The 57671-nt window shown below is 41.1% G+C and carries 54 protein-coding genes and 1 pseudogene (1 of these 55 only partly in view); 27 read left to right on the top strand and 28 right to left on the bottom strand.

Annotated features, from left to right (window positions below; translation table 11 throughout):
- From ureE to HWQ39_RS08655, 5 genes are all read right to left on the bottom strand, one after another.
- Positions 1 to 182: the 5' end (the start) of an urease accessory protein UreE gene (gene ureE / locus HWQ39_RS08675; protein ID WP_292843500.1), read on the bottom strand. 265 nt of this gene lie to the left of the window's left edge; only the first 182 of its 447 coding nucleotides appear in the window; its start codon is at positions 180 to 182; its stop codon lies beyond the left edge, outside the window.
- A 250-nt stretch (positions 183 to 432) separates the two neighbouring features.
- Entirely contained in the window at positions 433 to 819 is a 387-nt protein-coding gene (locus tag HWQ39_RS08670; RefSeq protein WP_292843499.1) for a hypothetical protein, read from the bottom strand.
- A gap of 305 nt (positions 820 to 1124) precedes the next feature.
- Entirely contained in the window at positions 1125 to 1505 is a 381-nt protein-coding gene (locus tag HWQ39_RS08665; RefSeq protein ID WP_292843498.1) for a DUF1304 domain-containing protein, read from the bottom strand.
- A gap of 21 nt (positions 1506 to 1526) precedes the next feature.
- Complete coding sequence (locus HWQ39_RS08660) at positions 1527 to 2345, bottom strand: hypothetical protein (protein ID WP_292843497.1); 819 nt, start codon at positions 2343 to 2345, stop codon at positions 1527 to 1529.
- Between the two features lie 154 nt (positions 2346 to 2499).
- Entirely contained in the window at positions 2500 to 3240 is a 741-nt protein-coding gene (locus tag HWQ39_RS08655) for a D-Ala-D-Ala carboxypeptidase family metallohydrolase (protein ID WP_292843496.1), read from the bottom strand.
- 270 nt (positions 3241 to 3510) lie between these two features.
- Between HWQ39_RS08655 and HWQ39_RS08650 the strand changes: the two genes are divergently transcribed.
- From HWQ39_RS08650 to arsS, 4 genes are all read left to right on the top strand, one after another.
- A complete protein-coding gene (locus HWQ39_RS08650) occupies positions 3511 to 7041 on the top strand; it encodes an NB-ARC domain-containing protein (protein WP_292843495.1) in 3531 nt (1176 codons plus the stop codon).
- A gap of 293 nt (positions 7042 to 7334) precedes the next feature.
- Entirely contained in the window at positions 7335 to 8303 is a 969-nt protein-coding gene (arsM, locus tag HWQ39_RS08645) for an arsenosugar biosynthesis arsenite methyltransferase ArsM (protein WP_292843494.1), read from the top strand.
- 42 nt (positions 8304 to 8345) lie between these two features.
- Positions 8346 to 9374, top strand: coding sequence for an inorganic phosphate transporter (locus tag HWQ39_RS08640; RefSeq protein WP_292843493.1), 1029 nt, complete (start codon positions 8346 to 8348; stop codon positions 9372 to 9374).
- Between the two features lie 51 nt (positions 9375 to 9425).
- On the top strand, positions 9426 to 10433 hold the full coding sequence (gene arsS / locus HWQ39_RS08635; RefSeq protein WP_292843492.1) for an arsenosugar biosynthesis radical SAM (seleno)protein ArsS: 1008 nt from the start codon (positions 9426 to 9428) through the stop codon (positions 10431 to 10433).
- Positions 10434 to 10537: 104 nt separating this feature from the next.
- Here arsS and HWQ39_RS08630 read toward each other — a convergent pair whose 3' ends face one another.
- From HWQ39_RS08630 to HWQ39_RS08620, 3 genes are all read right to left on the bottom strand, one after another.
- Positions 10538 to 11458 (bottom strand): alpha/beta hydrolase, encoded by a 921-nt coding sequence (locus tag HWQ39_RS08630; RefSeq protein ID WP_292843491.1) that lies wholly within the window; start codon positions 11456 to 11458, stop codon positions 10538 to 10540.
- Positions 11459 to 11607: 149 nt separating this feature from the next.
- Positions 11608 to 11904: a hypothetical protein gene (locus HWQ39_RS08625; RefSeq protein WP_292843490.1), complete on the bottom strand. Its 297-nt coding sequence runs from the start codon at positions 11902 to 11904 to the stop codon at positions 11608 to 11610.
- Positions 11905 to 12156: 252 nt separating this feature from the next.
- A complete protein-coding gene (locus HWQ39_RS08620) occupies positions 12157 to 13800 on the bottom strand; it encodes a hypothetical protein (RefSeq protein ID WP_292843489.1) in 1644 nt (547 codons plus the stop codon).
- 88 nt (positions 13801 to 13888) lie between these two features.
- Between HWQ39_RS08620 and HWQ39_RS08615 the strand changes: the two genes are divergently transcribed.
- Positions 13889 to 17293: an alpha-mannosidase gene (locus tag HWQ39_RS08615; protein WP_292843488.1), complete on the top strand. Its 3405-nt coding sequence runs from the start codon at positions 13889 to 13891 to the stop codon at positions 17291 to 17293.
- Between the two features lie 55 nt (positions 17294 to 17348).
- On the opposite strand, the gene psbN is transcribed toward HWQ39_RS08615, so the two are convergent.
- Positions 17349 to 17480 carry a photosystem II reaction center protein PsbN gene (psbN, locus tag HWQ39_RS08610; RefSeq protein WP_179068265.1) on the bottom strand — a complete coding sequence of 44 codons (132 nt, stop codon included), beginning with the start codon at positions 17478 to 17480 and terminating at the stop codon, positions 17349 to 17351.
- A gap of 85 nt (positions 17481 to 17565) precedes the next feature.
- Here psbN and psbH point away from each other — a divergent pair, with 85 nt between their 5' ends.
- Entirely contained in the window at positions 17566 to 17769 is a 204-nt protein-coding gene (psbH, locus tag HWQ39_RS08605) for a photosystem II reaction center protein PsbH (protein ID WP_292843487.1), read from the top strand.
- 491 nt (positions 17770 to 18260) lie between these two features.
- Here the strand turns inward: psbH and HWQ39_RS08600 are convergent.
- Positions 18261 to 18551, bottom strand: a pseudogene (locus tag HWQ39_RS08600) (Uma2 family endonuclease); the annotation flags it as partial.
- 162 nt (positions 18552 to 18713) lie between these two features.
- Here HWQ39_RS08600 and HWQ39_RS08595 point away from each other — a divergent pair.
- Together HWQ39_RS08595 and pth are read left to right on the top strand one after the other, a co-directional pair.
- Positions 18714 to 18986: a TatA/E family twin arginine-targeting protein translocase gene (locus HWQ39_RS08595; protein WP_179068263.1), complete on the top strand. Its 273-nt coding sequence runs from the start codon at positions 18714 to 18716 to the stop codon at positions 18984 to 18986.
- Between the two features lie 231 nt (positions 18987 to 19217).
- Positions 19218 to 19859, top strand: coding sequence for an aminoacyl-tRNA hydrolase (pth, locus tag HWQ39_RS08590; protein WP_292843486.1), 642 nt, complete (start codon positions 19218 to 19220; stop codon positions 19857 to 19859).
- Between the two features lie 221 nt (positions 19860 to 20080).
- Here pth and HWQ39_RS08585 read toward each other — a convergent pair whose 3' ends face one another.
- Positions 20081 to 20425 carry a hypothetical protein gene (locus HWQ39_RS08585; protein WP_292843485.1) on the bottom strand — a complete coding sequence of 115 codons (345 nt, stop codon included), beginning with the start codon at positions 20423 to 20425 and terminating at the stop codon, positions 20081 to 20083.
- Positions 20426 to 20807: 382 nt separating this feature from the next.
- Here HWQ39_RS08585 and HWQ39_RS08580 point away from each other — a divergent pair, with 382 nt between their 5' ends.
- Positions 20808 to 21650: an SPFH domain-containing protein gene (locus tag HWQ39_RS08580; protein ID WP_292843484.1), complete on the top strand. Its 843-nt coding sequence runs from the start codon at positions 20808 to 20810 to the stop codon at positions 21648 to 21650.
- An 82-nt stretch (positions 21651 to 21732) separates the two neighbouring features.
- Here the strand turns inward: HWQ39_RS08580 and folP are convergent, their stop codons facing one another.
- Together folP and tpiA are read right to left on the bottom strand one after the other, a co-directional pair.
- Positions 21733 to 22593 carry a dihydropteroate synthase gene (gene folP / locus HWQ39_RS08575; protein ID WP_292843483.1) on the bottom strand — a complete coding sequence of 287 codons (861 nt, stop codon included), beginning with the start codon at positions 22591 to 22593 and terminating at the stop codon, positions 21733 to 21735.
- A gap of 52 nt (positions 22594 to 22645) precedes the next feature.
- Positions 22646 to 23377: a triose-phosphate isomerase gene (tpiA, locus tag HWQ39_RS08570; protein WP_292843511.1), complete on the bottom strand. Its 732-nt coding sequence runs from the start codon at positions 23375 to 23377 to the stop codon at positions 22646 to 22648.
- 241 nt (positions 23378 to 23618) lie between these two features.
- Here tpiA and HWQ39_RS08565 point away from each other — a divergent pair, with 241 nt between their 5' ends.
- The 4 genes from HWQ39_RS08565 to cruF all read left to right on the top strand — a co-directional run bounded on the left by HWQ39_RS08565 (position 23619) and on the right by cruF (position 27667).
- Positions 23619 to 25100, top strand: a complete 1482-nt coding sequence (locus tag HWQ39_RS08565; protein WP_292843482.1) for a GTP-binding protein — start codon at positions 23619 to 23621, stop codon at positions 25098 to 25100.
- Between the two features lie 574 nt (positions 25101 to 25674).
- A complete protein-coding gene (locus tag HWQ39_RS08560) occupies positions 25675 to 25983 on the top strand; it encodes a hypothetical protein (RefSeq protein ID WP_292843481.1) in 309 nt (102 codons plus the stop codon).
- A 54-nt stretch (positions 25984 to 26037) separates the two neighbouring features.
- Positions 26038 to 26223, top strand: a complete 186-nt coding sequence (locus HWQ39_RS08555; protein WP_292843480.1) for a hypothetical protein — start codon at positions 26038 to 26040, stop codon at positions 26221 to 26223.
- Positions 26224 to 26767: 544 nt separating this feature from the next.
- Positions 26768 to 27667, top strand: coding sequence for a gamma-carotene 1'-hydroxylase CruF (cruF, locus tag HWQ39_RS08550; RefSeq protein ID WP_292843479.1), 900 nt, complete (start codon positions 26768 to 26770; stop codon positions 27665 to 27667).
- Positions 27668 to 28051: 384 nt separating this feature from the next.
- Here cruF and HWQ39_RS08545 read toward each other — a convergent pair whose 3' ends face one another.
- The 3 genes from HWQ39_RS08545 to HWQ39_RS08535 form a co-directional block, all read right to left on the bottom strand.
- Positions 28052 to 29095 carry a chemotaxis protein CheB gene (locus tag HWQ39_RS08545; RefSeq protein WP_292843478.1) on the bottom strand — a complete coding sequence of 348 codons (1044 nt, stop codon included), beginning with the start codon at positions 29093 to 29095 and terminating at the stop codon, positions 28052 to 28054.
- Positions 29096 to 29201: 106 nt separating this feature from the next.
- Positions 29202 to 31493 (bottom strand): NACHT domain-containing NTPase, encoded by a 2292-nt coding sequence (locus HWQ39_RS08540; protein WP_292843477.1) that lies wholly within the window; start codon positions 31491 to 31493, stop codon positions 29202 to 29204.
- An 862-nt stretch (positions 31494 to 32355) separates the two neighbouring features.
- Positions 32356 to 32514 (bottom strand): hypothetical protein, encoded by a 159-nt coding sequence (locus HWQ39_RS08535; RefSeq protein WP_292843476.1) that lies wholly within the window; start codon positions 32512 to 32514, stop codon positions 32356 to 32358.
- Positions 32515 to 32560: 46 nt separating this feature from the next.
- Here HWQ39_RS08535 and HWQ39_RS08530 point away from each other — a divergent pair, with 46 nt between their 5' ends.
- Together HWQ39_RS08530 and HWQ39_RS08525 are read left to right on the top strand one after the other, a co-directional pair.
- Positions 32561 to 33673, top strand: a complete 1113-nt coding sequence (locus tag HWQ39_RS08530) for an L-dopachrome tautomerase-related protein (RefSeq protein ID WP_292843475.1) — start codon at positions 32561 to 32563, stop codon at positions 33671 to 33673.
- A gap of 40 nt (positions 33674 to 33713) precedes the next feature.
- Positions 33714 to 34181 carry a YbhB/YbcL family Raf kinase inhibitor-like protein gene (locus tag HWQ39_RS08525; protein ID WP_292843474.1) on the top strand — a complete coding sequence of 156 codons (468 nt, stop codon included), beginning with the start codon at positions 33714 to 33716 and terminating at the stop codon, positions 34179 to 34181.
- A gap of 4 nt (positions 34182 to 34185) precedes the next feature.
- Here the strand turns inward: HWQ39_RS08525 and HWQ39_RS08520 are convergent, their stop codons facing one another.
- The gene (locus tag HWQ39_RS08520) at positions 34186 to 36075 is read right to left on the bottom strand and encodes a glycoside hydrolase family 15 protein (RefSeq protein ID WP_292843473.1); all 1890 of its coding nucleotides are present in this window, start codon (positions 36073 to 36075) and stop codon (positions 34186 to 34188) included.
- Between the two features lie 572 nt (positions 36076 to 36647).
- On the opposite strand from HWQ39_RS08520, the gene HWQ39_RS08515 reads away from it, so the two are divergent.
- Positions 36648 to 36776 (top strand): hypothetical protein, encoded by a 129-nt coding sequence (locus HWQ39_RS08515; protein ID WP_292843472.1) that lies wholly within the window; start codon positions 36648 to 36650, stop codon positions 36774 to 36776.
- Positions 36777 to 36930: 154 nt separating this feature from the next.
- On the opposite strand, the gene HWQ39_RS08510 is transcribed toward HWQ39_RS08515, so the two are convergent.
- From HWQ39_RS08510 to HWQ39_RS08495, 4 genes are all read right to left on the bottom strand, one after another.
- Complete coding sequence (locus HWQ39_RS08510; protein ID WP_292843471.1) at positions 36931 to 37074, bottom strand: hypothetical protein; 144 nt, start codon at positions 37072 to 37074, stop codon at positions 36931 to 36933.
- Between the two features lie 64 nt (positions 37075 to 37138).
- Complete coding sequence (locus HWQ39_RS08505) at positions 37139 to 37429, bottom strand: hypothetical protein (protein WP_292843470.1); 291 nt, start codon at positions 37427 to 37429, stop codon at positions 37139 to 37141.
- Between the two features lie 45 nt (positions 37430 to 37474).
- Entirely contained in the window at positions 37475 to 37660 is a 186-nt protein-coding gene (locus HWQ39_RS08500; protein WP_292843469.1) for a hypothetical protein, read from the bottom strand.
- Between the two features lie 71 nt (positions 37661 to 37731).
- Positions 37732 to 38244 carry a hypothetical protein gene (locus HWQ39_RS08495; protein WP_292843468.1) on the bottom strand — a complete coding sequence of 171 codons (513 nt, stop codon included), beginning with the start codon at positions 38242 to 38244 and terminating at the stop codon, positions 37732 to 37734.
- 412 nt (positions 38245 to 38656) lie between these two features.
- Between HWQ39_RS08495 and HWQ39_RS08490 the strand changes: the two genes are divergently transcribed.
- On the top strand, positions 38657 to 40312 hold the full coding sequence (locus HWQ39_RS08490) for an alpha-keto acid decarboxylase family protein (RefSeq protein ID WP_292843467.1): 1656 nt from the start codon (positions 38657 to 38659) through the stop codon (positions 40310 to 40312).
- Between the two features lie 305 nt (positions 40313 to 40617).
- Here the strand turns inward: HWQ39_RS08490 and HWQ39_RS08485 are convergent, their stop codons facing one another.
- The 3 genes from HWQ39_RS08485 to HWQ39_RS08475 form a co-directional block, all read right to left on the bottom strand.
- A complete protein-coding gene (locus HWQ39_RS08485; protein WP_292843466.1) occupies positions 40618 to 41457 on the bottom strand; it encodes a zinc-binding dehydrogenase in 840 nt (279 codons plus the stop codon).
- Positions 41412 to 41852, bottom strand: a complete 441-nt coding sequence (locus tag HWQ39_RS08480) for an aldehyde dehydrogenase family protein (protein ID WP_292843465.1) — start codon at positions 41850 to 41852, stop codon at positions 41412 to 41414. Before HWQ39_RS08480 ends, HWQ39_RS08485 begins: the two co-directional genes overlap by 46 nt.
- A gap of 150 nt (positions 41853 to 42002) precedes the next feature.
- Positions 42003 to 42953 (bottom strand): aldo/keto reductase family protein, encoded by a 951-nt coding sequence (locus HWQ39_RS08475; protein ID WP_292843464.1) that lies wholly within the window; start codon positions 42951 to 42953, stop codon positions 42003 to 42005.
- Between the two features lie 564 nt (positions 42954 to 43517).
- Here HWQ39_RS08475 and HWQ39_RS08470 point away from each other — a divergent pair.
- Positions 43518 to 43805 (top strand): hypothetical protein, encoded by a 288-nt coding sequence (locus tag HWQ39_RS08470; protein WP_292843463.1) that lies wholly within the window; start codon positions 43518 to 43520, stop codon positions 43803 to 43805.
- A gap of 21 nt (positions 43806 to 43826) precedes the next feature.
- Here HWQ39_RS08470 and HWQ39_RS08465 read toward each other — a convergent pair whose 3' ends face one another.
- From HWQ39_RS08465 to HWQ39_RS08455, 3 genes are all read right to left on the bottom strand, one after another.
- Complete coding sequence (locus HWQ39_RS08465) at positions 43827 to 45473, bottom strand: mechanosensitive ion channel domain-containing protein (RefSeq protein ID WP_292843462.1); 1647 nt, start codon at positions 45471 to 45473, stop codon at positions 43827 to 43829.
- Positions 45474 to 45830: 357 nt separating this feature from the next.
- Positions 45831 to 46565, bottom strand: a complete 735-nt coding sequence (locus HWQ39_RS08460) for a DUF1345 domain-containing protein (protein ID WP_292843461.1) — start codon at positions 46563 to 46565, stop codon at positions 45831 to 45833.
- A 192-nt stretch (positions 46566 to 46757) separates the two neighbouring features.
- Complete coding sequence (locus tag HWQ39_RS08455; RefSeq protein ID WP_292843460.1) at positions 46758 to 46880, bottom strand: DUF4114 domain-containing protein; 123 nt, start codon at positions 46878 to 46880, stop codon at positions 46758 to 46760.
- A gap of 114 nt (positions 46881 to 46994) precedes the next feature.
- Here HWQ39_RS08455 and HWQ39_RS08450 point away from each other — a divergent pair, with 114 nt between their 5' ends.
- Positions 46995 to 48143, top strand: coding sequence for an alanine--glyoxylate aminotransferase family protein (locus HWQ39_RS08450; RefSeq protein ID WP_292843459.1), 1149 nt, complete (start codon positions 46995 to 46997; stop codon positions 48141 to 48143).
- Between the two features lie 162 nt (positions 48144 to 48305).
- Complete coding sequence (gene sfsA / locus HWQ39_RS08445; RefSeq protein ID WP_292843458.1) at positions 48306 to 49031, top strand: DNA/RNA nuclease SfsA; 726 nt, start codon at positions 48306 to 48308, stop codon at positions 49029 to 49031.
- Between the two features lie 282 nt (positions 49032 to 49313).
- Here the strand turns inward: sfsA and HWQ39_RS08440 are convergent, their stop codons facing one another.
- Positions 49314 to 49715, bottom strand: a complete 402-nt coding sequence (locus HWQ39_RS08440) for a fasciclin domain-containing protein (protein WP_292843457.1) — start codon at positions 49713 to 49715, stop codon at positions 49314 to 49316.
- Between the two features lie 773 nt (positions 49716 to 50488).
- Here HWQ39_RS08440 and modA (HWQ39_RS08435) point away from each other — a divergent pair.
- From modA (HWQ39_RS08435) to HWQ39_RS08405, 7 genes are all read left to right on the top strand, one after another.
- Positions 50489 to 51301, top strand: a complete 813-nt coding sequence (modA, locus tag HWQ39_RS08435) for a molybdate ABC transporter substrate-binding protein (RefSeq protein ID WP_292843456.1) — start codon at positions 50489 to 50491, stop codon at positions 51299 to 51301.
- Between the two features lie 62 nt (positions 51302 to 51363).
- A complete protein-coding gene (locus HWQ39_RS08430) occupies positions 51364 to 51978 on the top strand; it encodes a DUF642 domain-containing protein (protein WP_292843455.1) in 615 nt (204 codons plus the stop codon).
- A 273-nt stretch (positions 51979 to 52251) separates the two neighbouring features.
- Positions 52252 to 52926: a DUF642 domain-containing protein gene (locus HWQ39_RS08425; protein WP_292843454.1), complete on the top strand. Its 675-nt coding sequence runs from the start codon at positions 52252 to 52254 to the stop codon at positions 52924 to 52926.
- A 589-nt stretch (positions 52927 to 53515) separates the two neighbouring features.
- On the top strand, positions 53516 to 54370 hold the full coding sequence (gene modA, locus HWQ39_RS08420) for a molybdate ABC transporter substrate-binding protein (protein WP_292843453.1): 855 nt from the start codon (positions 53516 to 53518) through the stop codon (positions 54368 to 54370).
- A 66-nt stretch (positions 54371 to 54436) separates the two neighbouring features.
- On the top strand, positions 54437 to 55039 hold the full coding sequence (locus HWQ39_RS08415) for a DUF642 domain-containing protein (protein WP_292843452.1): 603 nt from the start codon (positions 54437 to 54439) through the stop codon (positions 55037 to 55039).
- Between the two features lie 277 nt (positions 55040 to 55316).
- A complete protein-coding gene (locus HWQ39_RS08410) occupies positions 55317 to 55991 on the top strand; it encodes a PEP-CTERM sorting domain-containing protein (RefSeq protein ID WP_292843451.1) in 675 nt (224 codons plus the stop codon).
- A 406-nt stretch (positions 55992 to 56397) separates the two neighbouring features.
- The gene (locus HWQ39_RS08405) at positions 56398 to 57393 is read left to right on the top strand and encodes a type I restriction endonuclease (RefSeq protein ID WP_292843450.1); all 996 of its coding nucleotides are present in this window, start codon (positions 56398 to 56400) and stop codon (positions 57391 to 57393) included.
- Positions 57394 to 57671: the final 278 nt, after the last annotated feature.

Below are 57671 nucleotides of genomic sequence, written 5' to 3'. Positions count from 1 at the left end.
TGTTCTTGCAGAATATCACCATCGTGTAAGACAGTTCCTCTGGGTAAATGTAAAAACACAACCTTACCATCTTCAGTTTCAAAGCGATGACGACTGCGGGTGCGTTCTTCTGCTGTCAGCGCCAGAGTAAAAGTAACTGCGGTATCGCCATTAGGTGGTTTAAGTTCGGTAAATGTCAGCATACAGAGTTTCGCTTGAACTTTTGCTTTTCATTATGGTTCTAATTTAAATACCATAACTGCCTTGCCCAAAGGAAAGATAAAATTAAGCAAAGAAGGCAACAAGCCAAACGGGGACAATCATGAACCAAGCCATTGAGGGAGTACGCTGGACAATTCACGATTTAGAGGTTCTACCCGAAAATGAGTGGACAGTTTATTTTTTCCTGAATGACTAGGTTGTATAGGTTTAGATTCAATATCAATATCATTATCATTGTCGTGAATCTGATGAATCTCGTATCTTAATTTCTACGTCTCCTATCATCGATTCTGCTTCTGCAAAAGCTTTTGCTAAATCATCAATAGAACTATTTCCGGCACTGAATCTTATCGTTTCAGCTTTTAAATGTCTTTGAGCTTGACGAAATCCGTTACCCTTTCGTCCAACACCTGTAGTATTGATAATTCCAATAGAAGCTGCGCTAATTGCAGCAAAAACTTTTGTCCTAAATGTTCCAAGTTCTTGAACAAAGGTAGCGACTATCAAGGATGAAAGTATAGAAATTACTCCTAAACTTATGTAAATGGAGTGTAATATCACTGCATCTTGATGCCATCTTTTGATTTGCTTTTGAATTTCTTCTGGTATTTCTTGCATTATGAAAATTAACCTATTATTTTTGGTAATACTTGCGTTTTAAATTCAAGCAAATCAAGTATGAATTATAAACTAACTCACACTTTTTCTATTGATTACAGCACTTATGGCAGCTATAAGGTACATTCTCAAATCTAAAAGCTTTGATAGGAGAGGGCGAGGAGAAAAACTGTATTGCATAATAGCCGGAAGCGCTGTAACATACACTAATGTAGGATTGGCTTTGCACACTAAAACGTGGATATGGTAGGTAAAGCAAACTTTACGTGTATTTCAAAATTAAAATATGAGTTCCATAATATTTTTTAAAGATTAGGATACCACAGCAAGAATAAAGCCAATATTGCAGGTAGTGATTGGATTAAAAATGCTGTTGGACGTTTCAAGGTAATGCTACTAAAAATACCTGCGATCGCTACACAAATTAAAAAGAAAATCACAATTGATGAAGGCTCAATTTGTGGAAATTTTTGTAATATAAACAATCCCCAAATTAAGCCAGCAGCAAGAAATCCATTATATAAACCTTGATTTTTAGCAAGAATTTCCGAAATTTCCTCTGAACTGAAATCTCCGACTATTTTTTCTTGAACAAATTTTTTCTTCCAGAGAAACATCTGCACAACTAGAAAAGCAATATGTATGAATGCAATAATGCCTATGAGTATCTTGACAAATATTTCCACAATTACTGTCCTCCTATAGTATTATTGAAAAAATGTATTTTTTGCGTCTAACTTATAGATGTAAGCCGTCTTTGTATCAGAATCTAAATCTACCCAATACGTTAGTATTTCTTGCAATATATGGAATACATCATAAGCCCTTTGAGCCACTTTTCTACTATAAACTTCGTTTTGATCGCCATACTTAAAGCTGAACTCAACTGCTACTGGCTTCTCTGGATCGTGATTGTTGTTATACCAAATAATCAAAGCACATTTAGAGTCTAGCCTGGGTTCATTTCTAATCTGGAATTTCGCTCCTTTAATTACTATTTCACGAATAGTAACTCCTATCGTTCTGATCTCCTGCTCTGCTTTTAAAAGACTTACTTTATCTAGCAAATCTGGATATAATTGTGTAGCATCTTGTATTTTATTCAGTTTATTGTCCGTAGAAATTATTTGCGTATCTGAGAAGCTATATAATACTTCAAAAGGATTTTTAATATCTTCCTCAAATTTCGCTTCTCCTCTATTCATATTGCGATCTTGAGAAATATACCGATCTCGATTGCGAAATTTTAGAGTAACTTCCCTCTCATTATTATTAGCATCAAGTCTTTCACGAAGAATATAACTATTCTTGTATATAAGATACTCATCAGTATCATAAAATCTGATAATTCGCTGGTCTGCAATCTGCTGTAAATCGCCATTAACCTCACCAATAATATTATTAATAGCTTGTGAAAAGGCTTGCCAAAAATTTTGGGCAGATTTTAACAGTTCTTGCTCACTACCAATAAACAATTCCTTTTTGAGCAGAACCTTATATTCTCTAGAAACAACTTTTTCGCTCATGATTCCTCCAATATTTAAATCTGTTAGAACAATTTCGATTTCTGATCTATCCGTGTTCTCTGAATCTGGAGTGGTTTGATTTAAATTAGCTTGTAGTAAGTAGCTAAAGCAATATTTTCAGGGCTGAAGCCGCTTACTACAAACATATTGAAGTTTAAATTTGAATGTCATTATAGACAGTTCCTCCACCACTAGAAGTAGCTCTCAGAACTTCCTTGCGATTTCTGGGATCGGCACTAAGATGAATCCATCTCGGATTGTCTAAACTACCAAATTCCAAAATAATTTGGTCGAACTCGCGATTGTCATTTACCCATTTTGCAAGTTTTTTTGTTCCTACATTTACTGGAACGACATCAGCCGCAAAGCCTTGACGATGGGCACTATTTCTAGCTCCTCCTACTGCTCTGTTAAGTTCTCCTGAACGAAAACCAGAGTTAATTTTTAATGCGCCCAAGGCGTCCCGTGCAGGTTGTAAGATTTGCTGGCACAGTCTTTCTAAATTTTTGATTTCTCCTGGCGTTGGTGTGTTATCAGCTCTTAGTAAATCGGCTGTCGGAGATATAACAAATTCCCAAAGTTTAAAATTGGCGCTCAAGTTCATATCCAAATCAACTTTTGCCAGTGCATCTAAAAAAAGCCAATTGTCGTCACTAGCAACTAGCTGATTATTCGCATCAAATCCCTTGACAATAATTCGCCGAGTACCACCACTATTAAAATCATAAGAGAGTGACCATTTGCCGTTATTTGCTGAAGTTTTACCTAATAGCCAACGGTCATCAGCCCATAATTCTACTTGAACAATATTCGTACTTGCAGTACCTTCAAAAAGGATTGCATCGTCTAGTTCTAAATCTGCATCTTTTTGAGGTTTATCGATTGTAATCCCCATTAATACCTCTTCTTAATTCTAATAAAGTTGTTAATCGTAATATCACTGTGGTTTAATTCCCAACAGACCTTAGCAACTTTTGCTTTGGCTTTAACTTAATCAAAACCCAAGTGCGATCGCTCCGTCAGTGAGAAAAAGTAAGTAAAAGTAAGTAGCTAATGTAAATTTACGTAAACTTGCTTGTGTAAAGAGTTGTAAATTTCGCCATAATTTTTTCAGGAAGAACAGACAAGTTTAAATACTTAAACGATATCTGGATCTTGTTGAGCCATGACCGGAGAAGAGGCACTCAAAATAGTCGATGCTGTTTTACGCTCTACTATGTTGGATCAAAGACTAAATGATGTTCACTCTGTAGTCTTTCTCGAAAGTTGGCTCGGACGCACTTATGGGGAAATTGCGGATAAGATAGGTTATGATTACGACTATGTGAAACAGGTCGGTTCGCAATTGTGGCGATCGCTTTCCCAAGTCATTGGCGAAGAAGTCTCTAAAAAAAATATCCAAGCTATTCTGCATCGCTATCAGCAATCCCAAAGCAGTATCCAAGATTGGGGAGAAGCTATCGATGTTTCTCGATTTTACGGCCGACAACCAGAACTGCAAACTTTATCAACATGGATTGGCAATGAGAATTGTCGTTTTGTTGGGATTTTTGGACTCGGTGGAATTGGCAAAACTACTCTCTCGGTGAAGCTTGCAGAGCAAATCCAGTCTCAGTTTCAATATGTGATTTGGCGTAGTTTACAGCAAGCACTACCGTTAAATACTTTACTGGGCGAGATTTTGCCGATTTTAATGGGTTCAGAGGCAACAATCGATAGTTCAATTAATATTTTGATGAAACAATTGCAGCAAAAGCGTTGTTTATTAGTTCTTGATAACGTCGAGTCAATTTTACAAAGTGGAAATCGAGGGGGACAATACCAACAAGGGTTTGAAGCATATCAACAGCTATTTGAGCGAATCTGCGATGAACTCCACCAAAGTTGTTTGATAGTCACCGGACGAGAAAAACCGGCTAAAGTTGCGGTGCGATCGGGAGAAAATTTACCAGTGCGATCGCTCTGTTTGTCAGGACTTTCAGCAATAGAAGGTCAGCAAATACTGACCGCTAAGGGGTTAGATACGACACCTCAACATAAAAGTCTGGTCAATTATTTTGGTGGTAATCCACTCGCCCTCAAAATTGCCGCAACCGCTATTCAAGATATCTTTTGTGGTGACACACAAGCATTCTTGGCACAAGGTAATACCCTTTTTAGCGATTTGTGGGACTTACTCAAGCAACAGTTCGAGCGTTTATCGCCTCTGCAACAGCAGATTATGTACTGGCTAGCAATTAACCGAGAAGGGGTAACACCAACGAAATTACAAACCGAAATATTACCGCAAGTATTTTGGCGAGAACTCTTAGAAGCCTTAGAATCACTTAAGGGGCGTTCTCTCGTGGAAACAAGAACCACAGGGTTAACGCAACAACCCGTAATTATGGAATATGTTACAGAACAATTTATCCAAACTATTGAGCGGGAGATTATTACAGGCGAACTTAACTTATTCAGAACTCATGCCTTAATTGAAGCCCAAACTCAAGATTACGTGCGCGAAGCCCAAATTCAATTTATTCTGCACCCCTTAGTAGAACGACTTTTAACCCACTTCGACACCCAAGCCCGACTTGAGCAGCACCTTTGCCAAATTTTAGCTAAATTGCGACACCAAACAGCAATACAAATAGGCTATGCAGGGGGCAATCTGCTAAATTTATTCTCAATATTGCAAACTGATCTGAGTGGCTTTGATTTTTCTCATCTGGCTATTCGCCAAGCTTACTTAGCCAACGCTACATTGCACAACACTAATTTTACTGGCGTTAATATTAGTGAAACCGTCTTTGCAGAAACTTTTGGCGGTGTACTCAGTGCTGCTTTTAGTCCAGATGGAGAGTATTTAGCTACCGGCGATACCAAAGGTGAAATTCAAATTTGGGATAGTAGCACAGGCAAACAACTAATTCGTTGTCGGGGACACCAACATTGGACATGGGCTGTAACTTTTAGTCCAGACGGACGGTATCTGGCCAGCGCTGCTGATGATTATCTCGTGAAGTTATGGGATGTGGAAACTGGGCAATGTCTGCACACATATAAAGGACATATATACTCAGTTAATGCCGTTGCTTTTAGTCCTGATGGTAATATCCTGGCGAGTTGCGGTCAAGATTTAACTATTCGTTTGTGGCAGGTTGGATCAGAAAAGTTTAACCCAGAAGTGCAGACTTTAGTAGGTCATGAAGGTCGAGTTTGGGCGATCGCTTTTCATCCTGATGGTAATATCCTGGCCAGCTGTGGAGAAGATTGTACAATTCGTCTGTGGGATGTTGCTACCGGAAATTGCCTTTGTGTTTGGCAAGCACACGATCGCTGGGTGCGATCGGTAGCATTTAGTCCAAATGGTGAATTACTTGCAAGCAGTAGCTATGACAACACCATCAAACTTTGGGATGTTAAAACCCAAAAATGTCTTCAAACCTTACGCGGACATCGACAAACAGTCACAGCGATCGCATTTAGTCGCAAGGGTCAACAGTTAGCCAGCAGCAGTTTTGACCGCACTATAAAATTATGGGATGTCGTCACCGGAAATTGTCTGAAAACTTTTCTCGGTCATAGCAGCCGCGTTTGGACAGTTGCTTATCATCCCAATGAGCAACAATTGGTCAGTGGTGGCGATGACCACGCCACCAAACTATGGAATATTCAAATAGGACGCTGCACAAAAACATTCAAAGGACATACCAATAGTGTATTGTCCCTGGCTTTGAATCCAGATGGCGACTATCTGGCAAGTGGACACGAAGACCAGACAATTAAGCTATGGGACATCAAAAATGGTACTTTAGTACAAACATTACGGGAGCATACTAACCGCGTATGGTCAGTAGCATTTCAACCTAATAGCCAGTATCCTTTACTCGCCAGTGGTAGTGCAGACCATAGCATCAAATTATGGAACTGGAAGTTAGGAACCTGTTTACAAACCTTGCACGGTCATACTAGTTGGGTTTGGACAGTAGTTTTTAGTCCAGATGGCAAACAATTAGCCAGTAGCAGCTATGACCAAACCGTGAAACTTTGGGATATTAGCACAGGTGAATGTCTGAAAACCCTCAAAGGACATACCAGTTCAGTTGTTTCAGTCGCCTTTAGTCCAGATGGTCAACAGCTTGCTAGTAGCGAGTTTGACGGGATAATTAAGCTGTGGGATGTTAATACTGGCCAATGCAGCCAAACTTTAATAGGACATACCAACAGCGTATGGTCAGTTACCTTTAACCCTAACGGAGAGTGGTTACTAAGTACAAGTTTTGACCAAACCCTAAAACTGTGGTTAGTTTCCACAGGAGAATGTTTGCAAACTTTTACAGGACACGAAGGCCCGGTGATGGTGGCACAGTTTAGTCCAGAAGCTCAGTTTATTGTTAGTGGTAGTTTAGATCGCAATCTAAAACTTTGGCATATCTCTACAGGAGAATGCTATGAAACTTTAGTGGGTCACTCAGAGCTTATTTATAGTTTAGTGGTAGCCTCTGTCCCAATTGGAGATGCCGCTTCTGCCAGACTGACTGCTTTTAGTGGTAGCTTAGACGAAACTCTCAAAGTCTGGGATTTGCAAACTGGTAAATGTCAGCAAACTTGGAGAGCGCCTCGTCCCTACGAAGGTATGAAAATTGAAGAAATTCAAGGGTTAACAGAAGCTCAATTAGCAACTTTGCAGGCATTAGGTGCTGCTTCCTAGTAGTTCTGCGGGTTTGGAGGCAGGGGGTAGAGGTAGGAGCATGAAAACTAGTGGTCTGTCCCATTAATTTTGAGGGTTAAGAGAACAAACCGCATACCCTACGGAGAAGCAAGCTACGCGCAGCGTCTCGTAAGAGTTGGACGCAAAGAATGTCTCTTACCAATCTCCAGTCCCCAAAACCTTCCATTGTATGAAAATTTAGGATTTTTGGCAATCTCAGCAAAAACTTATCCAACTCGGAGTTAACTATATTAGGATGCACAAAGCTGTCATAATCTAAAATATAAAATGGTATGACCTATCTAGAAACAGCAGCGCAGTTTTACCGCGAAGTTGCCCAAACCCCACAAGTTGGACTTTGTTGTGTGCAAAGTACGCCCCTGCAACTACCAGGATTGAAAATTCCTTTGCCAATGCAGGAAATGAATTATGGTTGTGGCACTACTGTTCACCCCACAGAATTAGGAAACCAGCCTACTGTACTCTATGTCGGCGTTGGTGGCGGCTTAGAAGCGTTGCAATTCGCTTATTTTTCCCGCTATACAAGTGCTGTAATTGCCATTGAACCGGTTGCGGCTATGCGGGAAGCAGCCACACGTAATCTAGCAATTGCGGCTCAAGAAAACCCTTGGTTTGACCTCAGCTTTGTAGAAATCCGCGAAGGTGATGCTTTTAACTTACCTGTTGCTGATGCTAGCGTCGATATCGTGGCACAGAATTGCCTTTTCAACATCTTTGAACCAGAAGATTTAACTCTTGCTTTGAAAGAAGCATATCGAGTATTAAAACCAGGTGGACGGTTGCAGATGAGCGATCCAATTGCGACTCGTCCAATTCCCGAACATCTCCAACAAGATGAACGACTCAGAGCTATGTGTTTATCAGGCGCACTCACATATCAACAGTATACTGAACAGATTATACATGCTGGTTTTGGTCAAGTTGAAATTCGCGCCCGTCGTCCTTACCGTCTCCTAGATTCTCAAACTTATAATTTAGAAGAAAACCTACTTTTAGAAAGTCTAGATTCTGTCTCTTTTAAAGTTGTAATTCCAGAAGATGGTGCTTGCATTTTTACTGGGAAAACAGCAATTTATGCTGGTACTGAACCTTTCTTTGATGATTCAGCAGGTCATCTACTTCAGCGAGGTATTCCCGCAGCAGTGTGTGATAAAACCGCTGCTAAACTTGCTGCTATCAAGCCACAAGAAATTATTGTTACCAATTCAACTTGGCACTATAGCGGTGGTGGTTGCTGTTAAATTTTTTATAAAGAATTCAGAATAATTCTGTACGACTGGGAAATGAATGCACAATTTAAATATTTCACTAATTTCATTCTGGATTCTGATTTCTTCTTGATAAACCCCGAAATGTTATTAATTAGTCTATTTTTAGCTACGCTTTTTTTAGCATATTCAAATGGTGCAAATGACAATTTTAAGGGTGTAGCAACGTTGTTTGGTAGTAGAACAAGTAGCTATCAAACAGCAATTTTGTGGGCAACTTTTACAACTTTTGCTGGCGCAATAACTGCAACTTTTTTAGCAGGGACACTAATTAAAAACTTCTCTGGAAAAGGACTATTACCTGATGCGATCGCTAATGCCCCAGAGTTTCATATTGCAGTAGCGATCGCTGCTGGTTTAACTGTACTCATTGCTACCCTCATGGGGTTTCCCATTTCTACAACTCACAGTTTAACAGGTGCGATTGTTGGCGCTGGATTAGTGGCGATCGGACTTCAACTGAATTTTGCAATTTTAGGAAGTTCCTTTATTTTGCCTTTATTACTTAGTCCAATCCTGGCTATTCCTTTGGGAGCAGGAATTTACAGCTTATCTGGCTATTTTAATTCAAAATGGCATCTACCAATCAATCAAAAAACGATTGATACTTGCCATTTTCTCAGTGCTGGAATTGTCAGTTTTGCTAGAGGATTAAATGACACTCCTAAAATTGTTTCACTCATTCTGATTATTGAGTATTTTTCGATTCAAGGAGGAATGATCACAATAGCGATCGCAATGGCACTTGGCGGTTTACTCAACTCCCAAAGAGTTGCTGTTACCATGAGTGAAAAGATTACCTCAATGAATCAGACTCAAGGCTTATCAGCCAACATAGTAACCGGAGTTCTAGTCATTGCAGCTAGCGGGTTTGGGCTTCCAGTTTCTATCACGCACGTTTCAGTTGGTTCTATTTTTGGAGTAGGATTGATTAGCAAAAAAGCTAATAGGCGTGTTTTTTCTCAAATATTACTATCATGGGTTTTAACTTTACCAACTGCTGCAATTATTAGTGGAATAGTCTACAGATTATTGCAAGGCTAGAAAAATTGTCTAAATATATTTGTTTGTGCAATTTTTAAGGATAAGTAAACAATGCAAACTCAATCAATAATTACACTAGATACAACAGTAACATCATTTAATCACAAACTCAGTTCCCCCTTAACAAAAAAAGGAATCACTGTTTTACAAATTAATCTAGGCAAGCGTTGTAATCTTGCCTGTACACACTGTCATGTCGAAGCGGGGCCAAAACGTACAGAAGAACTTTCTCCTGAAATTTGCGAACAATTGATTTCGCTAATTCATAAATTTCCCGAAATTAAAATTGTGGATTTGACTGGTGGCGCACCAGAAATGAATTATGGATTTAAGCCCTTGGTGGAAGCAGCAAAAGCAACTGGAAAACAAGTGATTGTCCGGTCTAATTTGACCATTTATTTTGAAGATGGCTTTGGTGATTTACCAGAATACTTTGCTAAACACCAGATAAGAGTTGTGGCTTCTCTACCCTGCTATCTAGCAGATAATGTTGATAAAATGCGCGGTGCAGGTGTTTTTGATAGTTCAGTCAAAGCTTTGCAGTGGCTTAACAAAATTGGCTATGGTAAAGACCAAAATCTAATTTTGGATTTGGTATTTAATCCCCAATTACCCAACGGTGAAAAGTTTTCCTTAGCTCCTGAACAGGTTAACCTAGAACGAGATTACAAAATGTTCTTACAAGAACATTTTGATATTGTATTTAACAACCTCTTCACCATTACCAATCTACCAGTTGGTAGAACTAAAACGCATTTAGAACGGAAAAAGCTATACACCAGCTATTTGCAGTTTTTAGAGTTGCATTTTAATCCCAGTACAGTTGAACATTTAATGTGTCGTGACGAACTTTCAATTGACTATCTGGGCAATGTATATGATTGTGACTTTAACCAAATGATGAATTTGCCTGCAAAAACTCGCAATGGTGAAACTTTAACAGTTGGCAAACTGTTAGAAGCTGGCAGTTTAGACCTGATTAGTGAGGTACAAACTGCTGCTTATTGCTATGGTTGTACTGCTGGGTGTGGTTCTAGTTGTGGTGGCGCTTTGCTGTGAAGGGGGCAGGTTTTGCTAATCAAGCCTCACAGAAATGGTGCTGAGTGCTGATTGCTGAGTAAAAAAAGTAATAATCGCACTCAGCACTCCTGAAGTACTGAAAGCTAAGAATTAGGAAACTCTAACTCAGCGCTTCCCCGTCCCAACTGCACCACCCCAGATGGTAGATGTCGCTCTAACCAATCTTCTAAATCAGCCAGTACCTCGCGATAATTGATGTCACTTTGAAGTTCGTGATAAGCTCCTTGATACTCGATTCTCAGCTTATCTGTGTAGTTTATTCGTTGGTAAAAAATATCACTTCCGGCTGGTAAAGCAACTCGGTCTGCGCCACCGTGGAGAATCAATAATGATAAGTGCCAATCAGCGGCGTGAGCATTAATCCAATCAACTGTTGCAAAGAATTCTGTAGCTAGGCGGGCGGTAGCACGGGTATGTCGCAGTGTATCTTGGGTAAATGCAGCTAAAACCTGCTGATCTCGTGAACCAGCGCTGATGTCTATACCTGTATTCAGGGTGAAACGCGGCCATACCCGTGAGAGCATTTTTCCTAAAAGTATCCGAATCGGTGAAACCCCAACTTTGCCTAAGGTTGGTGCGATCGCGATCACACCCTGCAATAATGATACTTGTTGGGGATAGCGCAGAATGTAATCTAAGACAATCACCCCGCCTAAACTATGACCCAAGATAAAAACTGGGCATCCAGGATTTTGAGTCTGAATTAACTCTAAAAATGCTCCCAGGTCATCGCGAAACTCGCTCCAAGCACTAATATAGCCTCGCTGACCTGGTGAACGTCCATGACCACGCAAATCTAAGGCGTAGACAGCGTATTGCTTGGGTATCAAATGCTGAATTACATTACTATAGCGATCGCTGTGCGCTCCAAGTCCATGCGAAATAGCTAATATTGCCCGTACTTTACCCTCTGGATGCCAGCTTTGGTAATACAGGTCAAGTCCTCCAACACCTGGGAATGTACCTTCTCTATGAGATGCTAGGCGATCGCTATGCTCAATCATCTGGTTAATTTTTTATCTATTTTCCCATCAAGCTACTAACCTGTCAACTATTGTAGTAAAAATAGCTTCCAGAATTGCAAGCTGCATATCCCTAACTTCTTTAAAAAGTTGAGGATCTTGTTTGTAAAAAATCATTCAGGATTGTTGTATTACTGCTCTAAAAAGTTTGTCACTTTGAAATTCGATGTTCCCTCCCAACAGTGGTTCAAAAAAGCGCTTACCTGGGCATCTGCTGAATCAGCCGATTCTCTAGAAGCGTTAAATTGCACTGCTGTCACAATGTACTCAAAGATAATTACAAACTGCTTTTGGGGTGAAATTCTTTCGACTACAATTGTTTCGCCTATTTTAGGAATTTGAGGCATATTTACCACAAATGTCTCAATTTTCGGTTTATCTAGTGGATTTTTGAAATTGAAGTATTTACAGTAAACAATAATTTTCACTTAGACAACCACCAATAACAATTCAAAATTCAAAATGACGCTCGTTCGCTTTTAGCGTCTCCCCTTTTCCCAAAGGGAGAGGCTAACGCCAAGGGAGAAGACTCGCTAACGCTACGCTAACAAAATTCAAAATTTAAGAGTATATGTAGGGTGTGTTGCACAGTGCTAACTTACCCTACGTTTATTCCAAAAATCTGAATTGCAAAATTGTGAATATTTATTATAGTAGATTTTTCAAAAATATCTCTTAGCTTATTTACCCTGCCATAGTTGCCGCAACGACTGAAAAATCCTTACAAATCTCTCTTCTAGCCAGAGCATAACATAATCAAGCCATTCCAGAAGTTGCTCTAGGGGGTGTTTCTCATAGCCAGTTAAAGTTGCTTTGGTTTCTATCCAGTCTGGCTGTGCCTCAACTTCACTACTTTGGTGAAACTGCTGTTTCAACATTTCCCCTTTACGACTCTCACTTTTAGTTTGAGAAATGCTGGTTCGCGTTTGTTTTGCAGAGGCGATTTTTCCAGATGTTTTTTGCCTTAAGGCGAGATTATTAGTTGGTTGTTTTCTTTGTACCAAGCCAGATCCGAATTTAGGTTGTTTTACACTCAAATTCTTTTGTGGAAAATGCTCTACTGATAAACTTGGTATTAAAGCAGGATTTGTCCTTTGAGAAAGTGTAACTGACTTATCAGCAATGGTTTCGGTGTCACCAAATAAATCATTCAATGTTAGCCAAGGATCATCTGTTAAATCTTGGTTCTCTAACTGAGGGCTTTTGGATAAGGCTTTTCTAAGGCGTGATGAGAATAGTTTACCTGGCAATCGCTCCTCATTGGTTGTTGCTTTAAGTATTTTTTTATTGCCAACACCAAAAAAGTAATTAAGTGCCGCCTCAATCAAAGCTTGAATATTTAGTGTATGAGTTTCCAAACCATCAGCATTGGGTGAAATTTCTCCCCTCACAGCTAATTGCTCTTTGCCATAAAGAAATATATTTAACTGACTTTGGGCAACTTGAACAATTTCCTGGCTACGTTCTTGCACAGGTACTAAAGCGTTTGATTCTAACTTAGCAAAGGCTATATCTATAAATGTTAATAGTCTATCTGTATTCAGTAAATCTTTTGGTATACCCTCGGCTAAAACTGGAGTTTTAGCTGTATTTCCGCCAGTTAGTTTTGCTAATAACTGGTCAATCTGTGGTAATAGCTGCTGCGTTTCTTTTTGAGCTATAATCAACCGCCAATACTGCCAATACTTAGCAACTTCGTTAATAATTCGTTCTTCTAATTTTGTCTGCTGTTGGGATGTTAAAATATCGAGAATTTCATTATCGGCAGTAACTAGTACTAAATTCCGATTCATTAAATTTGTGGCAATTCCCCGCACTATAGGAAGATGCTGTTGCAGGGAATTTTCCAATTGTAAAGGGTTGATACTTCCGGCTTGATTCTCTGTAATAATTGATGCTTGAATAAGATTAGAGTTATTCTCAACGAATTTCGACCGAAAAATTCCCAAGAAAGCCAAGGGTTTGAAAGGTTCAGATGTTTTCGCTGGAGTAGAGGCGGCTTCATCAGATGACAGATAATAGACTGCTTCTAGTACATTTTGAATGGGGCTATCAGCATTTGGCGGAGTTTGGGGCTGGAAATCGGTGTCATAAGGTTGTAACTTTAGTCTAGTTTGTGGTTCTTTGGTGTGTAGCGTTTTCCCAGATGATTCAGATGACTGAAACAGTAGATACACTGGGTAAAGTAATACCTCCACACCCCACTTAGTAGCAACTTGCAAATGTCGGTAGGTGTGTTCCCATTGTTGTGTTACCCGCCGAGATTGCTGGTGGACAAAGTTAAATAGTCTGCTTTGATAACGACCAGAGGAACCAGAAGACATAAGTAGTAATTTTTTAGTTCAAGTCTTGTTAAGTTGTGAGACTCGCGCCAAACAATAAAAACAACCAACACCTCATCTTAGCGAATATATGACCCCGACTGTCTCTCAATCCCAGACCAAATTTATCTCAGAAGTAATTGAGCAACTGCGCTCTTTTTGTCAAGTTAATCTTCAGTCTAATTGGCTGTACCAAGAATCTGACCTGATTATTACTGATGTTGTAACTGCTGATTTGTCTCATTGGCAACCTGTCCAGTTGAATGCTAAAGAACATATTGCTTGGACGGGCGGGAAAAAGGTGCTATGGCTAGTGCAAAGATTAGTGGTTCCCCAAGATTTGCAGGGTTATCCCTTAGCTGGGTTATCTTTGCGACTAGCGCTGGTTTGGTGGGCGGATTCTGCTGAGATTTATGTAAATGGGGAGTTAGTGCTGGAGGGTGATTTATTTGATTGTTCGCCGAGAGTGCTTCTCAGTCAGGAAGTGAGGCCAGGGGAAGAGTTTATTGTGGCTTTGCGGTTAGTGAGTCCGGGACATTGTGATGGTGCTTTAGTGCGATCGCTCCTAGTTTATGAATCTATTATTGATAATAATCCCGATCCCGGTTTTGTCGCTGATGAGTTAGCTGTGTTGCAGCTTTATTTGGAAAGGTTTGCACCGGAGAAGTTGGATGTTTTGGCGGCGATGGTGGAGGAGGTTACGAACCGCAGAGGCGCGGAGGACACTGAGGAAGAAAAGGGAGAGTTAGTAAAGTCGTTTTTGTCTCTACGCCAAAACTTAATTCAATCTGATATCTTAGCCCCCCTTTTGAAGGGGGGTTGGGGGGATCAAAAATCTAAAATTTTCCTGTTGGGTCATGCTCATTTAGATTTAGCATGGCTATGGCCTGTGAGTGAAACTTGGAATGCGGCGCAAAACACTTTTGAGTCGGTTCTGAAGTTGCAAGCAGATTTTCCTGAGTTAATTTTTTGTCATTCGACTCCCGCACTTTATGCTTGGATTGAGGAACATCGCCCGGATTTGTTTGAGGCGATTCAAGCACAGGTGGCTGCTGGACGTTGGGAAGTTGTCGGCGGAATGTGGGTGGAACCGGAACTCAACCTAATTGCTGGTGAATCAATAGTCCGTCAGCTATTGTATGGTCAACGCTACATCCAGGATAAATTTGGCAAGCTTTCAACTGTGGTCTGGGTTCCAGATACTTTTGGTTTTTGTGCAACTTTGCCGCAGTTTTTCGCTAATGCTGGAATTGAGTATTTTGTGACGCAGAAGTTGCGGTGGAATGATACTACTAAATTTGATTATGGGGCTTTTTGGTGGCGATCGCCTGACGGTAGCGAAGTCTTTAGTTTGATGTCTGCACCCATCGGTGAAAGCATTGATCCGGTTAAAATGGCATCCTACGCTCTTGAATGGCAAATCCAAACTGGTTTACCAGAATCTCTCTGGCTTCCCGGTGTCGGCGACCACGGCGGCGGCCCCACCCGTGATATGTTAGAAACCGCCCAACGTTGGCAAAAGTCTCCTTTCTTCCCAGATTTAGAATTTACAACGGCTGAAAAGTATTTACAGCAAATCAGTAAAGGAGGCAGAATTCAGGAGTTAGAATTCAGGAGTCAGAATTCAGGAGTCAAGAGTTATAATTCTCCTTCTGCCTCCCCTACTCCGCCTCCCTTCCCTACTTGGAATGACGAACTATACTTAGAATTCCATCGCGGTTGCTACACTACCCACGCAGACCAAAAACGTTGGAATCGTCGTTGTGAAAATTTATTGTATGAAGCGGAACTATTTGCTACCTTGGCAACGGTAAGTTGTGATGTGACATATCCCAAAGCAGAAATTGAAGCAGCTTGGAAGTTGTTGTTATTTCAACAGTTTCACGATATTTTACCTGGTTCTTCAATTACCCAAGTTTACACGGATGCGTTACCCCAATGGCAGCAAGTGGAACAATTGGGAACGAAGATATTACAAGAATCACTTTTAGCGATCGCATCTCACATTACCCTATCAGAACCACCAAAACCCAATAGTTTGCCTATTTTCGTTTTCAATTCTCTCAATTGGCAACGTTCTGAGGTAGTCTCTGTAGCCCTACCCACACCAGAAGAATGGCAGATTTACGATACTTCTGGAAAGCAACTTATCTCCCAATTATCTGAACCATCAACCCTACAATTTCTCGCCCCCGAAATTCCACCCGTAGGCTACCGCATATTTTGGCTTTCCCCCACCCTGCGGGAAGCTAAAGCTACATCTCCCTTATCCCCCTCATCCCCCCCACTCCTCCCAGACTGGATTTTAGAAAATGAATTATTGCGAGTTGTGATAGATCCTGATACTGGAGATTTATCAAGTGTTTTTGACAAAACTTATCAAAGAGAAGTTTTGAGTGGGGCGGGGAATCAACTGCAAGCTTTTAAAGACAGTGGTCAATATTGGGATGCTTGGAATATTGACCCTAATTATGCCCAACATCCTTTACCCGCAACAAATCTTCAATCCATTCAGTGGTTAGAACAAGGCCCAGTGCAAAGTCGTGTGCGCGTAGTGCGTCAGTTGGGTGAATCGGAATTTTGCCAAGACTATATTCTGCAAGTTAGTTCACCTCTGCTGAACATCGCTACTACAGTCAATTGGCAAGAAAATCATGTATTAGTGAAAGCTGCTTTTCCTCTCAATATTGAAGCCGACTTTGCTACCTATGAAATTCCCTGTGGCGCGATTCGCCGCCCAACTAAACCCTTCGGGTACTCTTCGAGAACGCCTTCAGCGAACGCAGTCGCCTACGGAGGGAAACCCTCCCGCAGCGCTGACTCACCACAAACCCCCGCAGAACAAGCAAAATGGGAAGTCCCCGCTTTGCGTTGGGCTGATTTGACAGCAGAAGATACACAGACAAACACCGCAATCCCAAATCGTTATGGTGTCAGTTTACTGAATGATTGTAAATACGGTTACGACAGCAAACCAAATCAACTCCGCTTAACACTGCTACGCAGTCCTAATTGGCCAGACTCCGAGGCTGACAGAGGTTTTCACGAATTCACATATACCTTGTATCCTCATGCTGGTAGCTGGGAAGCAGCCCATACAGTACGGCGTGGCTATGAATTGAATATACCGTTGCAAGTAATCTTGAATCCACCCAGAATTCACAACAGGCTAAACGCCCCACTAACACTAACAGAACTCAGAACTATTGAAGGGGCGAGTTTCTTAGATTTATCAGCTGAAAATTTAATCTTGATGGCCTTGAAGCCATCTGAAGATAACCCACAGCAGTTAATTCTGCGGTTTTATGAATGTCACGGAGAAACAGCCGAGTTATCTTTGCAAAGTGATTTAGGGTTGAATCTAGGAGATAGAGTAGATTTATTAGAGCGTTCCTCTAGCACTGAATTCTCATCTAGGCAACAAAACTTGACGATAGAGCCTTGGAAAATTGCCAGTTTCCAGGTGATACCAGCAATAAATCCCAAGCTAGAGTAAGCCACGATAGCTGTGTCAGTGGTCAGTTGTGGTTTTCCACTGACCAATGACTCTTTTAATCTTCGTGGTCATCAAACGGATCGTTCAATTGCTTGCTAGGAGGGCCAAAAGAGGTATAAATCGACAGTACAGTGATGACAACCACCACGGCAGCCATAGAAATGCTAAGAACTATTGCGGGTTCCATAATTGAGAGATTGATTATGAGTGCTATTCTTATAGAATATTACAGAAGATTAAAAAAAGCTTTGGCAAGTAATCTTAGGTGAACTATGGCACAAAGGACTAGGTTGGGAGATATCCTGAAACCACTGAACTCTGAGTATGGGAAAGTGGCTCCAGGTTGGGGTACTACCCCGGTGATGGCTGTTTTTATTTTGCTATTTTTCGTGTTTTTGCTGATTATTCTGCAACTTTACAATCAATCATTCTTGATTCAAGATGTAGTTGTAGATTGGCGGAGTTTAGGACGCTAAAAGATACACAGCGATCGAGTTTGGATAACAAGTTAAGTTACACCCGGTTCTTCCGGGTTTTTTTGTCAGTTGCGATTCAGAATTCATATCATGTCCGCATAATTATAGCCCAATACACTTGTCTTGACGGCGATAAATCGCGTCTTGAAAACCCAAAATTGTTGCCAGTCGCCCTTAACCCAAGCGTATTGAATTATAGCCGTAGTGATACCATTTCACTTTAATAATGATACAAATACGCTGGTAAGGGCATGGCATTGCCCATAGGTATCAACTTAACGCGAAACCGCTTGTCCGCCGGGAATTAAAATTCTCGTCTCATAGCTAAAGTCATCTGAAGATGACTAAATATCGCCATAAATCTCCAGTCTACTTCAGTAGACTTAAGCTATTAACCCGAAAATTTATTTCCGGGCGGGCATGGAAGTTAAGGCAAGAGACGCGATAAATCGCCGTCAAGACAAGTGAAATTGTCTGTTCAGGTGGTTAATTCAATCAAACTCAGGTGACCACAGTTCTGCGATCGCTAATTCCCAACCTGGCAGTAATTCTGGTATTGTCAGTTTATCGTTATTTTTTAAAACTACTGGTTCAAGGTTAGGGCGATAAACTGTTACTAAAACTTTGTCAGGGTCAATGAGAATACCCAGTGTAGATCCAAGTTCTAAGAATAGCTTAATCTTTTCTTGGAGTGGTTTGATGCGATCGCAAAGTGTGTCCGAAGAACTCTCGCTTTTCGATTTGACCTCAACCATCAGGTCAGGTACTAACTGCACAAAGTCACTCTAAGTATTTAATTGTCAGAGACATAAAGCATCACTCGCTTGTGGGGCGTTAGCGTAGCTCGCCGCAGGCATCGCCTTCTATGATAGGCGATTATTGAGTAGACTACATAATAATATGCGAGTTTCTGTAGTAGTTCTATAGTTTACAGGAGACAAAAAATGAATATATTTGGTATCGGTCTACCGGAAATGGCTGTAATTATGGTAGTAGCACTGTTAATCTTTGGCCCCAAAAAGCTGCCAGAAATTGGTCGGAGTGTGGGCAAAACAATTCGTAGTTTCCAAGAAGCTTCCAAGGAGTTTCAAAATGAGTTTCAAAAAGAAGCAGAACAGTTAGAAGAAGCTGTAAAGACCACTGCTGAATTGGAACCTAAGCAAATCTACCCTGCCAAATCTGAGCAGGATACCGCAAGTTCTTCTCAATCTAGCTAGGAGAACATACGAATTTTGGATTTTGGATTTTAGATTGTTTTGCGGTTCATAGCAATATCCTTGGTGGATAGAACAAATCCAAAAGACGCTCGTAAGCGTTGCGTTAACGGTGCAGGAGCGTCCGACTTGTTAATGCTGCGCTATCGTCAATCTAAAATTACTAAACCTTGTACCCTTGCGGTCTGTTTCAATCCAAAATCTAAAATCTAAAATTGATTGACTGTAGGCAAAATGACAGAAGTTGTTACGCAACCAGCTTTGGTAATTCCCCAGCTAATTGTCGGGTTGGGGAATCCAGAAGCTAAGTATGACCAAACACGCCATAATATCGGCTTTGCTGCTTTAGAAACTCTCTCGCGTTCTTGGCGCATTTCTTTAGCAGAAAACCGCAAGTTTCAGGGTGAGTATGGCGAGGGTATGGCCCCAGGCGGAGGTAAGATTCGCTTGCTGAAGCCGTTAACTTATATGAATCGCTCAGGACAAGCAATACAAGCGGTGACAAGTTGGTATAAAATGCCGCCTGAATCAGTGCTGATAATTTATGACGATATGGATTTACCCTTGGGAAAAACTCGGCTGCGTTTATCTGGTTCGGCTGGGGGACATAACGGCATGAAAAGTGCGATCGCACATCTTAGTACCCAAAACTTTCCCCGTTTGCGAATCGGTATTGGTAAACCCAAAGATGCAGCTAATAACGATGATTCCGGTACTATCTCCCATGTGCTGGGGCGATTTTCTGCTGCCGAAAATCAGCAAATGTCTCTTGTACTTCAGTTCGTAGTTGAATGTCTTGAACTAAGCCTCAAGCAGGGAGTAGAAAAGGCAATGAATGTTTGTAATAGCCGCACCATTAATAATTCTGAGTCTTAGGGTTCGGTGAATACTTCCCTATAAGCTTACTAAAGGAAGCTAACCGATGTTTAAAGGCGCTTATAGCGTTTCTCATTCAGATGGGGTATACGTTATATCGCAAGGTGTAGGGGCACAGTATGCCGTGCCCCTACGGGTATACCTCATGTAAACGAGAACCGCTATAGTAATGTAATCTTAGCTACTAAGATAGATAAAAAATATGATTATATTTATAGATTTTAAAAGTTGATTCTACCTTCATTTAGTAATTTATATCCAGATGCTAATGCTGTAAAAGCAATTATGAAATTCCATAAGCTAGTTGGCTTTAAAATAACTCCACCACTTAAGAAAACTAATACTATGCCAATACCTAGAAAAACCCATCCCAAATTACCAGTTTCTCTACGAAAAAAAACTAATGCAAAGATACCTGCCATAATTGCCAAAACCGAAGCTGTAGCAGGTAAGCTACGGTAAAAATATGAATAGTAACCGCTAACAAATATGATATTTTGACCAAAAAAGTATAATCCTGTGAAAAGTAGAATTAAACCTATAAGTTTGATTACCAACCTACCCATAATATTTTGATATTTTTAATAGCTGAAGCCAATTTTCATCCGATTATAGTAGCGTTTTTCAAATCTTGCCAAATTTTACCTTAAATTAATTTGTATTACGTAAATATACTGGAGAAGAGCCCAGGCTGTCTGAAGATGTTAGTACAAGTAATGTTGATTACATCAAGTAGTCCTTGCCAGCGTTTTATCAAGGTGCTTTAATAGCGATGTCTAACGACAAGAAGCAGAGCTTCTACGCATTCTGCAAAACAGTTTAACCAAGAATCCCTCGCCTTCTAGGCGTCGGGAGTATCAAAGATTCAAAACATTAAACTCAAAGATATGACAAGCTAGTACCATATCCTTGACATTAAATTCTCCCCAAAGCTGAATAGGAGCATACATGGAGCCAATTATTGCTATAGTTTTAGCCCTTATAGGTTATGCATTAGGTTCTGCAAAACTGATTAATCAAGGAAATGAAGCCCTAGTCGAACGCCTGGGGCGGTATCATCGGAAACTTAAGCCAGGGCTGAACTTTATCGTTCCCTTGGTGGATCAGGTTGTGATGGAAGATACTACACGAGAGCAGTTTTTAGACATCAAACCTCAAAATGTGATCACCCAAGATAATATCTACGTAGAAGTTGACGCCATCGTATACTGGCGCATTAGAGATATTGAAAAAAGCTTTTACGCAATTGAGGATCTCCAAGGAGCATTGACACAGATAACCACAACCACGCTCCGCGAAATCATTGCTCAGAATACCCTAGAGCAGACCAACGTCTCCAGAGCGGAGATGGACTCAGCTATCTTAGACCAGTTGAATCATATAACGACAGATTGGGGAGTTGAGATTCTCCGGTTAGATATTCAGAGAATCACACTACCTGAGAGTGTACGAAAGTCTAGAGAAGAGGAACAAGCCGCTGTAATCAAAAAACGGGCGCTGATTACCGAAGCAGAAGGGGAAAAGGAAGCTGCGATTAGGAAAGCTGAAGGAACTATGGCTTCAGTGCAAATCATTTCTCAAGCTCTCCGTTCCAATCCAGATAGTAGGGACATTTTGCGGTATCTCGTGGCTCAAGATTACGTAGATGCTAGCCAAAAACTTGGTGAGAGCAGTAATGCCAAAATTGTCTTTGTAGACCCAGCTAACTCAAGTGAAATGTTTCAGGAGTTGATAGCCGAGTCGGTAGTTACAGAAGGTCACGGCAAAAAATCCGAAAACGGTAATACTTAAGAGTCAAACAATTTTGGATTTTAGATTTTAGATTAACCCCATAAATAAATCTAGAATTTGCTTGCTGTTTAACATCAAGGAATTATTGGTCAGGCTGTGCGGCTTGTCGGAATATGGCATCGGCTACTAATGAAACATCGTGCATTTCTTGAACATCGTGAACTCGGAGGATATCAGCGCCATTAAAAATAGCAGCAGAACAAGCTGCTGCCGTTCCCCAAACTCGTGCTTTGGGATCTGGTTGATTTAAAATGCGACCAATGAAACTTTTACGAGATGCTCCTACTAAGATAGGACAGTTGAGTGCTGCGAGCGATCGCAAGCTCCGAAAAATTTCTAAATTTTGCTCATAGTTCTTAGCAAAACCAATACCAGGATCAATAATAATTTTATCCAGGTCAATGCCCACAGTAGTTGCTGCCTTAATTTGCCGAGCCAAAAAACTATAAATCTCAGCAAGCAAATCTTGATAATCAGCCTGTTGTTGCATTGTCTGTGGTGTTCCTCGGATGTGCATTAAAATCATCGGCACACCTAACTCTGCGACTGTTGGTAACATTTCTGAGTCAAAAGTGCCGCCAGAAATATCATTAATAATATCCGCTCCAGCTTCTACAGATGCCCTAGCTACAGCAGCACGAGTCGTATCTACAGAAATCGGGATTGAAATTTCTGGTCTTAGCACTTCTAACACCGATAGTACTCGGTCAAGTTCTTCCGCCAGAGTTATTTGCTTTGCCCCTGGTCGAGTTGATTGACCGCCCACATCAATTATGTCAGCACCAGCAGCTACCAATGCTTGCGCCTGTACTAAAGCGGCAGAGGTAGTGTTAAACTCACCCCCATCACTAAAGCTATCAGGCGTTACATTCAAAATACCCATCAAATAAGTCCGCTGTCCCCACTCGAAACAGCGTCCTCTAATTATCAAGTTCCTTGGCATAAATCTACATTAGGCATTCCCATGCTCTGCATGGGAACGATAAAAAAGCACATCACAGTAACTTAAAATTCACAATCCGAGCGAAACTGTCAGGTTCTAGACTTGCTCCACCCACCAGAACACCATCAATTTCTGGTTGAGCCATAATCTCATCAATATTATTTGGTTTAACTGAACCGCCATATTGAATTGATACATTTGGATTACTCAACTGGCTACGAATTAAGCCAATTATCCGATTTGCCTCCGTTACTTCACAAGTATCACCAGTACCAATCGCCCAAATTGGTTCGTAGGCAATCACCAAATTATTCTGATCTATATCTACCAAACCTTTGTCGAGTTGGAGAGCAATCAGTGATTCAGTTTCTCCTGCATCTCGTTGTTGTTTAGTTTCGCCAACACAGAGAATTGGAGTCAAACCAAACCTTTGAGCAGTTCGGAGGCGCAAGTTAACAGTGGCATCCGTTTCACCAAAGTATTGCCGTCGTTCGCTATGACCGACAATCACAAAGCGCACACCACTTTCTGTCAGCATTGGGGCAGAAATCTCACCTGTATAGGCTCCAAATTCTTCCCAATGGATATTTTGTGCCCCCAATTGGATGAGGCTACCGTGTAAAGTCTTGGACAAAACGCTTAAATCAGTGAACGGAGGGCACAATATCACTTCCCGCCCTTGGGGAGTTTCCTCTAAGTGGGGCAGAAATCCTTGTAAAAACTCCTGGGTCTCTGCCTGAGTTTTGTACATTTTCCAGTTGCCGGCAATAACGATTTTCCGCACAGGTAATTTAGTCAAGATTCTAACGCGTTATATTAGATGCATTTTTCAGTTTATGACTTTTTGTTAGTCATTAGTCTACGAGTTGGGCATTGGGCATTGGAAAGAGGCAGTGGGGTGGGGTGCGGAGGGGAAAACTCTTCTCCCCTGCTTCCTGTCATCTCGCCAAACCCTTGCTAAAAATAACTAGGATGGTAGAGGGGGTGTATCTAAAATCTAAAATCTAAAATCTAAAATTATTAATATGACTTCGACCTTGCCTATGCCTGAACCTCATCAAAGCGATTCCGCTAACACTGATCCAAATTCTCTCAGTTGGGAGGAAGAACTGGATAGTGCTATTTTCAGTTTTGAAGACATTCAAACAGAACTGAATTATAAACAAGCACAAACGGCACTGCGAAATTTGGTAGCCAATCTCGACCTCACCCCCCAAGAAAAAACCGGGTTAGAGACGGAAATTGCTGAGTTGGAAACCATGCTAGGGAAGTTAGACCGCATGGTGGTACAGATTGCGGCTTTTGGCATGGTGGGACGTGGTAAGTCTTCGCTACTCAATGCTTTGGTTGGACAAACAGTATTTGAAACTGGGCCGCTGCACGGTGTCACCCGTGCTGCACAAAGAGTTAATTGGAGTATTAGCGAGGAAGCAATTGGGGAAAATGAACGGGCTTTGCGAGTTACTCTCCCTGGTGTAGGTCAATCGCAGGTAGAATTAATTGATACTCCTGGGTTAGACGAAGTTGATGGTGCAACCCGTGCCGCCTTAGCTGAACAGATTGCCAAACAAGCGGATTTAATTCTGTTTGTGATATCTGGCGACATGACAAAGTTAGAATACATGGCCCTTTCTCAGTTGCGGGAAGCAGGTAAACCGATCATTTTGGTGTTTAACAAAGTAGACCAGTATCCACAAGCAGACCGGATGGCAATTTATCACAAAATCCGGGATGATAGAGTGCGGGAATTACTTACACCTTTAGAAATTATTATGGCTGCGGCATCGCCATTGGTGAAGACGGCGATTCGTCGCCCTGATGGCACTAGGGGTATACAGTTACGTACAGGGAATGCCCAAGTTGAAGAACTGAAGCTGAAAATTTTGGAAATTCTACACCGTGAGGGTAAAGCCCTAGTTGCTCTCAATACTATGCTTTATGCCGATATTGTAAATGAGCAATTGGTAGAGCGGAAAGTGATGATTCGGGAACAGAATGCCAATCAGTTGATTTGGAAAGCTGTGATGACTAAGGCATTAGCGATCGCACTTAATCCCGTAACTGTGGTAGATATTCTGAGTAGTGTAGTCATTGATATTGCTCTGATTTTGGGTTTATCTAAACTCTATGGCTTCTCCATGACCGAAGCTGGGGCTGTACAATTGCTACAAAAAATTGCCCTGAGTATGGGCGGCATCGGTGCTAGTGAATTGTTAGCAAACTTGGGCTTGAGTGGATTAAAAACTTTACTTGGGATCTCTGCAACAGCTACAGGTGGCATTGCCTTAGGCCCTTATATATCGGTGGCGCTTACCCAAGGGGGAGTAGCTGGTGTTTCTTCTTACGGTATTGGACAAGTTACCAAAGTTTATTTAGCCAATGGTGCGACTTGGGGGCCTGATGGGCCGAAAGCAGTGATTAATCGGATTTTGGCAAACCTGGATGAGACTTCAATTCTCAACCGGATTAAAGATGAATTACTCCACAAAGTAAAACTCAAAAAGTGATGCCTAAATGTGGAAATTCGTAATTCGTAATGACGCTCCTACGTCGCTCTGATTTTTCACGGCATCTGGAAAACCTCTCTCTAAATCCCTCTCTTAAAAGGAGAGATACTTTGAATTTTCCCCCTTCCCGCGTCGGGCTATCCATTACCCGGATCTTTCTAAACAAAAATACAAGTTACTTAAAAGAAGTCAAAAGGATTGATAGGTATAGTTTTGCAGTGAGAGAGTAATCGGAGGTAATGGATAGCGTTGTAGGGAAGGGGTTGGGGGAGAGATCAAATAATACTTGTCGAACTCACGTTAATTTTAATTATGAAAAAGTAAAAAATGTGCGGTGTCCAGATCCCCGACTTCTTTGAGAAGTCGGGGATCTAATTTTTCATGAAGGATTTAGGATTGCCATATCAAATGTTTGAATAAACGTTTGAATTACGTATAAATTGTATACTCTCAACCTAAAACATTCTCAAGTTATAGATGATGTTTGACATCTTTACTTAAAAAGATACAAAACATGTTTGATTTATTCTACTAAAACAGAAAATATCAACTATTAATTAGAGGAGTCTTACGCATGGCTGCAACCTTCATGAAGGTGCCTAAGTTTCGCAATGCCCAATGGGTGAGCTTTGTTGGTGGAGAAGGGATTGTACGCAGCTACACCCCTGAATTTGGCACATGGACGTATCTTATTGAGATGGTATTAGGGCTAGAGCCTGACTTTGGCAGAGTTGGTGCAGAAACGATGATCCTCCTTACCGAGGCAGATATACTTACGACATACAGCGAATTTCAAGCTGGTGAAGTAAACAATCTAAGTCTCAAACCCCGGCGTAAAGCCTGTTTGACTTCTGTTAGCGCAGTGGGGCGTAGCCAATTCTGACTACTGAATTCTGCTGTAAGTAGGTTTTTGATCGGGAGGATGAGAAGGTGGAAAATGTTTAAATCTACCGATTTAATTCGGGGTAAAATCTACTCTTGCCGAGGGGAACAAATCAAATTTAGCCATCAATCTCGCAATCAGAGATTCTTCTTTGTAAAGAGTAATGGTAAGCGCTTGATGTTTACATCCAATTTCATTCAGCGAGAACTTTATGAAATCAGAGTACTAGCAGAACAGTAGGGGAAGCTTCATCCAGCAAGACAATTCTGATTTAGTCAAACAAATCAAAGACTTCAAAACTTCTATTTACTCTTGAGATAAAGTTATCCAGAAATCCAATTTTGACAAACAATTACAACAAGACTTCAATATCATTAATGCTCATTTTAGCTGGTTATAAATCAAGTGCCAGTCCCTAATATAGCGGTTCTCAGTTGCATAGAATACAGACCTAACCCCCAGCCCCTTCCCTTCAAGGGAAGGGGAGTAAAATTCAAAGCCTCTCTCCTTTTAGGCTACGGTGTACACACATCTTTCTAGATCCCCCTAAATCCCCCTTAAGAAGGGGGACTTTGAGAGTTTTTTGCCCCCCTTAAAAAGGGGGGTTGGGGGGATCAAAAGCCTGTAACGCAGCTTTAGATAGACTTGTGTGTACACCGTAGCCTTTTAGGAGAGAGGTCAAAGTGTATTGCATCCGAACGAGAAACGCTATAAATGCTAGAAAATTTTAAACAATGGCTAAGATGAATAGCGCTTCATTAGCAGCGAGTAAAAAGGAATTACCATGAGACAACTTGTTATTGCTGAACGCGTAAGCCTTATTGGTCATATCGTGTCAACAGTATTTGGATTGGTAGGAATATTACTGGTTGTACCTAATGCCCAAGTAATTTTTAACTTATCCGAGGTTGGACAAACTGCCATGCAATGGAGTATGGCAGGAGGCGGTGTAGTTTATATGATTTTAGGCGCGGCAGGTGTTTTCTTGTATGCCACGCGGATTTTGGGTTTAGGTCGCGCCTTAGCATTTCTGTTGCCATCAGTATTTATTTCTCTAGGAAGTGAATTACTAGGAACCAGTACTGGTTTTCCATTTGGTCATTATAGTTACCTAAGCGGTTTAGGTTATAAGATTGCGGGTTTAGTCCCATTTACAATTCCCTTGTCGTGGTTTTATTTGGGATTTGTTTCTTACCTGCTGGCACGTGCAGGGCTAGAAGTGGACAAAAAACCCAACTTGTGGCGGCATATAAGTGCGATCGCTTTGGGTGCTTTATTACTAACCTCCTGGGATTTTGTTCTCGATCCTGCGATGAGTCAAACTTCTCTACCCTTTTGGTATTGGCAACAACCAGGCCCATTCTTTGGAATGCCTTACCAAAACTTTGCGGGGTGGCTGGGTACTAGCTCAGTATTTATGGCTGTGGCTGCACTGTTGTGGAGAAATAATCCAATTAACTGGGAGCGATACCAACTTAATATACCTTTTGCAGTTTATTTAACTAACTTTGGTTTCGCTACAGTCATGAGCTTAACAGCTGGATTCTTTGTACCCGTGTTGCTAGGCTTGTTGCTGGGTGTCACTCCCGCAGTGCTACTGTGGTTGAAAGGCTCATCTACACCTGTCCAAGTTCCCACTAAACCACCAGAAATCTCTGTAGCTAGAGTCATTGCAGTGAAATGAAAAAACATTGAGCATTGGATACAAGAGGCAAAGGAGCAAAGGGGCAGAGGGGAAAGACTTACTATAGCTGTAGTCACCGAATAAGGCAAAAGTAAAAAGTAAAAAGGGATTCATAAAGAAAAAGAAAAATGGTTTGTTCGCGCAGCGTCTCTGAAAGAGAAGCCCCTAAATTTATTTATGGAACGAAATAAAAACATTTATAACGATAGCGCAAGAAATAATACGGACTTAATCATTTCCCCTCAATTTATTTATGGGGATTATCTTTTTACTTTTTAATTTTTACTTCTTAAATAGGTTAGGAAAGTGTTGGTTGCTCAAAACCTTGAATTAAACGGGTTTTTACTCAGCACGGGCTAAACGGCCTGCTTCCGCTAACAGCACTCAGCACTCAGCGCGATCTTCCTCTATTGCTGCAATAGTTCGTTTCGTAGCAAAGCCGTTGAGAATTATGCCTCGAACTAAGGACACCTCTTTATCCAAATTCATTGCATGATCCTCAAATTTTGTTGCGGCACTAGTTAAATTGGAGCTTCTCATCTGTTCTGCCATTTGACGGGAGAATGTAACCTTTTCTTCCATTACCCGCACAGCCGACCACAGCGCATTTTCGAGATTATGAGTTTGCTCTGCCAGGAACACATTAGCTGTAAAGGAATGCCCCGTGTGACAGCGAAACCGTAGCGGTTGTTTTTTGCCAATTTGCCAAATGCTGCCGTTGCATTCAGGGCAGGTGTAAGTCGTTCTAGTCCCGATCGCTTCTACATTCTTTAAAAACTCCTGGGTATTCATCTGCTGTTCAGCAATCTTGGATTCAATTTCGATTTCTTTGGTCACGGGATATGCCTCCTCCTGGGCGGCGGGTTCCTTTGATAACTCCACTAGCAGGTCTGGGATTTCTGCAAGCGGCAGGCAGTAATCGACATTCACATACCGCAAGGCGCTCTTGGCCATGCTGGGGTATTCTGCTTCGTTCGGGTCTTGAACGATCGCCACTCCGCCCCGTTTCTTGATTGCCTGCAACCCCACCGTGCCATCATCAAGATAGCCAGTGAGTACCACACCTACCACCCTTGTACCATAAGCGCGGGCGGCTGAACGAAATAACGCATCGATCGCGGGGCGAAAGCGGTTTTCTTGGGGCCCGCGCACGACACGTATCGAGCCTTGATTGACCAACAGGTGATAATCGGGCGGTGCGACATAGATGCGCCGGCTTTGAATTGACTCTCCATCTACCGGGTGAGATGCTGGGAGAGAGCCTACATCTGTAAGAATTTGGGGGAGAATGCTGGGCTTCTCTGCTGCGAGGTGCTGAACAATAAAGAAAACAGCATCAATCTCAGCAGGCAGAGCGCCTAAGATTGCGCCCAGCGCTTTGAGTCCGCCTGCGGAAGTACCAATAACAATAATGTCATGTCTAAGCATAGATACCTTTTCTTGGTGAATAAAAGTTTTTTAGGGAACTCCAAAAAATAAATTATCCAATTTCACTCTTTCAAAACGACTTTCCCTCCTCCTGCTCCCTGCCCGATCACAATCCTTGCCATTCTCGCTTAGAGAGTTCTTCTATCGGCAATAAACCGACTTCAATCTCCTGCCGCACAACGTCTGTTACCTCACAGTTGCTATTTAGGCAATCGAGAAGCAACTGATTGGCATCGTAATATTGTTGCAATACTTGCTGTTGCTGTGGGCTGAAGTGCCAGTGATGCTCAATGTTTCGATGCTTGGCGATCGCAGTTTTTAACTGGTCTATCCAAGCAGGATAACTTGTTTGCCACCATGTCTGAAACCTTTCTCTACTTTGTTCTGGATCGGGCAGTAGGTCTTTAAGTTGTTGTAAAGCTTGATGTAAGCCAGCATCTTGAGCGATCGCTAAAGCATAACTCAAAGCATCGTCGCAGGCATAGGCATCGGCAATAGTGCATTCCATCACTAGGTTATCTAATGCTGCATCCAAAAAAATATCCCGATCGAGGATGCAGACAAGAGCAAAGTGCGATATCAGGTGAGGAGTTCGAGCCAGAGTAAGGTAAAACGCGCGAATTGCAATAGGCTGGGGGGGAGCAGCAAGGGACTTGTGACTTGCCCAAGTTAAAAATTTTTGTAAATATGTATCTTCAGCCACTAGCGCGTCAACTTCTTGCTTCATCAACAGTACTAAGAAATCTGCACTCGGCAGCATGGCAACCGTTAACAAAAAGATTTCGCGCCACCTGGGTTCAGTAATATGACTCACCAGACATTCTAAGGGTCTTTCTAATGCTTGTAAATTATAACTGGCAACGATTTTTCGAGCAGTCAGGTATTCTTGAAACGTCAAATAAGAGAAGGAGAAAATTCCTTGCACTCGTTCTGCTAGTAATCCATGTTGTAACTCTATCGCCTGAAGTACCTCTTCACTATCTAATTGCAATTCCTCTGGTTCCGTCGAAGCATTCGGTAAATCAGAGATATAATCGCTAATGTATTGTTCAACAATGCGTTGTTCAAAAAAGTAATTACCCTGGTCAAATGTCGCGCTAGCAACCTGACTCAGCAACTTCAGATTTTGTGATAATGAGAAACCTTCGTACACTTCATCCCGTTCAATTGCTTTAGTTTCATCCCATTTGCCCAGGAGGAGGTCTAAACATTGCTTATAAAACGCAATTTTTTGGTTTGGGAATTTGTTCTGATGATGAAAAACCCAGCAGGCGAGATGTAAAAACAAGGGGGAGACGGCAAGTCTACGAAATTGTAAGTTTTCGGGTAAATCTAGTTTCTTAATAAACTCAATTGCCTGTTCTTCTTTATTCTGGATGTTCGTTTTTGTAAGTGCTGTAAACCACTTCTGAGCAAAAGCAACAATTTGGTCTTGACTAAATGGGGCAATTTCAACATCTGTAAAGCGTCTAAGATTGAAAGCTTTAGCCGCCGTGCGGCAGGTGACGACAAATATATTCTTTTGATACTTTTCAGAGAATCTGCGAATCTCATTGGCAACACCCCTTTTTTCTTGATGAAGCACTTCATCTAATCCATCTAGCAACACCAACATACTGCCTGACAACAACAAAGTTTCAAGCACAGATGGATCTGAAATTCCACAGGTAAGGAATTCCTTGTAAATATAGTTGAGTAAATTGAACTCTCCTGCAACTCTCGTTTCGTCGGCAAAATCTCTTAAGGTGACAAAAATAGGAACCCGATTTGCAGCAAATCTCCCTCGGTTGCATTGAATCGCCAGATGTTGTAAAAAAGTGGTTTTACCTGCTCCCGGTTTACCCAATACCCGCAGCTTTGAGTAAGTTTGAACTGCCGCGATCCCCGCCTTTTGTGTTTGGGATACTTCACCTAAACCAAAGCGATCGAATTCTTTTGATGTAAACTTTTGCAAATCAGCAAACTCTAACCACTGAAGGCTTGCAATCTCCTCCAAAATGTTGACATCTATATAAATGTCGTCGATTCTAACGGGGCGACTAACATCTAATAGCTGCAAAGTGCCGCACTGGTCTTGAATTTTGTCAAAGCGTTGCGATCGCACTTGTTGTACTAGAGCATCAATATCCAAAAATTCAGCAGCACCAAGTTCTTTTGATTCAGGGAATTCTTCTGGAGGATTAGCCGCAATCTCGCGCCAATTCAACGATAGCACAGAACAAATTTCTATAAAGATATGACGGTCAACTGAACGCCCAGTAAAAAACCGCCAAATTGGTTGGCGAGTCTTTAAGTTGACTTCAAAAGCCAAATTGTCTTGTGTCCACCCTTTATGAGCGAATGCTTTTTTGGCTTGTTCAATCCCGGTGACTGATCCCTGGAGCGATCGCTTGACCATAGGAGCTTACACACATCAAATAATAATTCTTCAACTTGACATTATTGCAACATGCAGTTTCGGAACTACTTAGAAACTATTTGAGTTTTTTTAATGCTAATGATTTATTCAAAGCATCTTCCACTAATATCTATCATTGCATTGTTCTCAGTTAAAGATGATTGGTTTAAGTGTTATTTTTAGCTTTTTATTTTATGTATTAGGAAAATGTAGTATATTTAGTGACTCTAGTGCTGTGGCAATCTAAACTTTATCTAAGATTAAATAGCTGTTGTTATTGTACTACTCTTTAAGAGGTTGTTTGAAAAGTAGTTAGCTGTGATTTTAGGCACTTGGAGATCCCCCCTAACCCCCCTTTTTAAGGGGGGAACCGGAATCAAAGTCCCCCTTTTTAAGGGGAGCCACTGCGGTCTTCTCCCAAGGGGAGACGCCAAGGGCGATAGCGCCGGCGGCAAGCGAGTCTGCGTTCGCTTTTAGCGTCTCGTAGAGAGCGTCTGGGGTCTCCCCAAGTGGAGCATGTGGCGTGGATTTAGGGGGATCTCCAAGGGTTGGGTGTATACAAAAGAACTTTATACACAACCTTAGAGGTTGTGTATAAAGTTAACCTAATATTGTTAGAAACTAGATCGATTCTTAAAGGAGCTAATGAGATAGTTTTTGACAAGATTACTGAACCCACGAAGATGCAACAAAAGGCTTTAGATTTGCTTGGTGTTTCCCTGATTTGTACCCAGTAAACCCAAAGCGAAAATCTTTAAACCCCTTACTATGCATTGCATACGACTTTTGTCAAACGAAGAAGTTCAGGTTAAAAGCCATTGAAGGAATAAACTCTGAGCTTGAGAGGTAGATAAATATTCTATTAATGACTCTTAAATATACAGTTGTTATCTTTCACTAGGAAGACGCGATCGCACAACTGCTTCCGTAGGATGGTAAAAGTCGAAAGCTTGTAAGCCATTGGAAGACCAGTGGAAGCGATCGCCATTAATGCCGGAGTTGGGGTCGGTGGCAAACTCATTGAGCCAAGAGCGGCTAAAAATTAATCGTAATCAGGGAAAAATCCTATGGTCAGCCAATTGCAGAAGTTACCGACAGATGAAACATTAGGCACACTGGAACCTGTTGTCCACTTTGATGGTGCTATGCCTACAGGTGTAACGGTATCTCATACTGGACGGATCTTTGTCAATTTTCCGAAGTGGGGTGATGAAGTTGCATTCACCGTGGCAGAAATCCGAGATGGTCGTCCGGTGGCTTATCCCAATGAGGCAATTAATCGCACAAACTCAGATAATCTTGCACAAACCCTTGTATCTGTGCAAAGTATTGTGGTTGATCCGCGCGATCGCCTGTGGATTCTCGATACTGGTAGCCCAATGTTCCAACCGACACAGTACGGTGGGCCCAAGCTGGTTTGCGTTGATTTAACAAGCAATCAAGTCATCAAAACGATTCTCTTTCCCCAAGATGTAGCATTGCCGACGACTTACCTTAATGATGTCCGATTTGACTTACGGCGCGGTGCTGAGGGTATAGCATTCATTACTGATTCATCGGAGCAAGGCGCGAACGGGATTATTGTCGTCGATTTGGCATCAGGCGAAAGCTGGCGCCGACTGCACGATCATCCTTCCACAAAAGCTGAAGAACTATCGAGCTTTCTGCCTGTGGTTGAGGGTCGCCCATTCATGGAACGTCAGCCAGATGGGTCAACCAAACCTGTCAAAATGGGGGCTGATGGAATTGCGATTAGTGCAGATGGGTCACGTTTGTATTACTGTCCGCTTGCTAGTCGTCGTCTCTACAGTGTTGCGGTTGATGCTCTTGTGGATCGAGCGAGCGATGATCGTGCTGTTGCTGCAACGGTAATTGATGAGGGAGATAAAGGCGGTGGTGCAGATGGACTCGAATCAGATGCAGCCGGATGTATTTATGCAACGAACTATGAACACAATGCAATTCTGCGTCGTCATCTTGATGGAACATGGGAAACGCTAGTACACGATCCTCGCCTCCTTTGGCCTGATACCCTTTCAGTAGCAACAGATGGTTATCTTTACGTCACAGCTAACCAGTTGCACCGTCAAGCAAACTACGAAAAGGGACGCGATTTACGTCAGTTGCCTTATAGCCTCTTCCGCATTCGCATTAATGCTCAACCTGTCCTGCTGCGATAAATTATTCGATGCAGCTGATTGTTGCAAAAGGAAATACGCAATGGCATTGAATATCAAAGATTTACAGATTCATAGCCCTGCATTTACTTCTTTAGAACATATCCCGAAACAGTATACCAGTGACGGTGAAAACATCTCACCTCCTTTAGGATGGAGTGGATTGCCAGCCGGAACCCAGCAATTAGCACTCATCTGCCACGACCCGGATGCACCCCTGCCACAAGGGTTTACTCACTGGTTAATCTATGGCATTGGGCCAACAATTAACCAGATTTCGTCAGGAGGTGGTAGTAAATTTACTGAAGGTGTGAATAGTACCAATCAGCCAGGATATACTGGGCCTGCTCCACCACCGGGGCATGGACTTCACCATTACTATTTTTGGTTGTATGCTCTAGATGCAGAGCTTAGACTAAAGCCAAATATGAACCGCGAGCAACTACTTAATGCGATCGCTGACCATGTAATTGAACAGGCGCGGCTGGTTGGAGTTTATGAGCAAAAGTAAATAGCTAATCGACATGAATACTACCGCCACCTCTTGATGCAGCATTTGCTGCATCACTATGCACCCGCTCAACTATTCCGATATTACCTGTATGTGCTAAAGAAACGGCAACGTTAATCACGCCAATATGCGAAAAGGCTTGGGGAAAGTTACCAAGATGCGCTCCTGTCTCAAAGTCAATTTCTTCTGCAAATAGTCCCAACGAACTGCTTCGTGCCAGCATTTGCTCGAACCAAACACTAGCCTCTGTAGCCCTTTGAGCCAAGATAAGCGCGTTGATCAGCCAGAAGGTGCAAAGAACAAAGGATGCCTCTTTACCACTCACGCCTTCTGGTGCATCTCGATAACGGTAACACAGTCCATTCTCAACTAAATGTTCGATAGTCGCATCAATTGTTGACACCATACGCGGGTCAGTTCCATCAATGAAGCCAACACTAGACATTAGTAAATTAGAGGCATCAAGAGTTTCATCCTCGTAGGATTGCTTGAAGGCACCAAGTTTTTCGCTCCACCCTTTTTCAAACACTTCATTGCGGATTAGTTGCCGCTCCTGTCGCCAACGGGTAGTATCACCAGTTAGCTCAAGCGCCTCAGCCATTTCGATGCCACAATCTAATGCCACCCACAGCATCACTTTCCCGTAAACAAAATGTCGCAAACCCCCACGTACTTCCCAGATGCCGCTATCTGGTTCGTGCCAGTGTTCAGCAGCCCAATCTACTAGTGGGCAGATGTGTTCCCAAATTGCAGTTGGATCGTACTTTCCAACCTTCCAGGCAAAATGTAAAGCACTAACCACCTCACCATAGACATCAAGTTGAACTTGTCCTGCTGCACCATTGCCGATCCGAACTGGCTGCGAGTCTCGATATCCCCGCAAGTGATCTAAGGTTTGCTCAACAACCTGTCCACTTGATGTAATCGGGTAAAGGATTTTGATTCCAGTTCCTTCTATCTTCACAGTCTGGGCGATCCAATTGAAGAACTGACACTCATCATCAAGATAACCTGCTAATAGTAATGCATGAAGAGTAAATGATGAGTCCCGAATCCAGGTGAAGCGATAATCCCAGTTCCGCTCCCCACCAATTTCTTCTGGCAACGAAGTTGTCGGTGCAGCTACAATTGCTCCTGAAGGGGCATAAGTCATTAACTGTAAGGTCAGCGCACTGCGAACAACCGCCTCTCGATACGCTCCTTGATAAGTACACTTATTCGCCCAACGCCGCCATTCAGCGCAAGTTGATGCCAGGGCATCTATTGGATCTAGATTTGGCAGTTGTGCGTCCTCCTCAGTCAAAAGCGTGAACACCGCTCTTTCTCCAGCATGGAGGATTATGTGACACATAAATGTATTGCTTGTTGTGTCCAGATGCCATTCAACAGGCCCAGTAATGGTGAATGAATTAAACCTGACTTCGTTGCCAGATTTGACTAACTTGGGAATTGTGCGCCCATAGTCAGGGCGAGGAGAGCAAGTACTAATAATTTCAACTGTTCCTTCACTAACCTCGACAATTCGGATTAGCTTACCAGGTGCTATTCGGCTTTGTTGCTGCTCATTATTGCTAATATCCATAAAATCCAGCAGCGAAATTCGGCCTGACTCACACCTAAAAATTGTTTCTAGTACATTAGTTTCGTTTAGATACTGATGACTACTTGACCAAGCAGTAGTTGGCTGAATACTCCATCTCCCGCCACATTCTAGATCCAAAATTCGAGCAAACAAAGATGGCGAATCAAACCGAGGCAAACAAAGCCAATCAATCGAACCACAACTACTGACCAGAGCTGCGGTATGGCAATTCCCTATCACCCCATAATCTTCTATGGGCAGAAAGGATTGGGTCGATGTTGGGTTACTATTGGAATCAGATGTAATACTCATTACCGTCTTTAGCTGCTGATAACCTTTTACAAAAATCTTGTTTGTAATTGGGATTTTTTTACAGATTTTATTCCTTTAGATATTAATCGTTAATTTATCATCTTGAAAGTTATTTGTCAGAAGTCAATTTTTCCAGCTAATCTCTCTAAAGGAATAGTCAAACATAAATAATCGAATATAATCACGATTTAGCACTATAAATCGGATTAAAGAATCAAATTAATCTGCATTATGCATACTTAATTTATTTAAGAACCTTCTGTTATATAGCGGTTCTCATTCACGTCAGGTACACCCGTAGGGGAAGCCGCTTTGCATCTACATGAATTGCCCCTACACTTTGCGATATAGTTTTGTACCGCATTTGAGTGGGAACGGCTATAGCTCCTAGTGCCAAAAGTGACGTTCGCACAGATTTCCTCAAACCAATGACCCCTGTAAATTCATGCCTTCATAAGATTTAGAAGTTCTGTGAATTTTCAGACATTCACCTGTTTCGACATTCCATAAGTGGATGGTCTGGTTTTCACTACTGCTAGCAAGAATTAGACTTTTAACCGGAGAATGGATAAATGCGATCGCAGCGTCATGAATTTTCTATTTTGCAACGGAACTTTAGAAGAGGCGATGCCTACGGCGGTAAACTACGCAGCACTCAAGGCAAAAATACTAGAACTTTTTCAAGCTTTTCAGTAGTGTAGCCGCAGCGCTAAATGGGTAGGGCGATCGCGTGTAAAATGTGTTTAGTGATAGCTATCCTATTAGATAGGGTTTTAGCAAAATCATGTCTCTAACAATCAACAACAAAAATGCAAACTCTGCCAAAGGGAGATGGAATCTTTGACTGTTGATCGATCATCTATTTTCTAACAAACCTCCGTAAATGTCTGTTCGCTGATTACTGAGCGGTGAAAGAAAAGAATGCAAGAGATAGCCATGAGCGGCGTGGATTTCGATAACTTGAAAAGCAGCTTGCAGCGCCCGCTCTGCTGCTTGCACAAATGCGATAATGGTTTCTTCAATACCACGCTCATCAAGGGATATGGGAACAGGACTATTACCATCAAATCCAATTGAGCTTGGTGCAACTATATATAGTCCAAGCCCCTTGTTCAGGTGTTAAAGGTGAACCGCCTAGCAAAGGAACATTACTACTTGCCTTTCGTCCAGCATGAGCCAGCTGAATGCCCACAACCGCTCCTTGTTGACGAACAAAGCGCACAATACGTGCTAATGGTTCAATCTGAGCATCATCCCAAAGACCGAGATCGCCGGGTGTAATTCGTCCAATGGATGTCACTGCTGTTGTTTCCACCATAATTAAACCAACACCGCCAGTTGCTCTGCTCCCCAAGTGAACAAAGTGCCAATCATTTGCTATTCCATTCTCTGCGGAATATTAACACATTGGTGACATTGCCACGCGATTTGGCAAGATTAAATCTCGAATTTTTAGTGGACTAAATAAGTCTAATTCAGGTATATCCTGATCGTGTAAATAAGCTGATTGACTTCCATAAGACTGTAGGGATTCTAATCCCTCATAGGCTACGGATGATAAATTTGTTAGATTCTGTGTAGACATCTATTTGTTAATTCCTCTAGACTTTGAGCTAACAATTAATTTTCGGCGTATATTGCCAAAAGCAATTTATTTTAAGCACTAGCTGGCTCTGCATAACCTTGAATATTTTCCGGCTCAAAAGAGCGTAATATGCCCGTAGCACGTCGAGTTAGCTCCTCTGTTCCTTTAACCACTATTAAATACTTGCCTGCATTTAAACGATTGCGATATGGCAAAGCATCACCACTACCTACGGTCAGACCAACTCCACCACCTACTAGATAAGCCCCTAAAACACCAGAAGCTGCTCCTAAAATTCCGCCAATAATATGGCTGCCAATATCACCGAGCGCAAAGATTTCAATACCAGTTAGATAATTAAATGCATAACCAGCGATAAACCCAAAAGGTATTAGCCAGTATAATAATCGCTTTGCTCCTTTACGAGCTTGTTGATTCGGGTCAATCAGATTGTAATCATCAGCACTTTTATAACCATTGCCCAAAATATCTACTTGGTTTGGAGATAAACCATCATTTGTTAAGGCAGAATAAGCTGCTTCTGCTTTTGACTTGTCTGGTAAAACTGCAATGAGGTAATTCATAGAACAAAATCCCACTAGATTATTTTCAAAAGTTTTATCAACAATAGGCTATTTTCTAATTACTCGTTATTTCGGCTAATTTACTATTATTTCTTATGGAGCTAAATATAAAAATCAATTCGGTATTTGAAACCTGAGCAACCTAAATCGCACATATTAACTAGGACACCAGACCCTAGTCTTTAAAACATCTTTCTAAAGAGCCACTTACAATAAATAATTTTAATTCTTTAGAAATAACTATTTATATTAATTTTTAACCTTCCGATAGAAGTTCTTCTTAGATAAACGTCTATGATTATGCTCAGTTTTTAAGCTTAACGGCAAAAGTCACAATCTTATTCTTACTTCAGAGATACGCATCTCAGTTAAAGTTTTCCTACCCTAAAAGGGTAAAATTTTGGCTTGGACAATGGCAAAGTTTACTGTTAGCGACTATTTATTGCTTCGTCTGGAGCAAATTGGCATCAAGCATATCTTTGGCGTTGCTGGAGACTACAATATGGAGTTTCTCGACTATATTGTTAACCACAATGGCATTAAGTTAATTCCTACTTGCAACGAACTTAACGCATCCTATGCTGCCGATGGTTATGGTCGGATTAATGGTGTTGCGGCATTAGTAACTACCTTTGGTGTTGGTGAACTCAGTGCTATTAATGGTGTCGCTGGCGCTTATGCTGAACACGTTCCGGTTGTAGCGATTACTGGTGCTCCTGCAACTAAAATTCAAGCTCTTGGTTCACTTATGCATCATACGCTTGGTACTGGTGATTTCTCAATATTTGCCCGAATGTATCAACAGGTAACGGCGGCTCAAGCATATTTAACAAAGGAAAATGCAACAACGGAAATTGACAGAGTTTTAGGTATCTGTTTACTGAAGAAATTACCTGTTTATATTTCCCTACCTATGGATGTTGTTCTGGCTGAGGTGTCTGCACCGTCTGATTTTTTTATACCCCCTGTATTTCAAAGTGATGGCGCTACAATAGCAGAAATAACTGATGTCTGTGTAAACATACTGGAAAAAGCTTCCCAACCTGTGATTATTGCTGATATTGGTGTAGCTCGTTATCACTTGCATGAACAATTGCGAGAACTGCTAACAGCTACCGGATACCCTTATGCCACGATGAACATGGGAAAAGGATTGCTAGAAGAAACCCACCCCCAATTCATCGGCATATATAATGGTGCTGCCAGTGAGGAATCTGTTAGAAAACGTATTGAGCAGGCAGATTGTGTTTTAACTATCGGTGCTTTGATGACTGATTTCAACACAGGCAAGTTTTCTGCCAAACTCGATCCCAGCCAAACTATTGAAGTGCATGGGGAGTATGTAAAAGTTAAACATGCTTTATACAACAATGTCGCTATGGCAGATGTGCTTTCTGCTTTAAGTCAACGGTTGCAGCACCGCGATCCTCAAACGCTTTACTTCAAATCAGCAACAGAGAATTTAGATCCTGGTTTTATAACGCCAATCGAAGGCGGCTCTTCGGTACCGATTACGCAGAAGTATTTTTGGCATAGATTTGCTCATTTTCTCCAAGAAGATGACATTATCGTTGCTGAGACTGGAACTTGTTTGTTTGGCGCTTCTATCGTTCCTTTACCAAAAGGAGCTACTTTCGTTGGGCAAGTACTTTGGGGATCGATTGGTTACTCTGTTGGTTCATTACTTGGTTGTGCCATCGCCGCATCACAACGTCGCTCTATCCTACTGGTTGGTGACGGGTCTTTCCAAATGACTGCACAAGAACTTTCAACCATCTTACGCCATAATCTAAAACCGATTATATTTTTGATCAACAATGATGGATATACTATAGAGCGTGATATTCACGGTGAACGTATGCCATATAACGACATTCAACCTTGGAATTATCATCAGCTGCCTAAGGTTTTCGCTGGCAATGCCTGGACAATTAAAGTTAGTACCGAATCCGAGTTAGACAAAGCATTACAAACAGCTCAACAAAACCGCGATCAACTTGCTTTTATTGAGGTTGTAATGGATAAAATGGACAGCCCAGAGGTTCTGTTGAAGATGTTGCAGCAATAAAGCAACATACTGCCTCATCAACTTATATCATACGTCTCATGTTAAAGGCATCTCAATCTGACCATTCCGCTATCGGAGTCTCCAGTTTGGATTTTGGGGCAGTACCTCGTTTTGCAAAGTTTGTACTGGCGCTGCTAAAGCTAGCGGATCTAGACGAACATCATTATCAAGTAGCCAGACATATATATAAAATTTAACTCGTGCTGTACAACCTCCTATAATTAAAATCAAAAACCATCAGCAAGTAGGGTAACTTGCTGATGTCAAAAAAGTTTTTAGTTCACAATACAACTTTGGCAAAGACTCTAAACATTAGCTAAAGCTGCTCCAGGGACTAATTCTACCTTCACCCAACCTGGTTGTCGTTGGTCAAATGCCTTATATGCATCAATAACTGACATTAGCGGCTCGACTTGTGTTAAGACTTTTGTGGGGTCTACTGTGCCATTACGAACCAAATCCACCAACGTAGGAATATATTTGCGGTGATTACAATTGCCCATGTTGATTGTGAGATTTTTGTTCATTGCTGTGCCGATGGGAAAGAAATTATGGGTGGGGGGATAAACTCCAATAATCGAGAGTGTACCAGCTTTGGCTAATGCTTGAACTGCCCACTCTAATACTTGAGAAGGAGCATTACCTGGATGCCAATTTCCGTTTTGAGGATTGGTTTTAGGGGCAATTTGTTGTAACTGCTGTTGGAATTGTTGTGCTTCTTGTCGTGCTTTTTTGGCTGCTGGACCACTGTCAGGAGCATTCGCATCTACGCCAACTGCATCAATAGCTCTATCCACACCAACTCCTCCAGTTAGTTCGCGGATTGCTTCAATTGGATCTTCGGCATTGTAATCAATGATTTCTGCACCCAAATCACGCGCCATTTCTAAACGTGAGGGAATTGTATCCACTGCAATGATGCGTCCTGCACCGAATAATCTGGCGCTAACGATCGCAAACTGCCCAACGGGGCCACAACCGAAGATGGCAACTGTATCTCCTGGTGTGATCTCTGCAATATCGGCTCCAAAGTATGCCGTAGGGAAGATGTCAGACAACAGAATTGCTTGGTCGTCTGTAACCTCTTTTGGTAATTTTACTAACCCTGCATTGGCATAAGGAATTCGAGCATATTCCGCCTGCAATCCATCGAAGGGGCCTGTTGCTTCTGGGCCTCCGAAGAAAGCTGTCCCAGCGTTATGCCCCTGAGGATTGGCGTTATCACATTGAGCATTATATCCAGTACGGCAGTAAGAGCAGTAGCCACACGCATAATCAGCGATCGCTCACTCGGCAATGCCTCTGCCCATGCCACTTGACTACGCTGTGCTTCTTGATAAGCATCTTCTAAATCACGTTTGTCCGCCGCCAAGATTTCCATAATCACGTCTTGACGGTATGGGTTGATGGGTTGCAATTTGTGTTCGGAACGGCCTGTAACCCAACGTCCCCCAATAAACAGGCGATCAAATCCTGTGTAGGGAACAGGTGAATTACTAGGATTTGAACTAGTTGTACGGTTGGGTGTTGTAGTTGTCATTGAAAAAACCTCATTAGTTTCAGTTGGGGTAATCTCTTGTGTTCTAGCTGCGATCGCTTTTAAATTTATCGTCGTGGCTCACTTCTCAACTTTTGAATAAATTTATTAACGAATAGCTTTTGGGTTCACACCGAGAATTAACTACTTTCCTCACCTTTGAACAACCGATGCCAATATTTGGTCAATCGCTGTCAGTACATCCGCATCTAGCTCTACTCCTGATGCAGCAGCGTTATCAACAATTTGTTCTGGACGGCTAGCACCAATAATTGCTGAAGACACACGCTCATCTCGTAGTACCCAAGCTAGAGCTAACTGTGGCATACTCAACCCTAAGTCTTGGGCAATGGGTTTAAGCTTTTGTACTGCTGTTAGTGTGCGATCGTTAAATAACTCCTCCATCAAAAACGAATTCATCTTTTCGTTCGCAGCACGAGAATCTGGAGGTGGAGTTTGCCCTGGCTGGTATTTGCCTGTGAGTACACCTTGTGCTAACGGCGACCAAACAATCTGACCGATGCCATTAGCTGCACATAATGGAAACACCTGTGCTTCCGGTTTGCGCCAGAGCATGGAATATTGGGGCTGGCTGGAAACAAAGTGTTCAACATCAGCCAGATTCAGCGCTGCTTGGATCTGCTGCGGACTCCATTCGCTAAAGCCGATGTAACGAGCTTTTCCCTGACGCACTACCTCAGTGAGTGCCGTCATAGTTTCTTCTAAAGGCGTATTTGGATCGTAGCGATGGCATTGGTACAAATCAACGTAATCGGTACGCAGTCGCTTTAAGGAAGCATCAATTTGTTTTCTGATTTGGGCTGCTGAGAGTCCTCGCTCATTGGCTGACATGGGAAAGAAAACTTTGGTCGCTAAGACATAACTTGAGCGCTCAGTACCTTGCAATACTTCTCCCAAAAAGGATTCAGCCCCTCCCTGAGCATAAACATTTGCAGTGTCAATAAAGTTAATTCCAACCTCAAAAGCTTTGTGTATGCAAGCCTCTGCATTTTGCTGCTCTACACCACCCCCATAAGTCAGCCAGGAACCGAGACTAATTTCAGAGACGCTCAACTCGCTATTTCCCAATTGTCTGTATTTCATTTGTATTTCTCGTTTCACTGTTGTTTTCATCTTTGATTAATCTCCAAGAAGCTATTTCTAGCGTATTTACAAACTTTGTCTCAAGCCACCAGAGCTTTCCTCATTCAAATTGCAGATATTTTGTCTGTTTACATATACCTAATGAAGAGTCTCAATCTCTGCGCCATCGCTTTACGACTATAAATTCCGTGACAAAAGCAATCTTATTTATATCCGAATGGCACGAAAATTCATGTGAAACCTAGCCAGGGCTATGTTGTTCACAGATTTCGCAATCAAACGGGATCGCGATCCCCCTGCTCAACCTCAAGTCACTGATTCGTTGGCTTAAGTGCCAAAAACGCAAAAGAATTTTGACTTCTAGACAATGATCCTACTGCGATCGCTTTAAGGCATCTGCCCGAAAAAGAGATTTATATCCAATTAAGAAATTCATCGGCAAGGCACTCGTATTTTCCATAGTTTTGCAGTAAAGTGTTTATTCTGTGCTTTTTATTTACGCCTAACTTCTCCCAACTTTACTGCCATCCAAATTTTGAACCAATGCCTTCAAAGGAACAGCCAATGAATACTTCTAATGAGATACATACTTTGAAAATCATTAAAAAATCCGACAAGCTTACCCTGAGACAGATGAAGTTAATCGAAGAAGCAGAAGACCAACTTCTTCAAGCTAATACTGTCAATTCTTCAGCCCCTGTGGTTGAGGAGAAACCAGTAATCACAAGAGAACCGAGAGAACCTGACTATATTCCATTCCTTGACAATCCTCCAGTACAGTCTGTTGGCAACTCTGGCTGGCAGGTTTCTGATGTCTGGCGGGATATTCGGGTGGATGATTTTTGTGGATAGACCCCCATTATTACAAAGCGCTCATGCATCTATACCCTCTGTGCCCCTTTCAATTGCATTGGTTGAATCTATGCATGACTCCTGATTTGATAATCGTTCAACCATCTGTATTAAAGCTAACTGCATTTCTGGCGTAAATTCCAACTTACCAGAACGCAGATGTAAATCTAACTGAGCAAAAGGAATTTCAATTTTTTGTTGCTTTAATACTTCGTAAATAATGTAGTATAAATCACTTTTGAGCAAAAATTGTTTATTAGGTTCCGCAGTCCAGACTAATAACTCAAAATTTAAGGTGTTGTTGGCAAAGTCTTTAAACAGTACTAGAGGCAAAGGAGTCTGCAATACATTGGGATGCTTAGAAGCAGCCTCTAACAGAGCAGATTGCACTGCTTTGGGATCTGAGCTGTAGGCAACGCCAACGGGGAGATGAAGGCGAGAAATCGGGTTGCGATGGCTCCAGTTGATTACTTCTTTTTCCAAGAAGCGAGAGTTGGGTACAATAATTGAAACGTGGTCAAGGGTACGAATCTCGGTACTTCTGGCACCGATTCGTTCGACAATACCTGTATATTCCCCAACTTCCACAAAATCTCCAACCTGAATTGGACGCTCAAATACTAGTACTAAACCACTGCCAAAATTCTTAGCAATATCTTGTAAACCAAAGCCAATTCCAACGCTTAAAGCACTTGCTAAAATTGTCAAAGAGCTAATGTCAAGCCCCCAGATTTGTAGCAGTACCAGTGTGCCAATAAAAATTAGACCATATTTTAAAAGTACTATAATCGCTTCTTGAGCGCCACGATTGATTCCAGTAAAAGATAGAATCCGAGAACGTAAAAAATTGGTTAAAGTTCCAGCAAAGATAACTAAGCCAAACAACAAACCAACCAAAATTATTAATTCAGTAAGAGAGTAAGGATTCTTTCCTAATGTCAGAATAGGTGAGGTAAAACTGGTAATTAGGATATTTGAAATTTGGTAGCTCCATTGACGAGTGAAAGGAAAGAGATTAGTGATATAAAGAATCGCACTCATCCAAAGCCCGATACGCATACTTGCCAACACTAATTTGAAAAATAATTCTAATACTTTAAGCGTTTCCGAATTAGGTATGGCATTGCTAGTAGTTAAGCGAAATGAAGCTACTCGGATAAATTGATGCTTAATCCATCCCAATAGCCAACTAAATCCCACAGTTATGAGTAAAATTGCTGCTGCTATAAAACTTGTTTGTTGAAGATAGGTTCTAGTTCGCTCTAAATGAGCTTGCTGTAAGGCTCCTTCAATTTGCTGCGCCCAAATGTGAGCCTGCTCATCGAGTGTACTACCTGGTAAAGTATCTTGTTGTGTAACTGTTAATAGATAGCGGTCATTTAATAAAATAGTAGGTAGCTGGTTGCGTTTTTCAATTTTAACTTGAATAGACTCAGAAGCTGAAATCACATTTTTTAGTTGTGAGTTGATTAAATTTGTCCGTTCTTGAGCGCTATACTGACCAGAATCGCTGATCTGAAAAAGCTGTTGTCCATCCAAAATAACAGGAGCTTTAGTTAATGCTTGAGCAACGACAGGAGTTAACCAGAAAAATAAAACAAAAGCTAGTACTGTAATGAGAATATTGAAATATTTTGATGGCAGTCGCAAACGATGAAAATCAAACATGAAGATTTTAATCAGATATTTTTACTTCAACTAATTAATATTAACTAGATTTCCTCGAAATCAAATTATTTTTATAATGGTTCCTATTAGCATTCATTGATGATGTCCTCATTACCATCCTACTGGTGTAATATACTGAAATCTATAAGTGGGATAGTTGACCGTGGAATTATCAACACTACAAGGACTACCAGTAAGTATTCTCGGTTTAGCAGGGCAACAGTCAATGAATGCTGCAACTATTGCGTTTGCATCTGAGGCTTTAATTAATTACTTCTTCTTTTACAATTTGGAATTTAAAAATTTCTTGTGTTTATTTTTCTTCTTAATTTTTAATTAAAAAAAGTCAAGCAATTTTTAAATCAGCGATGCAATAATATTAATACTCATCGCTAAAATAGTGGTATTGAAAAAGAAGGATAATATACTGTGTAACAGAGTCAAGCGCCTCATCTCGCGCGATCTTGTCTCCACATCTGAAACTTGGCTAGTCATACCAATTACAAAAGAATAATATAAAAATTCCCAGTAGTCTGGATAGTCGTTATTAGGAAAATCTAAACCTCCGATGATTTCTTCACTGTAATTATGATTAATATATTTGTAATAGCTATGTGCATATTGCACTGCAAACATCGTATGTACTAGTAGCCAAGAACCGACAATGGTCATAATTGAAAGTACGACATGTAGGGTAAGTAAAATTGTAGACAACCCTTTTTTATCAGTTAGTAAAAAACCAATAGCTAAAACACTTGCACAAGCCGCAGCAATCACCAGCATGAATATAGCCAAATGTCCTTCATATTCACTCTCAGCATAACGGCGAATTTTTTCTGGGTTCGCCCTGGTCATTTTCCACCAAGTTATGGCTAAGAAAAAGTCAATACCAGAGTTCCAAGCGCAGAGAATGCGAGTCGGTAAGTGTAGCCACTGGGGAAGGATTACTGAAACTAATACAGCAAGTCCGACAGCAATGATTAGTCGGGGGCGGGAGTCAAAGTTTTTAAATAAATTAAGTCTCACAAATATGGCAATATGGCGATCGCAGAGTTTAACTAATTCGTAATTTTCGGTAAAATACCATATCAAATTATATATAAAATTGTTGGTCTTGATAGCTAATAATTATGCAATATTTGGTTTTGGTCTGAATCCACACAAGTAGGTGGACAAAAATATTTACTAAAACATCGGTGATGCGATCGCTCTATCTAACTAGATTTTTTCTCAAAATAAAGCCTGTATTCATTGCTCAATCAAAGTTACAGGCTATACATCTATCTATGGAATATTCAAATTAACTCGGACAATCAAATCGTTGTAATTGCGATCGCCGCCATTTGCCAAATCCTCAAAGCCAAAAACATTATTGCTTAACAGGCTAATATGATCTGCTTTGTACATCTATTCGCTTCTGTTCTGTTCTCAGTTAAGAGTTCTCTTCCTACGCAAGTAAGTTCAAGAATGAAATCGGATTCCTATATGATCCTGTAAGTATCGTCTAGACGAAGACAGATTATGACGCAAACAATTTCAATTAACGACTCTGGGCGCTTGCAACTCACACCGCTAGAAATCCCATCCCGTCTACTGTTAGGGCCTGGCCCATCCAATGCCCATCCCACAGTTCTCCAAGCGATGAATACCTCACCTGTTGGGCATCTTGACCCAGCTTTTCTCGCACTCATGGATGAAATTCAGTCGTTGCTACGCTATGTATGGCAAACAGAAAACTCACTTACCATTGCAGTTAGCGGTACGGGAACAGCTGCAATGGAAGCAACCATCGCCAATGCTGTAGAACCCGATGATGTGGTTTTAATTGGTGTAACTGGTTACTTCGGTAATCGCCTTGTGGATATGGCTGGACGTTATGGTGCTGATGTGCGAACCATTACTAAACCTTGGGGACAAGTCTTCAGCCTTGATGAACTGCAAACTGCCTTAAAAAGTCATCGTCCAGCTATCTTAGCTCTAGTTCATGCTGAAACTTCCACCGGCGCACGTCAACCGTTGGAAGGGGTAGCTGATTTGTGTCGTGAATTTGGTACTCTGCTGCTGGTAGATACGGTGACAAGTTTGGGTGGTGTCCCCTTATTTTTGGATGCTTGGGGAGTTGACTTAGCTTATAGTTGCAGTCAAAAAGGGTTGGGTTGCCCGCCAGGTGCTTCTCCTTTTACAATGAGTGCGCGTGCAGTTGAGAAATTGCAACAGCGCCAAACAAAGGTTGCAAACTGGTATTTGGATATGTCGTTACTGGGCAAGTACTGGGGTACTGAACGCACCTATCACCACACAGCACCGATTAATTTATACTATGCCTTGCGGGAAGCATTACGTTTACTGGCAGAAGAGGGGTTAGCAAATTCCTGGCAGCGACATCAAAAGAACGTAGAATATCTCTGGGAAGGGTTGGAAAACTTAGGGCTGAGTTTGCATGTTGAGCAAGAATATAGACTACCAACGTTGACCACTGTCCGCATTCCAGCCGGGGTAGATGGTAAAGCGATCGCACGACAGTTACTTAATGAATATAATATTGAAATTGGGGGTGGTCTTGGCGAACTCGCGGGTCTTGTTTGGCGCGTCGGATTGATGGGCTTTAATAGTCGTAAAGAAAGTGTTGACCAACTTTTAGCAGCGCTGCGGCAAGTTTTACCTAAGTAGCTTTTGTGTCATCAGGTGCGTTAACAGTAAGATAACGCACCGAAAAAAGAGCGTAAGCGTAGCCCCTCGTAGGCATCGCGCTAACATTGTTTGAGAATTAAATGTCAGCCGAAACAATCGCTGCTATATCTATATATCTACTAGCAGCAACAAGGTTCCATAATGATCGATTGGCTTTACCGTTACCCGCCTTTGTATCCTGGTATTTTACTCAAGCGTTACAAGCGGTTTTTTGCAGATGTTCAACTTACTTCTGGCGAGATAGTGACAGCACACTGTCCCAATACAGGGCCAATGACTGGAGTATCGACTCCCGAAAGTGCGGTACAGCTTTCCAAAAGTGATAATCTTAACCGCAAATTGGCTTACACTTTAGAACTAATTCAGGTACATGACAACGAGCCGACTTGGGTAGGTATAAATACGTTTTTGCCCAATCGGGTGGTAAAGCTAGCTTTGGCGAAACACCTTTTCCCAGAATTGGGCAACTATAGTCAAATTAAGGGCGAGGTGGTTTATGGATTAGACAAAAAAAGTCGAGTGGATTTTTTCTTGACGGGGAGTGATGAAGAACGCCCGATTTATTTAGAAGTAAAAAATACAACTTTGTCTGAAGGGAGATTAGCCCTATTTCCTGACACGGAGACTACAAGAGGGCAAAAGCACTTGCGAGAACTAATGGCGCTACTACCTTTAACTCGCGCAGTGATGCTTTACTTTATCAATCGAGGTGATTGTATTGAGTTCTCTCCTGGCGATCGCACAGATCCTATATATGGTAAATTATTACGCGATGCGATCGCTCTCGGTTTAGAAGTATTACCTTGCCGTTTTGACATTTCCCCCGAAGGTATCCGTTATTTGGGTTTAGCAAAACTAAAAATTTGATTATATCTAATTTATAGCAACGGACAAGGAGGTTAGGACATTAATTGATGATAAAACCTATATACAAACAGACTTTCAACCCAGTCCCCAGTCCCCTGCTATAAGAGAGACTAGCAATTGCAACCTCTCTACATGCATGAAACAATAAATCCATCTAGATAGTGTCTAGATGGATTTATTGGTAGTTGGTATTTATTAAAAAACATCCAACCAGGCTGTAATGAAGAAACGACTATAGGTAGTCGCCGCCCCAAAAATAGCATTTGCTATTCTGAAGCTTGCTTATGCAGGAATCAAAACTGTGTCAATGACGTGGATAACACCGTTATCAGCAGCAACATCTGGTGTTGCAACTGTTGCATCATTGATCTTAACGCCGTTAGATGCGTCAATTTTTACATCTGAACCTTGAACTGTTGTAGCTGTCTTCAGTTTGACTACATCAGCAGCCAGTACCTTGCCTGAGACAACATGATAGGTCAAGATTTGCTTCAGCTTTGCAGGATCTTTCAGTAATGCGTCTACTGTACCTGCTGGAAGCTTGTTAAACGCTTCGTCAGTGGGTGCGAAGACGGTGAATGGCCCAGGGCCTTTAAGTGTATCTACCAGACCAGCTGCTTGGATTGCTGCAACTAATGTCGTGAAAGAACCATTGTTAGTGGCAGTGTCAATTATGTTGGCCATGTGTTTTACCTAGTTCTGTGTAACTTGTTACAAATCTAAACTGTTTTTTTAATAAAATCTATCTATCGTTAGATGTATGTTAAATCATTTTTTTTATTGATACAATCAAAGATTATATATATTTTTATACAAATAAAGAATTATATGTACATTGTCCAGGCGGATGAGTTGCTGGATGCGTAGTTTATCGCCGCAAGCATCGCTCTTTTTTTACACAGTAGTAGGGAGCGATCGCTGTTCGCTAGATCAATGCAGCCCTTTATTACCAAAAAATTAGTAGCAACGATAATTAAAACTACTTTGTTGGTAAAAACAGGGTTTTAGATATTTAAGAATTATCTGGTATTTTTATAGCATAATTGATGCTAAGTTCAGGAACTCAGGGTTTTTTCAGGATTTGTATGCGGTTGCCTTAGCTTTTTGTCAGGGTTTAATAACCAAAAATGTTGGTAGTGTGCATATTTAACTGATATTATTTCATCACTAAATACATTTCACTCGCTGTTTGTGTGATTCTACTTGGAAATAATAAACGGCTCATTACACCAATGCTTTTAGCAATTGCGATCGGCCATTTATTTCCAAGAATTTCTTGTGCGTAAGACTTACGCTAAACGCCTCTCTAACTCCCATTTATCCATATTCTCTACCTCTGCCATTTATATGCTTTTTCGCTCGCCTGTGCCTAAGTCAGGTATGTCAACAATCAAACTTTTAGGTACTATTTTCCCAAAACTATGAATTTCATGAACAGAAGAAGATTTATTACTTGGATGGCTACGGCAGTTACCAGCATGATGCTGGTAATAGGCTGGCAGTTTGTCAATTTATCACCAGCCGCATCTGCAACCAACGTTAACGTGTATGCGGCTGTCAGCTTAACGAATGCACTCAATAGCATTAAAACTCAGTTTCAAAATGCTAACCCAGGTATCACCATTACTTATACATTCGGTGCTTCAGGTACTTTGTATCAGCAAATACAAAACGGAGGTACAGCAGATATTTTCATTTCTGCTGCCAACGACCAAATAGATGCCTTGCAGAGTCAGGGTAAATTGGTTTCAGGTAGCCGTAAGAATATTGTCAGAAATCGTCTAGTTTTGATTGCCCCGACGACATCTCCTAGTCCCGGTAGTGCTGCTCTCAGCAACATCCCTGGTTTAACCAACGCTAATATTAGAGGCATTGCTATAGGTGACTATACAGGTACTCCGCCAGTTGTACCAGCAGGGGATTATGCCAAACAAGTTCTTACAAAACGAGGTATTTTCAATACTGTCCAGCCCAAATTGGTTCTTGGAAGCAATGTGCGTACCGTTTTGACTGGTGTTGAAAACAAAACTCTTAACAATAAGGTTATTGACGCAGGTTTTGTTTACAGAACTGATGCTCTTATTTCTAATAAGGTAAGAGTTGTAGACACTGCCCTCACCTCAGACAGCGAGGCTATTGTCTATCCACTGGGTATACTCACCAGAAGTACAGGTACAACTCGCACAGCAGCACAGACTTTTTCTACTTACTTAAGTGGTAGTACTGCCCAGAACATCTTCATAAACACCTATGGGTTTCTTGCGCCTTAATCACTACAAAGCAAATCAAGTAGTCGTTGTCGTGAATTTTAAACTATTTGGAGTCATGTCTTGTGAAGCTCACTAAAAAACTCTCAATTACTGTTTGTAGTTTGACCACTGCCTTAGTTAGTACTGCTGTGATTACCAATGCTTATAAAGCAGTAGCACAAACAGGAGGAGGACCAGAACTGATTACGAACGGAAGCTTTGAAAGCGACCCTCTCATAGATCCTAACAATCCCACCGCTCCAAATCCTAATATTACAGGATGGACTAAGTCTGAGCCTTTCAATCCGGCGGACACACCTGGTGTTAATATATCGGGTATTAGAATTAGTAATTTTCCTAACTTTGGTAATCAAGGGTTATCGCTGAGTTCGATAGCTGGATCTCCTGAGATTAGCTACATATCACAGACTATCCCTACAGTTAAGGGTCAGTACTACACACTTACTTACTATTTCGCATCCATAGAGGAAGCACCTGATGTGAAAAATAAATTTCAGGTCTTTATTGGTGGGAAGAAGTTTAGTAATGATAAAAATACTGCTTTTCAACCATACGCGCCAACAACCATATCTTTCAAAGCGAAAGGAGAATCTACAGAGATAAAGTTTGGTTACAAAGTCAAGTATGCGTTTTTATTCTTGGATGATGTGAGTGTCAAATCTGTACCTGAACCTTAAGGATAAAACTATCGCAGGATGACTAAACCATAGACCTGCCATATCTGGCTCTATAATGTCGAGAATGCCACTGAAATTTATCTGAGAAAAACTCAATCATGAGTTTATAAAGAGATTGTCTTAAAGTATATGAATTATCATTTATATCAATAGCAAACTCTTATAAACTAGAGTCAAACTTCAGCTTTATTGACACTACTTAGAGCCAGCATAAATGTAATTATCAATTTGTTATAATTGCCGTAAATTGGAATTATTTTGGAGTCAAGTTTCATGAAATTAACTAAAAAACTTTCAATAATTGCTTTTGGTTTTACTACTACCTTAGCTAGTACTGCTGTGATTACTGGTACTTATATTCCAGTAGCGCAAGCAAATTACGATCATAACTGGGTTCCAGATCCTAGTGACATTGTTTTTAACGGAGGATTTGAACTTGACCCCCTCGTAGATCCTAACGATCCCACCGCTCCAAATCCTAATATTACAGGATGGACTAAGTCTGGTAATCCGATAGATATATCAGGGACTAGAATTAGCAACTTCCCTCAAAGTAATAATCAGGGTTTAAAAATTGGTGGATTTATAGACCTCAGCTACATATCACAGACGCTTTCTACAAAACCTGGTCAAGAATACGAACTGAGTTACTATTTAGCATCTATAGCTGAGGAACCAGATATTGATAATCAGTTCCAAACATTTGTAGGGGGAAAAAATGTTTTCGATCAAAAAAATATTGATTTTCAACCATACACGCCATATAAGTTCAATTTCACAGCAGACACATCATCCACAGAGTTAAAGTTTGGAGCTGTGGATAGACGCGCAATTTTATCCTTAGATACTGTGAGTGTTAAGCCTGTACCCGAACCATTCAATCTAGGAGGAATAGCAATTGCAGGCTTGCTGGGATTATGGCTGAAGAAAAAGAAGGCAATTAGCTAGTGGTGCATTAGAGCAAAAAAAGTAACCAGCCTTGTTTTCTAAATCCACTTACCTTGGAGAGATGCAAGGCGTGAACAATATAAAAGTGACTTTTTCGGATGTTCGCGCTTGCGTCTTTAGAAGGAGAAGGTCAGTCACTTTTTTTTATAGGTTATGCACTGAAAATAATAGTCATTTTTTCCCCCTATTGGAAAAGGTAAAAATTCAGCACTTAAAAGTAAAAATATAAAATTAATTTATGATAATTGTTATATTGATTTATGAAATTTTCCCCTGATTATTTAATTATTCTGAATCCAGAATTATGACTCCTGAATCATTACTAAAAATCACAGATAATTTATTTTTTATATTTTAATTGTCATACCAGGCTCTATTTACCAATTTATTTGGTAATTATTTTAGTTTTTACCTACTTTAATGGTATAATCTCATCTATTCTCTCCCTTTTACTCTCTGTTTAAGTAAACCTACTGGAAAATCGTCAATTTCCATCGTCGGAAACGCTTTGGGTAATTCCGGCTTGGTTTTTTGTTTCCAGGTATCAATAGATATGAGTGATGGGATTTCATCTTAAACTATAACTTTCATGAACAGAAGAAGACTTATCGCTTGGATTGCTACGGCAGTTACCAGCATGATGCTGGTAATAGGCTTCCAGTTTGTCAATTTATCGCCAGCAAACTCCACAACCACACTTAGAGTGTTTGCGGCTTCCAGCTTAACAAACGCGATGAATGACATTAAGACTCAGTACCAAACTGCTAACCCAAGCGTCAGCATTGTTTATACCTTTGGTGCTTCTGGTACTTTACTTAGCCAAATACAAGGAGGAGCAGTAGCAGATATTTTCATTTCTGCTGCCACCGACCAAATGGATGTCTTACAGAATGCAACTCCAAGTAAATTGGTTTCAGGTAGCCGTAAAAACATTGTCAAAAACCGTTTAGTTTTGATTGCTCCTACAACACCTCCTGTTAGTGCTGGTAGTGCTGCTCTGACTAGCTTCAATGGTTTGACTAACGCCAACATTACTGGTATTGCCATAGGTGATTACACAGGGACTCCACCAGTTGTACCAGCAGGAAATTATGCTAAACAAGTTCTGACTAGCCGAGGTATTTTCACTACTGTTAGTCCTAAAACATACCTCGCTAGCAATGTGCGTAACGTCTTAACTGCTGTTGAAAATAAAACTCTTGTAGTTGGCGGCGTAAGTAAAACTATTGATGCAGGTGCCGTTTACAAAACTGATGCTGCAATTTCTACCAAGGTAAGAGTCGTAGAAACGGCCCTCACAACAGAGAGCGATCCGATTGTCTATCCACTGGGCATACTCGCCAACACTACAGTTTTATCGACAGCACAGAGTTTTTCTACCTACTTAAGTGGTACTACTGCTCAGAATATCTTCAAAAATACTTACGGGTTTATCTTGCCTTAATCACCACAAAGTAAATCAATTAAGTACTCGTTGTCGTGAATTTTGAACTATTTGGAGTTATGTCTTGTGAAGTTCAATAAAAAACTCTCAATTATTTTTTGTAGTTTGACTACTGCTCTCTTTAATGCTGCTGTGATTACCAATACTTATAAGTCAGCAGCACAAGCAGATGGAGCAGAACTGATTACCAACGGGGGATTTGAAAACGATTCTCTTGTAGATCCAAATAATCCCAATGCTACAAATCCTAATCTTACAGGATGGATTAAAAATGGCGATCCGGTAGATACGTCGGGTACTAGGATTGACAATTTTGCTAACAGTGGTAACCAAGGTTTATCGCTTGGTGGATTTTCAGACTTGAGCTACATATCACAGAATGTCCCTACAGTCGTTAATCAATACTACCGACTTACTTTCTATTTAGCATCTACAGAAGAAGCACCCGATCTGGATAATAAATTTCAGGCTTTTATACGTGAAAAGCCGGTTTGTACGAAAACAAATACTTCTCACCAACCCTACACACAATACACGTTTTATTTTCAAGCCAAAGAAACATCCACCGAGATCAGGTTTGCTTCCAGAGTCAAGTATGCATTTTTATATTTGGATGATGTGAGTTTCAAATCTACAGATCAACAAGGTCAAAACTCTGTATGTGAGTGATGCTCCGGGAGTGAATAAGCCACAGAGCGCGAGCTAACCATCACTCTCTTCAAATCCCAAGCGATATCTGGCTCTATAGTGTTGAGAATGCCACTTAAATTCATCTGATTAAAAAACTCCATCATCGCTTTATGGAGAGATTATCTATGGTGAATAGCTAACTTTTATCAACCTGAATAAAGTGTTTATTTTTCTTGACACCAATTAGAGCCAGCATAGATGTAACTATCAACTTGTTTTAACTGTCGTAAATTGTAATCATTTGGAGTCAAGTTTTATGAAGTTCACTAAAAAACTTTCAATTATTGTTTTTAGTTTTACCACTAACTTAATTAGCACTGCTGTGATTACCAATACTTTTAATACAGCAGTACAAGCGGCAGAACTTGTTAGAAATGGAAGCTTTGAACTCGATCCTCTCGTAGATCCTAACAATCCCAACGTTACAAATCCTAATGTTACAGACTGGATTAAATCTGGCGATCCGATCGATACATCAGGGATTAGAATTAACAATTTTCCTCAGCGTGATAGTGGTAATCAAGGTTTATCGATTGGTTCATTTGTAAATCCTGCTTACATATCTCAGAATTTGGCTACAACTATCGGTAGTAATTATAATCTCAGTTTCTTTTTAGGGACAGATGAAGATAGCAGTCAAGTTGATAACATATTTCAGGCATTTATCGATGGAAATCAAGTTTTTGATAAAATAAATACTATAAATGTTGCTGGAAATCCTTTCACCCAATATGACTTAAATTTTGTGGCGACAACATCATCTACAGAGTTAAAGTTGGGTGGTAGAGCTAGCTATGGTTTTTTATACTTGGATAATGTGAGTGTAAAACCTTTGACTATTACTGTACCTGAACCATCAACTATTGGAGGGATAGTATTAACTGCTGGGTTGTTAGGAGGATGCTTGAAGAAAAAGAAGGCAATTAGCTAGAAAACAGCCCTTTTTTATCACTCTCATAAAATAACAGAATGCAAATCCCTCAAATTACTATGTGGTAGTGATGAGGGATTTTGTCATTTGTCATGCCTCAATGCTATTACATTTACATTTATACCAATATTATTGGTAATGTGTAGCACAGGATACAATCTTGCCGATCGAGTTCAGCTTTGATAGTTAGTATTAAGTCGTATGAATAAGTTGGCACAGCACAATAAAACCAAACTATGTGAAGAAAGATAAACTAGACTAAAACACTCTTCGCTCCTGCCGACGCTCGCAGACTCGCTACCGCTGCGCTATCCTGCCTTATCCCAAAGACAAATTTTTACGCCGACTTACTTACTCCATCGAAAATATACCAACTAATGCCAATAAACGAGGCACAAGCTTTTTCATGAATCCAGCACAGCTAAAAAAAATAACTGTCAAAGCGAGTCGTGTTACAAGAAAACTTCGCCGCCGTTTTTACCTTACACAGTCTGCGATACCCCTACTTAAAAGACAGCAACACGAAGGTAGAGAAGGGATAACTGGGGCGGCGATCGCACCATCTTTGCTTACTTGGTTCGAGGTTATTGGCTATACAGTTTTATTAGAGCCAGATATTGCTTTGGGTAAGCACCAGATCGGGCGGAGTAGTTATAGTGACGTGGTTTTGTATCAGCGCCTCCATCAGGCTTTGCAGAAAATTAACCCAAAAAAACCTGATGAAGCGATCACCGCAGCTATCCATCAGGTTACTTCCATTCCGAGTTCTGACTTGCTAGAAAATAACCGTCGCTTTCACAAATTATTGACCAATGGTGTGGAAGTTGAATACCTGTGTAACGAAGAAATAGTTCATGACAAAGTTTCACTCATTGATACGTCTAATCTACTAAATAATGATTGGCTAGCTATTCATCCCTTGACTGTAGTTGAGGGGAGTTATGCTCACTATCCTGATGTAGTTGTCTTTATCAACGGTTTACCTTTGGCAGTTATTGTCTCGATTCAGCCCAGTGATGAACAGGCTACTTTCAAAGAAGGTTATCAGCGAATTCAGACCTACATCGAACAAATACCAAAGCTATTTTCCTACAATATATTCCTAGTTATTACTTATGGAAATCGGGCACGAGTCAGTACATTAACCTCAGATTGGCAGGAGTTTTTACCCTGGCGCACCATTGATGGCGAGGACTTTCCTGCCAAGGGCGCAACTGAACTAGAGGTAATGATTCAAGGTATTTTTGACAAACGGCGTTTCCTAGAGCAAGTATTACACTTGATAGTATTTGAAGAGAACGGAACCAGCATTAGGAAAAAATTGCTTCGCCGACCTTTTTGTACTACACAGTATTTCAAAAAATCTTTGCGCCAAAACTGGCCACACAATTTTGAATTTTAGGTTGACCCTAGCAATCAAGTCACTGGCTCTATTATTTAATTTTAGATTTATTCTTGCGTTTAAATTCGCTTTGTCAATATTTATTTGGAATAGCTTGCTAAATCTAGCTTTCACACAAATCCTAAGAGAGGCGGAGCCTCAACGACGAGCATTCCCAGTCGGAGACTAGGAACGAGGCAAACGAGGCAATCTAAAAGCTTGTACTAGGCTAGTTTTCACGTTAAGGAACGTTAACTGTCTTAACTGTCCTCTTAATTGTCTTAAATCTCTAGTTAGGC

Origin of the sequence: Nostoc sp. NMS8, from assembly GCF_017115045.1 — a bacterium.
Classification (GTDB): domain Bacteria; phylum Cyanobacteriota; class Cyanobacteriia; order Cyanobacteriales; family Nostocaceae; genus Nostoc.
This window is presented reverse-complemented; position numbering and strand designations above follow the sequence as displayed.

Coding starts and splice junctions, on each gene's coding strand:
- HWQ39_RS08650 (WP_292843495.1), top strand. CDS start 3,511: ATGACCGGAGAAGAGGCACTCAAAATAGTCGATGCTGTTTTACGCTCT.
- HWQ39_RS08465 (WP_292843462.1), bottom strand. CDS start 45,473: ATGTTTGATTTTCATCGTTTGCGACTGCCATCAAAATATTTCAATATT.
- HWQ39_RS08495 (WP_292843468.1), bottom strand. CDS start 38,244: ATGAATTACCTCATTGCAGTTTTACCAGACAAGTCAAAAGCAGAAGCA.
- HWQ39_RS08405 (WP_292843450.1), top strand. CDS start 56,398: ATGAATCCAGCACAGCTAAAAAAAATAACTGTCAAAGCGAGTCGTGTT.
- HWQ39_RS08490 (WP_292843467.1), top strand. CDS start 38,657: ATGGCAAAGTTTACTGTTAGCGACTATTTATTGCTTCGTCTGGAGCAA.
- HWQ39_RS08500 (WP_292843469.1), bottom strand. CDS start 37,660: ATGTCTACACAGAATCTAACAAATTTATCATCCGTAGCCTATGAGGGA.
- HWQ39_RS08455 (WP_292843460.1), bottom strand. CDS start 46,880: ATGTACAAAGCAGATCATATTAGCCTGTTAAGCAATAATGTTTTTGGC.
- HWQ39_RS08595 (WP_179068263.1), top strand. CDS start 18,714: ATGAATATATTTGGTATCGGTCTACCGGAAATGGCTGTAATTATGGTA.
- HWQ39_RS08560 (WP_292843481.1), top strand. CDS start 25,675: ATGGCTGCAACCTTCATGAAGGTGCCTAAGTTTCGCAATGCCCAATGG.
- HWQ39_RS08540 (WP_292843477.1), bottom strand. CDS start 31,493: ATGGTCAAGCGATCGCTCCAGGGATCAGTCACCGGGATTGAACAAGCC.
- HWQ39_RS08660 (WP_292843497.1), bottom strand. CDS start 2,345: ATGAGCGAAAAAGTTGTTTCTAGAGAATATAAGGTTCTGCTCAAAAAG.
- psbH (WP_292843487.1), top strand. CDS start 17,566: ATGGCACAAAGGACTAGGTTGGGAGATATCCTGAAACCACTGAACTCT.
- HWQ39_RS08425 (WP_292843454.1), top strand. CDS start 52,252: ATGAAATTAACTAAAAAACTTTCAATAATTGCTTTTGGTTTTACTACT.
- HWQ39_RS08580 (WP_292843484.1), top strand. CDS start 20,808: ATGGAGCCAATTATTGCTATAGTTTTAGCCCTTATAGGTTATGCATTA.
- arsM (WP_292843494.1), top strand. CDS start 7,335: ATGACCTATCTAGAAACAGCAGCGCAGTTTTACCGCGAAGTTGCCCAA.
- HWQ39_RS08440 (WP_292843457.1), bottom strand. CDS start 49,715: ATGGCCAACATAATTGACACTGCCACTAACAATGGTTCTTTCACGACA.
- HWQ39_RS08450 (WP_292843459.1), top strand. CDS start 46,995: ATGACGCAAACAATTTCAATTAACGACTCTGGGCGCTTGCAACTCACA.
- HWQ39_RS08555 (WP_292843480.1), top strand. CDS start 26,038: ATGTTTAAATCTACCGATTTAATTCGGGGTAAAATCTACTCTTGCCGA.
- HWQ39_RS08630 (WP_292843491.1), bottom strand. CDS start 11,458: ATGATTGAGCATAGCGATCGCCTAGCATCTCATAGAGAAGGTACATTC.
- HWQ39_RS08565 (WP_292843482.1), top strand. CDS start 23,619: ATGACTTCGACCTTGCCTATGCCTGAACCTCATCAAAGCGATTCCGCT.
- HWQ39_RS08585 (WP_292843485.1), bottom strand. CDS start 20,425: ATGGGTAGGTTGGTAATCAAACTTATAGGTTTAATTCTACTTTTCACA.
- HWQ39_RS08515 (WP_292843472.1), top strand. CDS start 36,648: ATGCGATCGCAGCGTCATGAATTTTCTATTTTGCAACGGAACTTTAGA.
- HWQ39_RS08640 (WP_292843493.1), top strand. CDS start 8,346: ATGAATGCACAATTTAAATATTTCACTAATTTCATTCTGGATTCTGAT.
- HWQ39_RS08530 (WP_292843475.1), top strand. CDS start 32,561: ATGGTCAGCCAATTGCAGAAGTTACCGACAGATGAAACATTAGGCACA.
- HWQ39_RS08525 (WP_292843474.1), top strand. CDS start 33,714: ATGGCATTGAATATCAAAGATTTACAGATTCATAGCCCTGCATTTACT.
- HWQ39_RS08535 (WP_292843476.1), bottom strand. CDS start 32,514: ATGAGTTTGCCACCGACCCCAACTCCGGCATTAATGGCGATCGCTTCC.
- HWQ39_RS08480 (WP_292843465.1), bottom strand. CDS start 41,852: ATGACAACTACAACACCCAACCGTACAACTAGTTCAAATCCTAGTAAT.
- pth (WP_292843486.1), top strand. CDS start 19,218: ATGACAGAAGTTGTTACGCAACCAGCTTTGGTAATTCCCCAGCTAATT.
- sfsA (WP_292843458.1), top strand. CDS start 48,306: ATGATCGATTGGCTTTACCGTTACCCGCCTTTGTATCCTGGTATTTTA.
- HWQ39_RS08475 (WP_292843464.1), bottom strand. CDS start 42,953: ATGAAATACAGACAATTGGGAAATAGCGAGTTGAGCGTCTCTGAAATT.
- psbN (WP_179068265.1), bottom strand. CDS start 17,480: ATGGAACCCGCAATAGTTCTTAGCATTTCTATGGCTGCCGTGGTGGTT.
- HWQ39_RS08670 (WP_292843499.1), bottom strand. CDS start 819: ATGCAAGAAATACCAGAAGAAATTCAAAAGCAAATCAAAAGATGGCAT.
- folP (WP_292843483.1), bottom strand. CDS start 22,593: ATGCCAAGGAACTTGATAATTAGAGGACGCTGTTTCGAGTGGGGACAG.
- HWQ39_RS08520 (WP_292843473.1), bottom strand. CDS start 36,075: ATGAGTATTACATCTGATTCCAATAGTAACCCAACATCGACCCAATCC.
- cruF (WP_292843479.1), top strand. CDS start 26,768: ATGAGACAACTTGTTATTGCTGAACGCGTAAGCCTTATTGGTCATATC.
- HWQ39_RS08545 (WP_292843478.1), bottom strand. CDS start 29,095: ATGCTTAGACATGACATTATTGTTATTGGTACTTCCGCAGGCGGACTC.
- HWQ39_RS08620 (WP_292843489.1), bottom strand. CDS start 13,800: ATGTCTTCTGGTTCCTCTGGTCGTTATCAAAGCAGACTATTTAACTTT.
- HWQ39_RS08615 (WP_292843488.1), top strand. CDS start 13,889: ATGACCCCGACTGTCTCTCAATCCCAGACCAAATTTATCTCAGAAGTA.
- HWQ39_RS08655 (WP_292843496.1), bottom strand. CDS start 3,240: ATGGGGATTACAATCGATAAACCTCAAAAAGATGCAGATTTAGAACTA.
- HWQ39_RS08470 (WP_292843463.1), top strand. CDS start 43,518: ATGAATACTTCTAATGAGATACATACTTTGAAAATCATTAAAAAATCC.
- arsS (WP_292843492.1), top strand. CDS start 9,426: ATGCAAACTCAATCAATAATTACACTAGATACAACAGTAACATCATTT.
- modA (WP_292843456.1), top strand. CDS start 50,489: ATGGCTACGGCAGTTACCAGCATGATGCTGGTAATAGGCTGGCAGTTT.
- HWQ39_RS08410 (WP_292843451.1), top strand. CDS start 55,317: ATGAAGTTCACTAAAAAACTTTCAATTATTGTTTTTAGTTTTACCACT.
- modA (WP_292843453.1), top strand. CDS start 53,516: ATGAACAGAAGAAGACTTATCGCTTGGATTGCTACGGCAGTTACCAGC.